Annotated in this window: 53 protein-coding genes and 1 tRNA gene; 30 read left to right on the top strand and 24 right to left on the bottom strand. The window is 56.5% G+C overall.

Going from position 1 to position 53693, the window contains the following annotated elements; translation table 11 throughout:
* The 4 genes from C5687_RS15910 to C5687_RS24910 all read left to right on the top strand — a co-directional run.
* A partial coding sequence (locus tag C5687_RS15910) for a restriction endonuclease subunit S (RefSeq protein ID WP_146086285.1) occupies nucleotides 1-1086 on the top strand: 1086 nt, incomplete at its 5' end.
* Entirely contained in the window at nucleotides 1083-2000 is a 918-nt protein-coding gene (locus tag C5687_RS15905; protein ID WP_023063267.1) for a DUF5655 domain-containing protein, read from the top strand. The genes C5687_RS15910 and C5687_RS15905, both read left to right, overlap by 4 nt.
* A 1-nt stretch (nucleotide 2001) precedes the next feature.
* Entirely contained in the window at nucleotides 2002-5106 is a 3105-nt protein-coding gene (locus tag C5687_RS15900; RefSeq protein ID WP_063255734.1) for a type I restriction endonuclease subunit R, read from the top strand.
* Nucleotides 5107-5204: 98 nt separating this feature from the next.
* Nucleotides 5205-5375 (top strand): hypothetical protein, encoded by a 171-nt coding sequence (locus C5687_RS24910; RefSeq protein WP_000069461.1) that lies wholly within the window; start codon nucleotides 5205-5207, stop codon nucleotides 5373-5375.
* Here the strand turns inward: C5687_RS24910 and C5687_RS15895 are convergent.
* Complete coding sequence (locus C5687_RS15895) at nucleotides 5372-5989, bottom strand: Fic/DOC family protein (protein WP_034167216.1); 618 nt, start codon at nucleotides 5987-5989, stop codon at nucleotides 5372-5374. The two genes, C5687_RS24910 and C5687_RS15895, sit on opposite strands and share 4 nt — an antisense overlap.
* A 733-nt stretch (nucleotides 5990-6722) precedes the next feature.
* Between C5687_RS15895 and C5687_RS15890 the strand changes: the two genes are divergently transcribed.
* Entirely contained in the window at nucleotides 6723-7550 is an 828-nt protein-coding gene (locus tag C5687_RS15890; protein ID WP_104557330.1) for a winged helix-turn-helix domain-containing protein, read from the top strand.
* 20 nt (nucleotides 7551-7570) lie between these two features.
* Nucleotides 7571-8026, top strand: coding sequence for a hypothetical protein (locus C5687_RS15885; RefSeq protein ID WP_082082941.1), 456 nt, complete (start codon nucleotides 7571-7573; stop codon nucleotides 8024-8026).
* Nucleotides 8027-8075: 49 nt separating this feature from the next.
* Here the strand turns inward: C5687_RS15885 and C5687_RS15880 are convergent, their stop codons facing one another.
* Complete coding sequence (locus C5687_RS15880; RefSeq protein WP_059385002.1) at nucleotides 8076-8306, bottom strand: SymE family type I addiction module toxin; 231 nt, start codon at nucleotides 8304-8306, stop codon at nucleotides 8076-8078.
* A 172-nt stretch (nucleotides 8307-8478) separates the two neighbouring features.
* Here C5687_RS15880 and C5687_RS15875 point away from each other — a divergent pair, with 172 nt between their 5' ends.
* Nucleotides 8479-8823, top strand: coding sequence for a nitrous oxide-stimulated promoter family protein (locus C5687_RS15875; RefSeq protein WP_032672451.1), 345 nt, complete (start codon nucleotides 8479-8481; stop codon nucleotides 8821-8823).
* 5 nt (nucleotides 8824-8828) lie between these two features.
* Here C5687_RS15875 and C5687_RS15870 read toward each other — a convergent pair whose 3' ends face one another.
* From C5687_RS15870 to hypA, 10 genes are all read right to left on the bottom strand, one after another.
* Nucleotides 8829-10049 carry an MDR family MFS transporter gene (locus C5687_RS15870; RefSeq protein WP_104557329.1) on the bottom strand — a complete coding sequence of 407 codons (1221 nt, stop codon included), beginning with the start codon at nucleotides 10047-10049 and terminating at the stop codon, nucleotides 8829-8831.
* A 16-nt stretch (nucleotides 10050-10065) separates the two neighbouring features.
* Entirely contained in the window at nucleotides 10066-10827 is a 762-nt protein-coding gene (gene eitC / locus C5687_RS15865; RefSeq protein WP_045286032.1) for a siderophore ABC transporter ATP-binding protein EitC, read from the bottom strand.
* Nucleotides 10827-11864 (bottom strand): FecCD family ABC transporter permease, encoded by a 1038-nt coding sequence (locus C5687_RS15860; protein WP_104557328.1) that lies wholly within the window; start codon nucleotides 11862-11864, stop codon nucleotides 10827-10829. Before C5687_RS15860 ends, eitC begins: the two co-directional genes overlap by 1 nt.
* The gene (gene eitA, locus C5687_RS15855; RefSeq protein WP_047959346.1) at nucleotides 11864-12862 is read right to left on the bottom strand and encodes a siderophore ABC transporter substrate-binding protein EitA; all 999 of its coding nucleotides are present in this window, start codon (nucleotides 12860-12862) and stop codon (nucleotides 11864-11866) included. Before eitA ends, C5687_RS15860 begins: the two co-directional genes overlap by 1 nt.
* A gap of 152 nt (nucleotides 12863-13014) precedes the next feature.
* A complete protein-coding gene (gene flhA, locus C5687_RS15850) occupies nucleotides 13015-15087 on the bottom strand; it encodes a formate hydrogenlyase transcriptional activator FlhA (protein ID WP_104557327.1) in 2073 nt (690 codons plus the stop codon).
* A gap of 55 nt (nucleotides 15088-15142) precedes the next feature.
* A complete protein-coding gene (hypE, locus tag C5687_RS15845; RefSeq protein ID WP_104557326.1) occupies nucleotides 15143-16153 on the bottom strand; it encodes a hydrogenase expression/formation protein HypE in 1011 nt (336 codons plus the stop codon).
* Nucleotides 16150-17271 (bottom strand): hydrogenase formation protein HypD, encoded by a 1122-nt coding sequence (gene hypD, locus C5687_RS15840; protein ID WP_104557325.1) that lies wholly within the window; start codon nucleotides 17269-17271, stop codon nucleotides 16150-16152. The genes hypE and hypD overlap by 4 nt, the downstream gene beginning before the upstream one ends.
* A gap of 2 nt (nucleotides 17272-17273) precedes the next feature.
* Complete coding sequence (locus tag C5687_RS15835; RefSeq protein WP_104557324.1) at nucleotides 17274-17546, bottom strand: HypC/HybG/HupF family hydrogenase formation chaperone; 273 nt, start codon at nucleotides 17544-17546, stop codon at nucleotides 17274-17276.
* Entirely contained in the window at nucleotides 17537-18400 is an 864-nt protein-coding gene (gene hypB, locus C5687_RS15830) for a hydrogenase nickel incorporation protein HypB (protein WP_104557323.1), read from the bottom strand. The genes C5687_RS15835 and hypB overlap by 10 nt, the downstream gene beginning before the upstream one ends.
* Nucleotides 18401-18403: 3 nt before the next feature.
* Nucleotides 18404-18754, bottom strand: coding sequence for a hydrogenase maturation nickel metallochaperone HypA (gene hypA / locus C5687_RS15825; protein WP_104557322.1), 351 nt, complete (start codon nucleotides 18752-18754; stop codon nucleotides 18404-18406).
* A 211-nt stretch (nucleotides 18755-18965) separates the two neighbouring features.
* Here hypA and hycA point away from each other — a divergent pair, with 211 nt between their 5' ends.
* The 9 genes from hycA to hycI all read left to right on the top strand — a co-directional run bounded on the left by hycA (nucleotide 18966) and on the right by hycI (nucleotide 26744).
* Complete coding sequence (gene hycA, locus C5687_RS15820; protein WP_025757092.1) at nucleotides 18966-19430, top strand: formate hydrogenlyase regulator HycA; 465 nt, start codon at nucleotides 18966-18968, stop codon at nucleotides 19428-19430.
* 70 nt (nucleotides 19431-19500) lie between these two features.
* Nucleotides 19501-20109, top strand: coding sequence for a 4Fe-4S dicluster domain-containing protein (locus C5687_RS15815; protein WP_094918878.1), 609 nt, complete (start codon nucleotides 19501-19503; stop codon nucleotides 20107-20109).
* Nucleotides 20106-21920, top strand: a complete 1815-nt coding sequence (hycC, locus tag C5687_RS15810; RefSeq protein WP_104557321.1) for a formate hydrogenlyase subunit 3 — start codon at nucleotides 20106-20108, stop codon at nucleotides 21918-21920. The genes C5687_RS15815 and hycC overlap by 4 nt, the downstream gene beginning before the upstream one ends.
* Before the next feature lies 1 nt (nucleotide 21921).
* Nucleotides 21922-22845 (top strand): respiratory chain complex I subunit 1 family protein, encoded by a 924-nt coding sequence (locus C5687_RS15805; RefSeq protein WP_095452119.1) that lies wholly within the window; start codon nucleotides 21922-21924, stop codon nucleotides 22843-22845.
* A 15-nt stretch (nucleotides 22846-22860) separates the two neighbouring features.
* Complete coding sequence (locus C5687_RS15800) at nucleotides 22861-24570, top strand: hydrogenase large subunit (RefSeq protein ID WP_104557320.1); 1710 nt, start codon at nucleotides 22861-22863, stop codon at nucleotides 24568-24570.
* Between the two features lie 9 nt (nucleotides 24571-24579).
* Complete coding sequence (locus tag C5687_RS15795; RefSeq protein WP_104557319.1) at nucleotides 24580-25122, top strand: formate hydrogenlyase complex iron-sulfur subunit; 543 nt, start codon at nucleotides 24580-24582, stop codon at nucleotides 25120-25122.
* Complete coding sequence (locus C5687_RS15790; RefSeq protein WP_104557318.1) at nucleotides 25122-25889, top strand: NADH-quinone oxidoreductase subunit B family protein; 768 nt, start codon at nucleotides 25122-25124, stop codon at nucleotides 25887-25889. The genes C5687_RS15795 and C5687_RS15790 overlap by 1 nt, the downstream gene beginning before the upstream one ends.
* The gene (locus tag C5687_RS15785; RefSeq protein ID WP_104557317.1) at nucleotides 25886-26296 is read left to right on the top strand and encodes a formate hydrogenlyase maturation HycH family protein; all 411 of its coding nucleotides are present in this window, start codon (nucleotides 25886-25888) and stop codon (nucleotides 26294-26296) included. Before C5687_RS15790 ends, C5687_RS15785 begins: the two co-directional genes overlap by 4 nt.
* Nucleotides 26289-26744 carry a hydrogenase maturation peptidase HycI gene (gene hycI, locus C5687_RS15780; RefSeq protein WP_104557316.1) on the top strand — a complete coding sequence of 152 codons (456 nt, stop codon included), beginning with the start codon at nucleotides 26289-26291 and terminating at the stop codon, nucleotides 26742-26744. Before C5687_RS15785 ends, hycI begins: the two co-directional genes overlap by 8 nt.
* An 81-nt stretch (nucleotides 26745-26825) precedes the next feature.
* On the opposite strand, the gene C5687_RS15775 is transcribed toward hycI, so the two are convergent.
* Entirely contained in the window at nucleotides 26826-28250 is a 1425-nt protein-coding gene (locus C5687_RS15775; RefSeq protein WP_047959333.1) for a 6-phospho-beta-glucosidase, read from the bottom strand.
* Nucleotides 28251-28268: 18 nt separating this feature from the next.
* Nucleotides 28269-29720: a PTS cellobiose/arbutin/salicin transporter subunit IIBC gene (gene ascF, locus C5687_RS15770; protein WP_104557315.1), complete on the bottom strand. Its 1452-nt coding sequence runs from the start codon at nucleotides 29718-29720 to the stop codon at nucleotides 28269-28271.
* 214 nt (nucleotides 29721-29934) lie between these two features.
* Between ascF and C5687_RS15765 the strand changes: the two genes are divergently transcribed.
* The 4 genes from C5687_RS15765 to C5687_RS15750 all read left to right on the top strand — a co-directional run bounded on the left by C5687_RS15765 (nucleotide 29935) and on the right by C5687_RS15750 (nucleotide 34875).
* Entirely contained in the window at nucleotides 29935-30948 is a 1014-nt protein-coding gene (locus C5687_RS15765) for a LacI family DNA-binding transcriptional regulator (RefSeq protein WP_104557314.1), read from the top strand.
* 134 nt (nucleotides 30949-31082) lie between these two features.
* The gene (hydN, locus tag C5687_RS15760; protein WP_104557313.1) at nucleotides 31083-31628 is read left to right on the top strand and encodes an electron transport protein HydN; all 546 of its coding nucleotides are present in this window, start codon (nucleotides 31083-31085) and stop codon (nucleotides 31626-31628) included.
* 6 nt (nucleotides 31629-31634) lie between these two features.
* Nucleotides 31635-33851, top strand: a complete 2217-nt coding sequence (gene hypF / locus C5687_RS15755; RefSeq protein ID WP_104557312.1) for a carbamoyltransferase HypF — start codon at nucleotides 31635-31637, stop codon at nucleotides 33849-33851.
* Between the two features lies 1 nt (nucleotide 33852).
* A complete protein-coding gene (locus C5687_RS15750; protein WP_104557311.1) occupies nucleotides 33853-34875 on the top strand; it encodes a HoxN/HupN/NixA family nickel/cobalt transporter in 1023 nt (340 codons plus the stop codon).
* On the opposite strand, the gene C5687_RS15745 is transcribed toward C5687_RS15750, so the two are convergent.
* The 10 genes from C5687_RS15745 to srlA form a co-directional block, all read right to left on the bottom strand.
* Nucleotides 34848-36512, bottom strand: a complete 1665-nt coding sequence (locus C5687_RS15745) for an SgrR family transcriptional regulator (RefSeq protein WP_104557310.1) — start codon at nucleotides 36510-36512, stop codon at nucleotides 34848-34850. The genes C5687_RS15750 and C5687_RS15745 overlap by 28 nt on opposite strands.
* Before the next feature lie 131 nt (nucleotides 36513-36643).
* On the bottom strand, nucleotides 36644-38134 hold the full coding sequence (gene nagE / locus C5687_RS15740; RefSeq protein WP_104557309.1) for an N-acetylglucosamine-specific PTS transporter subunit IIBC: 1491 nt from the start codon (nucleotides 38132-38134) through the stop codon (nucleotides 36644-36646).
* Between the two features lie 217 nt (nucleotides 38135-38351).
* Nucleotides 38352-38510, bottom strand: coding sequence for a hypothetical protein (locus C5687_RS24905; protein WP_202911299.1), 159 nt, complete (start codon nucleotides 38508-38510; stop codon nucleotides 38352-38354).
* Between the two features lie 236 nt (nucleotides 38511-38746).
* Nucleotides 38747-39712, bottom strand: a complete 966-nt coding sequence (gene gutQ, locus C5687_RS15735; protein ID WP_104557308.1) for an arabinose-5-phosphate isomerase GutQ — start codon at nucleotides 39710-39712, stop codon at nucleotides 38747-38749.
* Entirely contained in the window at nucleotides 39705-40478 is a 774-nt protein-coding gene (gene srlR, locus C5687_RS15730) for a glucitol operon DNA-binding transcriptional repressor SrlR (protein ID WP_025757113.1), read from the bottom strand. Before srlR ends, gutQ begins: the two co-directional genes overlap by 8 nt.
* A 63-nt stretch (nucleotides 40479-40541) precedes the next feature.
* Entirely contained in the window at nucleotides 40542-40901 is a 360-nt protein-coding gene (gutM, locus tag C5687_RS15725; protein WP_045286053.1) for a transcriptional regulator GutM, read from the bottom strand.
* A gap of 67 nt (nucleotides 40902-40968) precedes the next feature.
* A complete protein-coding gene (gene srlD, locus C5687_RS15720) occupies nucleotides 40969-41748 on the bottom strand; it encodes a sorbitol-6-phosphate dehydrogenase (protein ID WP_047959322.1) in 780 nt (259 codons plus the stop codon).
* Between the two features lie 14 nt (nucleotides 41749-41762).
* Nucleotides 41763-42125: a PTS glucitol/sorbitol transporter subunit IIA gene (srlB, locus tag C5687_RS15715; RefSeq protein WP_024907705.1), complete on the bottom strand. Its 363-nt coding sequence runs from the start codon at nucleotides 42123-42125 to the stop codon at nucleotides 41763-41765.
* Between the two features lie 12 nt (nucleotides 42126-42137).
* Nucleotides 42138-43097 (bottom strand): PTS glucitol/sorbitol transporter subunit IIB, encoded by a 960-nt coding sequence (srlE, locus tag C5687_RS15710; RefSeq protein WP_104557307.1) that lies wholly within the window; start codon nucleotides 43095-43097, stop codon nucleotides 42138-42140.
* Complete coding sequence (gene srlA, locus C5687_RS15705) at nucleotides 43094-43657, bottom strand: PTS glucitol/sorbitol transporter subunit IIC (protein WP_025757117.1); 564 nt, start codon at nucleotides 43655-43657, stop codon at nucleotides 43094-43096. Before srlA ends, srlE begins: the two co-directional genes overlap by 4 nt.
* 250 nt (nucleotides 43658-43907) lie before the next feature.
* Here srlA and mltB point away from each other — a divergent pair, with 250 nt between their 5' ends.
* From mltB to C5687_RS15655, 10 genes are all read left to right on the top strand, one after another.
* Nucleotides 43908-45008 (top strand): lytic murein transglycosylase B, encoded by a 1101-nt coding sequence (gene mltB, locus C5687_RS15700; RefSeq protein WP_025757118.1) that lies wholly within the window; start codon nucleotides 43908-43910, stop codon nucleotides 45006-45008.
* Between the two features lie 313 nt (nucleotides 45009-45321).
* Complete coding sequence (locus C5687_RS15695; protein ID WP_104557306.1) at nucleotides 45322-45975, top strand: metal ABC transporter ATP-binding protein; 654 nt, start codon at nucleotides 45322-45324, stop codon at nucleotides 45973-45975.
* On the top strand, nucleotides 45972-46832 hold the full coding sequence (locus C5687_RS15690) for a metal ABC transporter permease (protein WP_059386979.1): 861 nt from the start codon (nucleotides 45972-45974) through the stop codon (nucleotides 46830-46832). The genes C5687_RS15695 and C5687_RS15690 overlap by 4 nt, the downstream gene beginning before the upstream one ends.
* A 14-nt stretch (nucleotides 46833-46846) precedes the next feature.
* The gene (locus tag C5687_RS15685) at nucleotides 46847-47725 is read left to right on the top strand and encodes a metal ABC transporter substrate-binding protein (protein WP_104557305.1); all 879 of its coding nucleotides are present in this window, start codon (nucleotides 46847-46849) and stop codon (nucleotides 47723-47725) included.
* Nucleotides 47726-47854: 129 nt separating this feature from the next.
* On the top strand, nucleotides 47855-48352 hold the full coding sequence (gene pncC / locus C5687_RS15680) for a nicotinamide-nucleotide amidase (RefSeq protein ID WP_104557304.1): 498 nt from the start codon (nucleotides 47855-47857) through the stop codon (nucleotides 48350-48352).
* Between the two features lie 89 nt (nucleotides 48353-48441).
* A complete protein-coding gene (gene recA, locus C5687_RS15675; protein ID WP_025757123.1) occupies nucleotides 48442-49500 on the top strand; it encodes a recombinase RecA in 1059 nt (352 codons plus the stop codon).
* Nucleotides 49501-49568: 68 nt separating this feature from the next.
* The gene (gene recX, locus C5687_RS15670; RefSeq protein ID WP_047959316.1) at nucleotides 49569-50069 is read left to right on the top strand and encodes a recombination regulator RecX; all 501 of its coding nucleotides are present in this window, start codon (nucleotides 49569-49571) and stop codon (nucleotides 50067-50069) included.
* A gap of 131 nt (nucleotides 50070-50200) precedes the next feature.
* Nucleotides 50201-52828 (top strand): alanine--tRNA ligase, encoded by a 2628-nt coding sequence (gene alaS, locus C5687_RS15665; RefSeq protein WP_059386978.1) that lies wholly within the window; start codon nucleotides 50201-50203, stop codon nucleotides 52826-52828.
* A gap of 241 nt (nucleotides 52829-53069) precedes the next feature.
* Entirely contained in the window at nucleotides 53070-53255 is a 186-nt protein-coding gene (csrA, locus tag C5687_RS15660) for a carbon storage regulator CsrA (RefSeq protein WP_000906486.1), read from the top strand.
* Nucleotides 53256-53597: 342 nt separating this feature from the next.
* Nucleotides 53598-53690 (top strand) — tRNA-Ser (locus tag C5687_RS15655).
* Nucleotides 53691-53693: the final 3 nt, after the last annotated feature.

The following is a 53693-nucleotide window of genomic DNA, read 5'->3' as shown; positions in this document are numbered from 1 at the left end:
TTAGTTGTTAATACAATGTGGCTTAACTATTCTGGCCTAGGTGTTTCCGATTATGAAGGATATGTTAGTCCTGCATATAGAGCATATAGGTTTACAAAAAATGTTAATAAGAAATATATACATTATTTGTTGCGTTCAAATCCATACGTCATGGCTTATACTTCGCAAATGCAAGGTATAAGACCAAATTCATTACAAATTAAAACAGATGATTTTCAATCATTGCCTGTACTTTTGCCTTCAGTAGTTGAGCAGGAGTGTATTGCGAAATTTTTAGATTACGAATTGGATAAGATTGACCTATTAATCGACAAACAAGTTCGACTCATTGAACTTCTGAAAGAAAAACGGCAAGCGGTGATTTCTGATGTCGTAAGAAGAGGGTTAAATCATCGTGTTAAGCTCAAAGTTTCAGGAAATGAGTGGTTAGGTGAAGTGCCTGAGCACTGGGGGGTATCCCAGATAGGTTGGCTTTGTAAAGTTGGTAATGGCAGTACTCCTAATAGAGATAATCAATCCTACTGGCTTTCAGGTGATTACCCATGGCTTAATAGCTCTAAAGTAAACGATGATATTGTTACTAATGCAGAGCAATTTGTCACTTCAAAAGCATTGTTGGAGTGCAGTTTACCTTTAGTAAAAAAAGGTAGCGTCATCATTGCAATTACAGGGGAAGGGAAAACGAGAGGTACCTCCGCGTTATTGATGATGGATGCCACTATTAATCAGCATATTGCTTATATGACTCCTTTGTCAAAAAATAAAATATTACCAGAATATCTTCATTTATGGCTTCAAAGTAAATATGATCAGATTCGTTTTGAATCATCTGGTGGGGGCAGTACAAAGGCCGCAATAACTTGTTCTGACGTGAAAAAATATATTATCCCGCTACCGCCATTAAATGAGCAGAAAGTTATTGTTGCTGATGTTGAAGAAAAAAAACGATGTTTCAATACCCTTGTGATGCATTGTGAACAGCAAATATCTTTGCTAAAGGAGCGTCGTTCCGCCCTAATTTCCGCTGCCGTAACAGGTAAAATCGATGTACGCAACTGGCAACCCGCTGCTAAGGACGCTGCATGAGTGATATCCAGCTCTTTCGTTATGGTAAAAACGGTGTCTCTGAACTTCCGGGAAAATCAGCAGCCATTGAAAAAGATCTTCAGAAACTGATCGAGTCTCATATGGAGGCTTTCCTTGGGGTACGTTTTTTGGCGACAGAATACAGCACAGGCAAGACCCATAAGGGGCGCATTGACTCATTGGGGCTGGATGAAAACAACACGCCAGTGATTATCGAATATAAACGTCAGAGTAACGAGAACGTCATTAATCAGGGGTTGTTCTATCTGGACTGGCTATTAGATCATCAGGCCGAGTTCCGTTGGCTGGTGATGGATAAGTTTGGCAAACAGGTTGCTGACGATATCGATTGGTCCAATGCCCGTGTGATTTGCATTGCGGCAGATTTTACCAAATATGACGAGCATGCCGTTGCGCAGATTAACCGCAATATCAATCTTATCCGCTATAAGCTGTTTAACCCTGATCTCCTGATGTTTGAGCTGGTGAATGCTGCTACCGAGACTCACAAGCCTCAGCCTGTTGCAATAGAGAATCAGGTGCCGAAGCAGAAGAAAAATGCTCAACGCTATCGTCTGGATAAGTCTTCCCCTGAACTGGTTGCGCTTTATCAGAATATCTGTGATTTTGCTGATAGCTTGGGTGATGAGGTTCAGCGCAAAGAGTTACTGCTTTATACTGCGTTTCAGAAGATAAAGAATTTTCTAAGCGTCGTGATATGGCCCACAGCCAAAGAACCACACGTCAAGCTTTACCTGAAACTAAAACCGGAGCAGGTGATCATCTCTGATATCGTCAGAGATGTTACTAATTTGGGACACTGGGGAACCGGTGATATTGAGGTGGTTGTCCATAATCAGGCAGATTTAGCAAAAGCTAAGTTACTGATTGAGCAAGCGTATCAAGAGAACTGATATGGTATCTAAATCCGCAGAACTATTATTCCAGAATCACATTATTGAGCAACTATCATCCAGTGGTTGGTTATTTGGAAGCTCATCCGGCTATGATCGTGAAAGGGCGATTTATCCAGAAGATGCGCTTGCTTATGTACAGGAAACCCAGCCGGAAGTCTGGGACAAGTTTTGCGGAATTTATCCAAAAGATACAGATGTACATTTTCTCAACGCGGTTGAGAGACATCTTTCGGCTAAAGGAACCTTGTGGACGCTGAGACATACCTTAGCGGATCGCGGTGCTCGTTTTCAGCTTTGCACCTTTAAACCCGATCATGACCTTAATCCAGACTTGCTGGTTCGCTATTGCGCTAACCGTTTACGAGTAGTACCTGAACTGATTTATTCGCCCAATGGTTATGATGGCCGCATTGATTTGACATTGTTCCTGAATGGGTTGCCTGTCGCCACACTTGAACTGAAATCGGCGTTTAAACAATCGCTTGATGCGGCAAAACTACAGTATATCAATGACCGCCAGCCAAAAACCGGAAATAAACCAGAACCACTGTTGACCTTCAAACGCGGTGCGCTGGTCCATTTTGCGGTCAATCAGTATGAGGTGGCGATGACCACCAAACTGGATGGAAAGAAAACCTTTTTCCTGCCTTTTAACCGGGGAACCGCAGAAGGCGGGGCGGGTAACGATCAACCATTAGAGGGGTATGCGACAGCCTATCTATGGCAGGAAATCCTGCAACCGGATAACTGGCTGCGTATTTTGGGGCGCTACTTACATCTGGAGCAAAAGCGCGTTGATGATGCGCTTGGTCATCAGGAAATCAAGGAAACCCTGATTTTCCCGCGTTACCACCAATGGGTCGCTGTTCAGTCATTGCTGAATGCCGTTCGCGTGGAGGGAACAGGGCAAAAGTACCTTATTCAGCATAGCGCTGGTTCCGGTAAATCCAACTCAATAGCTTGGTTATCCCATCAGTTAGCGTCATTGTACCGCCCGGATGGTAACAAGTTTTTTAATTCGGTAATCGTTATTACAGACCGCACTGTGTTGGATGGTCAATTGCAGGACACGATTTACCAGTTTGAACATCAGGATGGTGTGGTTTGTAAAATCAGCCGTGAGTCGGGTAGTAAGTCTTCGCAACTAACCGAGGCTTTATCGTCTGGTACGGCAATTATCATCGTGACGATCCAGACTTTCCCGCATGTGCTCAAAGCTATTCAGGAAAGTACTGGTCTGAAAGGACGAAGCTTTGCTGTTATCGCTGATGAAGCACACTCAAGTCAGACGGGAACGACTGCTCGACAGCTTCGCGAAGTGCTGATGGCGGAAAAAATAGATGAAGAAGAAATGGATGGTCAGGATGTTATCAATGCGACGCTTGAGGCTCGCAGAGGTTCCTCTGATATAAGCTATTTTGCCTTTACTGCCACGCCTAAAGCCAAGACGTTAGAGCTGTTTGGTAGACCACCTCATCCCGAAATGCCTTTGGCGAATGACAATAAACCGAAGCCATTTCATCTGTATTCAATGCGACAGGCGATCGAAGAAGAGTTTATTCTGGATGTTCTGAAAAATTACACCAGCTATGGGCAGGCTTATCGTCTGGCACATGATGCCGAAGATAAAGAAGTCGACCGCAAAAAAGCCAAAACGCAGTTGAGCAAGTGGGTTCGCTTACACCCTCACAATATTGCCCAGAAATCACAGGTCATCATTGAACATTTCCGTGAGCATGTTGCTCATTTACTAAATCACGAAGCGAAAGCGATGGTAGTAACCAGCAGTCGCCTCGAAGCAGTAAAATATAAGCAGGCGTTTGATAGCTATGTGCGAGAAAAAGGCTATAAACGTTTAACAGCAATGGTGGCGTTCTCAGGTGAAGTTGTCGATGAGGGCGAAAGCTACACGGAAAACTCGATGAACCCAGGCCTGCAAGGTCGGGATATGCGTAAAGCATTCGATACTGATGATTATCAGGTGATGCTGGTCGCTAATAAATTCCAGACAGGCTTTGACCAGCCCAAACTGGTCGCCATGTACGTTGATAAAAAACTCAAGGGCGTGGATTGTATTCAGACACTATCCCGTCTTAATCGTACGTATCCGGGGAAAAGCAGCACATTTGTTCTTGATTTTGTTAATGATCCTCAGGATATTCTGACTGATTTTAAAGAGTATTATCAGAATGCCGAACTGGTGCAGGTATCCGATCCCAACCTTGTTTATGCCATTTTCCATAAGCTGAATGAACAGCATATATGGCAATGGCATGAAGTGATTAATTTTTCTGATGCTTATTTTGACCCGAAACGTGGTCCTGAAGCGCTAACGGGGTATTGTAAACCAGCGGTAGATCGTTTTACTCATCGTTACCGCTCCGCGATGGATGTATTACGAGGGGCGTTATCGACACTCGAAGATGCAAAGAAAAGCGGCGATGAAACTTGGCGAGTAAACTGCGAACGTAGTGTTAAGCAAGCTCGTGAAGCGAAGGACGTGCTGGATACGTTCAAAAAAGATATGAATAGCTTTATCCGTTTTTACGAGTTTGCTTCGCAAATTGTCGATCTGGCAGATGAAGAACTGGAACGCTTAAATGTCTTTGCTCGCCACTTGCTGCCGTTGTTAAGAGAGGAGCGGCTTGATGACGATCTTGATATCAGTCAGGTACAGCTAACACACTATAAACTGTGGGAAAAGCGCACCCAGGATCTGAAATTACAAGAAGGGGGAGAAGGACTTAAAGGGATCACCAGCGTCGGTGGCTCAATTGCTGAAAGGCCGAAAGATCTATTATCGCACATTCTGGAACAGCTAAATGAGTTGTTTGGCGAAGAAACGACTGATGCTGACAAGCTGGTATGGCTTGATGGCGTGGCGGCTAAAGTTTCCGAAAATGATTCTGTGATGGATCAACTTCGCCATAACGATATCGAGCAAATCATGCTTGGGGATTATCCTCAGGCCGTACAGAATGCTGTCATCGAAAGCATGGGGGCGTTTGAGAAACATTCAGTTGCTTACCTGTCTGATAAGGATGTTGCCCGTTTAGCCAATCGTTTCATACTTGATGTATTACTTAAAGGGCTTGGCCGATGAGTGAGTCTTTGACGGGGCTTAATGTGAATTCGCGCAGAAAGTTTGGTATAATGCTTAGATGATGTTTTCAGCCCAGATTTTGCTTTTCAGGAGTAATTATGAGCAACAACAAAAAAACTCAGGCAAGCTATGCTAAGCCGTCTCGTGCTGACATCGTTCGCTCAGTAGCAACATCTACGGCTGTTGAAACAGGGCAGTCCTCCGCGAAGATCGAAGCTTCCCTTGAAGCTACACGCAAAAAATTTGCTCATTTACGTCTTGCGGTTTAGCCCCTTCTTAATGCTTCTCTGACCCAGTGTCTCATCGGCTCGTAGTCCATTGATACGCCCGCATGGATAGCCGAGATATACTGGGTTTTGTTTTGCTCCCAGCTTTTATAATCCAGCGGTTTGTATCCTCCCTGAACGGCCATAACGTCGGCTAATAGTCGCGACAAACGCCCGTTTCCTTCTCTGAATGGATGGATGAGTATCAGCTCGACATGGGTTATGGCGATAGCGGTGATGAGTTGTTCTTCGTCCATGCCGCTACACGGCGTGTATTGAGTCAGATACTTCGTGTCGAACTCGTTCAGCAGTTTTGGCAACTGTGCTGAGGGGGCAAACATAAAGCCGCCTTTGCTGATATTAACCGCTCTTTCTTGTCCAGCCCACTCGTAGATGTTACCTAACCAGCGGCGATGCCAGCTTTTTAGCAGGGCTACGCTGAGTTGTCCTTCCGGGAACTGTTCTTCAAAAACAGACTGGTAGAGTTGTTCTAACAGGACAAGTTCAACCTCATCCATCTCATCAGAAGTAGCGATCCCCAGCTTATTAGCCAAAACCTGCTCGCCAGAGTCTTTCTCATACTGGCCTTCACTGCTGGATACATGGTATCGGCTCATGGGGATGCCCTGTGTTATTAGATGGATGGGAAAACAGAGGGAGTATAACGCTGGATGAGTACAGCAAACAATATTCTTAAAATCAGATAGTTACATAAATGTAGGTTGAAATATGGTTTTTATTTTCTGGTGGAAAATTATCTTTAATAATCAGCATTAACACACCAATGCATCATGGGGGTATGGGCGTCGAAATTGTCTAGTGTACTCATTAGGTTACCGTGTCCATTTTATAAAATTCAATGAGTTGTCTTTTTTATTGTCAGTGTTATCTCTCATTGGAACTCATGAAATCCTGTGTTTCTTATCATGAATTGTGAAGCGACCATGATAACGGAGTCTGTAGTGCAGGAAAACAGACGTGCAGGCTCTTTCGACGCAAAATGCGTACCTGATTCCACACATAAAAGGCAGTCTCGCGTCGTCCTGGCTGTGGCCGGTGCGCTGTGCACCTGTGGCCGTCACAGGAGCTGTGAACGATTGTTATCGCGCATTAAAGGTCAACAGCGATTAATTCGTTCAGAATATAATGTCATTATTTCTATTTCCGTTTAAGAAGCGTAATCGAGACACGATGTCTGGGTGTTATTTTTTCCTGCGCTAATTATTTTTATTTCATTGATGCACCTGTAGTGGTGATCTAACTGTCTGCTTTGACAAGGATTATTCACAGAGTATAATTGCCATCTATATCAACAGTTTTTGAATCTGTTTACTGTATAGTGAGTATTCTATGTTCTGGATAATTAACGATAATATTAAATTCTGTCCAGAGAAAAACTTACTTGTCTCTTTGACCCGACCTGAGTTAAGCGTAATTCTCACAACGCCAGCCAGTCGGTGTCTGGTTCTTCTGCTTGAATCTTCCCCGGAAGTGGTCCACCAAAAGACGTTCTTTGATAAAGTCTGGGGTGAGGACGGGATGTTAGTTCCTGCCAATACGCTTTATCAGAATATCTCCATTATCCGGCGCGGGCTACGCTCAACGGGAGAAACAGACGATACGCTGGTGGCCACGGTCCCGAGAAAAGGTTTCCAGATTGAAAAAGGCGTCAGCGTTGCCCGCATTGAAAACGACGTGGCCGAATCAGTAAACGCGCCTGAGAGCGTGGCATCAGAAGCGCCTCCTGTCACCGTGTCGAAAGAGAGCATCGCTGAAACCTCAGTCGCACAGGTGAGTGCGAAGGCGCCGCGTTATCAATATCGTCGCTATGTTTCGCTATTACTTATGGCCCTCTCTTTTGGGGTGGGGTATTTTATTCTCCATCTGGCCGTGCATGACTATTCAAAGAAAGATTTTTTTAAAGATTACACAATAAACAGCACCGAAAACGGGTGTCATTTTTTCTCACGAAACGATGACATTAAAAGTATCGGAAACTTTACGCGTTATAAAAAAATTATCCTGCAAACGGGGCTTGATTGTAAAAAATATCCTTGGGTCTACTTCTCCTCATCCAGTACCGCTCCGGCACTGTCGGTACTTATTTGCAGAAAACCTTATGAACAAGAAGAAGATGCCGGTTGCGTTACGCTTTATTTCAGGGGGTACAATCAGTGACTAAAAGGTCAACTGCGATAATGTGTCTCTTACTGTTTGCCGTTGGCGCGCTGGCGTCATGGCTTTACCATTACCACTTAGAAAAAAAACATAATACGGAAGCCTGTTCCGTCTCTATCGTTGTTTTTCATGAAGATGTTCGTGCCAACCTTACCCTGGACTTTATGTATACCATGCAGCAGCAGACCGGTGTGGTAGCGGTCAGCGGTACGTATTTTAAAAATGATAAGCCGACAGCAGTTATCCGAAGAGATGTATCCTATGTCTGGACGGAAAACAAAGATTCCTTCCATTTTACTTCGGTAAAGATCCATGATGTGAATGACGAATCGCTGCCAGATAACGTTCTCGGCGACGTGTTGCCTGATTTCTTTATTTACCCGAACCATAAGTTAAACTATTCAATCCTGAAGCAAGGGCCCAGAGGTTTTTTATTTACCGTAGGAAAGCGTCCTATTTTCTTCTGCTCTCGCTGATGATACCGCTTTGGTATCATCAGGAGGTTACGTTGGCCTACGTGTGACGCTATGCTTCGCCAGGGTTCAGTAACTCAATAACGATTTTCCCCTGTTCGACCCCCACACGCACCTGCGAGTGGGTGGTAAAACCTGCCTGTTCAAGCCAGTCGCCTTTTAAGCTCAACGCCGCATGTACGCTGTAACGTGTCGGAATTTTAGTTTTCCGGTCTTCGTGACGTTTTCTGAAATAACCGACTTTTAAGCGGCGATAGTGTTTAGTGCTGGCGATCTCTTGCATACATCCTCCATAACGACGGCAGCAGGGCTCTTAATGCCTGTATAAAATACCAGTAAAGCGTGGCTGAGGGAGGCTTAAAAGTGGAAGGCGGGTTCAGAAAATGACATGCAACAACTGAAAAAAGAGGCATTAAGAGGTATTATGAATGCATGTTATTAACCAGTGAGCCGCTATGTCTGGTAAACGAATTTCTCGCGAAAAAAAGACGATCGCCAGAATGATCGCCCTGTATGAAAAGCACTGTCCTGACGCGTCTCAGGACGAAGGGCATTATCAGGCGCTGAATGCCTATGCCGATAAGCGTCTGGATAAATGCGTATTTGGTGAAGAAAAGCCTGCCTGCAAACAGTGTCCGGTGCACTGCTACCAGCCTGCAAAACGGGAAGAGATGAAGCAGATTATGCGCTGGGCTGGCCCGCGTATGTTATGGCGTCACCCGATCCTGACCGTTCGTCATCTGATTGATGACCGTCGTCCCGTGCCGGAGCTGCCTGAAAAGTATCGCCCGAAAAAGTGACCGGTTCAGCGTCTCAGCGGGCGGCAAATCACGTTCAGGGCCAGCGCGCTGCAGAGTGGGAAAAGGGCCAGCAGCAGCCAAGGATACATTGCCTGCGTTGAGGGCACCAGCGCGCGATCCAGCAGGCTACCAAACAACAAGTTTCCTGCCAGTACCGCAATGCCGCCAGCGGTGGCGAGTGCGCCATAGTGCGCCCCCAGCGTGGACTCCTCGGCAAACCTCGGTATCAGATCCTTTGCCGAGGGCACCAGCAGCATCTGTCCCAGCGTCAGCAGGGTCACGAAACAGATCGACGGCAGCAGGCGCAGCCAGCCCTCTGGCGGTGCCGTCGACGCAAACATTGCCACGCTTGCAAAGGCGGCGGAGAGCAGCAAAAAGCCCACCGGCAGGATCCTCACAGCGCCCACACGCCGGGCGAAACGCGCCAGCGGCAGCTGTAAGGTGATGATCAGAACGGAGGCCAGCATAAAAAGCGGGCCGAGATCTTTCTCGTTACCGCCAGAGCGCTGGATCTCTACCGGCAGCGCCAGATAGAGCTGGTTATAGCTTAAAAGCCACGAACTGTAGGCAATGATAAAGGCGACAAAGCGGGGCTGGCGGAACGTCGTCCACCAGGGAACGAGCTTCAGCGTCTGCGCGGCGTGGCGTGACGCGGGCAGGCAAAAATAGAGCACCACCAGCGCAACGATAAAGACGCCTGCCCCCGCGAGAGCCACCTGACGAAAGCCCAGGCCGGTTAGCAGGGCGCCGGCAACCGGGCCCAGTACGGCACCGAGTTCCCCGCAAACCGCAAAGAGCGCGAACCACTCCGCCCGGCTTCGTTTACCTTTCGCCTCGCTGTGCGTGCCTGCTTTCGCCAGCAATGCCTCAATAGACGGAGAAAACAGCGCGCCGCCCACGCCTGTCAGACACGCGCCCAGAATAATCGGCCACAGCGATTCCCCGAACGCCAGCAGCAGATAGCCCGCGACGCGGATAACACACCCGCTCAGGATCACGACTTTCGCGCCAAAGCGGTCCGAGAGCGCGCCCCCGACGATAAACATCCCCTGCTGGGAGAACGTGCGCAGCCCCAGGATCAGCCCGATCAGCCCGCCGGAGAGCAGCATATCGTCGCGCAGGAATATCGCCAGGAAGGGGACAACGGCGTAAAAGCCAATGTTAAAAACAAACTGGCTGCCCAGTAAAACGGGCGGCCAGAGCGCGGTGGCAGGGCGAAGGGGCATCGTCGTTCACTCGCCCCTAAACGATAAAGTGGATATGCTTTTTGCCATGGAACGGCGAGATTTCGATTTTGGTTTTTACCCGGAAAACATCCCAGAGCAGCGCCTCGGAGAGGATCTCCTGCGGCGTTCCTGTGGCCACAATTTGTCCTTTCTGCATCACAATCAGCGAGTCACAAAACATCGAGGCGTGGTTGAGATCGTGTATGGCGACAATGCTGGTGACCGGTAATTCGCTGATCAACTGCATCAGCTGCATCTGATGATGAATGTCCAGGTGGTTGGTCGGTTCATCGAGCAGGATTTCCGTCGGGGTCTGGGCCAGGGCGCGGGCAATGTGGACGCGCTGGCGCTCGCCGCCAGAGAGGCTCAGCCAGCCCTGATCGCTTTTATCCAGCATATCCACCCGTTGCAGCGCGGCGGTGACGGTTTCGTCATCATGCCTGCTCCAGTTGGAAAAAGCGGAGTGGTGCGGAATACGCCCGAGCTTCACCACGTCGCGCACGCGCATGTTCGCGTCGGTCATCCCGTGCTGTTCAACGAAGGCCACCCGGCGGGCAAGCTGTTTTTTGGCGATGCGGGCGATGTCCTGACCGTCCAGGGTAACGCTGCCGCAGTCCGGGCGGCGCAGACCAGCCAGAATGCGCAGAAGCGATGATTTACCGCAGCCGTTGGGGCCAAGCAAGCCGACCGTTTCCCCGCGAGACACCGTCAGCGAAACGTCATTAACGATGACTTTTTTACCCACCTTCCAGGTAATATGTTCAGCGCAGATACTCATCACTTATTCCTTGAGCGGTAGATAATCACGGCAAAGAACGGAACGCCAACCAGCGCGGTCACAACGCCGACGGGCAGGCTTTGCGGGGCGATCAGCATGCGCGAGGCGATGTCCGCCAGCACCATCAGGATCGCCCCTGCCAGCGCGCTGGCGATCAGCAATGTACGATGCAGCGGCCCGAACAGGAAACGCATGACGTGCGGCACTACCAGCCCGACAAAGCCGATTGATCCCGCCATGCTGACGATGGTCGCGGTGATCAGTGCGGTGGTGGTAAAGAGCACCAGACGTACCCACGGGACGGCGATGCCCAGCGACGCCGCGGCGTCATCGCCGAACGTAAAGGCATCCAGCGCCCGGGAATAGTAGAGGCACACGGCTAACCCAATCAGTACCACCACCAGTGCAAGCTGGAATTCGGGCCAGCGCACGCCGCTGAAACTGCCCAGCAGCCAGAACATCACGTCACGCGCCTGCTGGGCGCTGGCGGAAGTGCTGATGGTGTAGGCGGTAATGGCGTTGAAAAGCTGCGAGGCGGCAACGCCCGCCAGAATAGTTCGTTCATTTCCTCCACGCGCGCCGTTGGTCAGAAACGCGACAAACGCAAAGGCGGCGAACGCCCCGGCAAAGGCACCCGCAGAAAGCGACACCGCGCCGGTGCCGATCCCCAACACCACCACGGAAACCGCGCCAGTCGACGCGCCGGCGGATACGCCCAGCACGTATGGCTCCGCCAGCGCGTTCTTCAGCAGGCTCTGCAATACGGCGCCGCAGATGGCCAGCCCCGCGCCGCAGCAGGCTGCCACCAGCGCGCGGCTCAGGCGAAAGTCCCAGATGACGCTCTCATAGATACGGTTGAGCGGAACCCCGGTGAGCCCCATTTTATTGCTGATGGCATAAAAGACGTTCTGCAGCGGAATGGACAGCTCGCCGACGCTGACGCTCAGCGCGATAACCAGAAATAGCAGGACAAAGGCAAGCAAACATGAGGTCGTCAGAACCAGGCTCTGCCTGGCCTGAAGGACGGCGGTGGTCATCAGTTCAGCCCCAGTTTTCTGAGCTGTTCGCCAACCTGCTGAGCCCCGTAAATCGTGCGGATCGTCGGGTTCATCGCCTGGCCGTCCATCACCACGATATGACCCTTTTTCACCGCGTCCAGCTGGCTGACTGCCGGATCGCTTTTGAGGAATTTGATTTTTTCTTCCGCGTTATCCAGTGCCCAGCGGTTGCGGTCGAGGCTTGAGACCACAATGACATCCGGATTAGCGGCAATAATGCTTTCCCAGCCCACGGTTGGCCATTCGGTCTCGGAGGTGATGGCGTTATGGCCGCCCAGCAGGCTGGAAATAAATCCGGAAGGGCTATTTTTACCGCCGACGTAGGCGTCCGCAGAAGGGGAGGAGCTTGAGAACCAGAAAACAAAGGAGAGATCTTTTTTGTTTTTACTGAATTCCTGGCGCAGGTCAGCCTCACGTTTTTTGAAATCGGCAATCACGGCCTGACCGCGATCTTCCACGTTAAAGATTTTGGCGAAATCCTCAATCTCCTGATAGAGATAGGTCATATCCCACAGTTTCTGGCGGCTGCCGTACATATCGCCGGTGGCTTTTTTGGTCGCGCACATGCCCGGGGACACGTAGCTGTTCACGCCCAGGGTCATCAGATCGTCGCGTTTGGCAACCTTACTTTCAGGCCCCAGCAGCAGGGGAGTCTGCGCGGGGACAAAGTCAGGATTTTGTGCGAGAACAGATTCAAGCGTAGGAATTTCTACCGTCAGGGTTTTAATTTTCGCGTTCTGTTCCGCCAGCTGCGGCAGCACTTTGGTCGGCCAGAAGGCGCTGGCCTTCACTTTGTCTTCCAGGCCCAGCAGGAGCAAAATTTCGACGGTATTCTGACCCAGGGCCACGACGCGTTCCGGCGCTTTAGTGAATGTCTCTTTATAGCCACAATTTTCAATGGTCAGAGGATATGTGGTTGCCAGAGCAGAACTGACCGACGCAACCGCCAGGCCTAACGCGCAGATGACCTTCTTCATGAAACGCTACCCTTGATTAATATTGTTATTGATGCAAATGAAACTCATTATTAAGGCGGAATTTTATACAGAGGAAACGATTTTGTGTCAATGAGGGACAATTGCGCAGGGTGACAAAAGGCGGTGTCAGAAAACACCGCCGGGATAAGGCGTTAGACCAGGCTCTCTTTATCGATCCCAAGACGCTTCATGCGCGACAGCAGGGTGGTGCGTTTTAACCCCAGTCGCTGGGCGGCACCTTTCGGTCCGGCGACCACGCCGTTGGTCTCTTTCAGCACGCGCATAATGAGCTGATATTCATCTTCTCCCTCTTTTGCCGTCTCGGCGGCGGGCGCGGTTACGTCAGGTAGCGCAACTTCAGGCAGGGAGAGTTGCAGCACATTGCCGCGCGTCAGCAGCACCGCACGTTCGATGACGTTTTCCAGCTCGCGCACGTTGCCGGGCCATTCCATCGAGGAGAGGGTGCGTAACGTCTCGGCAGGAATACTGTCGATGTTGCGCCCCATCCGGCGGGCAATCTTCGCGGTAAACGCTTTGACCAGAAGGGGGATATCTTCCGGACGTTCGCGCAGCGGCGGCAGGCAGATCGGGAACACGTTCAGGCGATAGTAGAGATCGCTGCGAAACTCGCGGTCGGCGACCATTTTTTTCAGGTCGCGGTTGGTGGCGGCAATCAGCCGCACGTCAGTCTGGATAAGCTTGTTGCTGCCCAGGCGCTCAAACTCCTGCTCCTGCAGGACGCGCAGCAGCTTTGGCTGTAGCTCCAGCGGCATATCGCCCACTTCGTCGAGGAACAGCGAGCTCTTGTCGGCCAGTTCAAAGCGGCCCAGACGCTGGCTGCTGGCCCCGGTGAACGCGCCGCGTTCGTGACCGAACAGATCGCTTTCCAGTAGCCCCGCCGGCATGGCGGCGCAGTTCATCTTCACCATCCGTCGGCTGTTGCGGTTGCTCAGGTTGTGAATGGCGCGGGCTATCAGCTCTTTACCCGTGCCGGTTTCGCCCAGAATCAGCACCGTGCTGTCGCTTTGCGCCACCATTTCTACCTGCTTGAGCACGCTGTACATCGCATCGCTGCGCCCGATGATTTCACCAAACTCACTGTCCACATTGTTGAGCTGTTCGGTCAGGGCGAGGTTCTCATCCACCAGCCGCTCTTTCAGGCGATGAATCTCCTGATAGGCGAGGGCGTTATCCAGGGCGATGGAAATACGCTCGGCGATCTGACGCAGCAGCTTCAGGTTGGCGGTGGTAAATACTCCCTCCTCACACTGCGCCAGCTTCAGCACGCCGAGCATGGTGTCGCCGGACATCAGCGGCAGCAGGCACAGGGTCTGGATTTTGTTGCCCCAGGTGTTAAACAGCATCCGCTCGTAGGGTGCCACCGTATCCTGCTCGTTCAGGTTGAGCAGGAGGATCTCTTTGCTTTTAAAGACCCGCTCGGAAAGCGTACCGGCTTCGTCCACTTCACTCTGCTCATGGGCAGGGTTAGCCTCATCCAGATAGTGGGTGGAGTAGATGTTCAGCTTGCCCTTACGGTGCCCCCGCAGCGCAATACTGATGGCGTCGATTTTGAAATAGTGATGGATCTCTTTTGACACCTCGCTGACCAGCTCATCCATATCGAGCCTGGAGAGCACGGCGTTGGTGATGGCGACCAGAATACGAAAGTTGTCGCGCTCGCGGCTCAGCAGGTCGTAATCGACGTTATTGTTCACGCGGCTTTGGATCTGCTCCGCGACGACGGCCACAATCTGGGTGAAGGTATGCAGGCGCTCGTATTCCGCCTCGCTCCACGGCTGGTCGGTGGTGCGGATAAACTCGCAGCCGCCAAAAATCTGGCCCTCTGCCGCCAGCGGCAACATGCAGTAATGCCCGAAGGGCTGATACAGATTGCTCTGCGCCAGCCGCGGCCACGCCTGTCGGAACGCCTCAAAGTTGCAGTGCAGCGCTTCAGGCCGGGAGAGAATGCGGCGCACCGGGCCATGGGCCAGATACGTTTCATCCTCGTATTCAAACGTTTTGCCATTATCACGCGTTGCGTAGTAGCTCGCGCGATGCGTACCGCTATGCCAGAGCACAATCGCGGCGCTGTCGGCCAGCGCTGATTGCCTGACCAGACGCGTCAGGGCATCGCTCAGCGCGCCGAGATCGGGCTGCTGTAAAAGTGTGCGCGTGATGTCAAACAGCCCCTGCTGTCCAAGATCGCTCATCGGTGTATATGGCATAGTGCTTTCCAGTAGAAACGAGCAAAAATTCCACGCTGGCCGCTTATGGCGCGGCCTAGCAAATTCGGGGTAAGGGTTCCGCGTGCGGCAAATCCAGCGTCCGTTTAACGCCATACAGCCCGGTCAGGCGCACCCCTTTGCGCTCAACCACTTCACCAATTATCGCCGCCTCGTGTCCAAACGGATGTGCCCGCAGCTGTTCCAGAACGGCGGGTGCAGAAGCGCGTTCAACGCCAATCACCAGCTTGCCTTCGTTGGCAAAGTTGAGCGGGTCAAGCCCCAGCAGCTCACACAGACCGCGAACGGCGGGCGTTATGGGCAGGCTGCACTCGGTGAGTTCAATCCCGCATCCGCAGCTTGCCGCAAATTCATGGACCACGGCATTCACGCCGCCGCGCGTGGCGTCACGGAGCGCTTTCACGCCGGGAACTGCACGCAGCGTCTGGATCAGCGGGGTCAACACCGCGCAGTCGCTGCGCAGTTCGCCGTCCAGCCCCAGACCTTCGCGCAGGTTGAGGATGGTCGCGCCGTGGCAGCCCAGCGTGCCGGTCACGATCAGCACGTCGCCCGTGCTGAGGCGCTGCGCGCCCCAGTGAATATCGGCGGGGATCGCCCCGATGCCGGCGGTGTTGATAAACAGCTTGTCGGCCGCGCCGCGCTGCACCACTTTGGTATCGCCGGTGACGATAGCTATCCCTGCCTCGCGGGCGGTCTGCGCCATACTGTTGACCACCGCCGTGAGCGTCTCCATCGGTAACCCCTCTTCGAGGATAAATCCGCAGGAGAGGTAGCGCGGAATGGCGCCGCTGACGGCGATGTCGTTCGCCGTGCCGCAGACAGCGAGCTTGCCGATATCGCCGCCCGGGAAGAACAGCGGGTCAATCACGTAGCTGTCGGTGGAGAACGCCAGCCTGTCGCCCTGCGCGGTGAGGGTCGCGAGGTCAATGCGCGCCTGGTCTTCCTGCTCGGCGAGCCAGGGGTTGCTGAAGGCCTCCATAAACAGCCGGTTAATCAGCTGCTGCATCGCCTGTCCGCCGCTGCCGTGCGCCATTTCAACCGTCTTCATGCTTCACTCTCCAGGTTGCGATACTGATACCACGCGGCACACGCCCCTTCGGAGGAGACCATCAGCGCGCCAAACGCCGTTTGCGGGTTACAGGTGTTGCCGTATAGCGGGCAATGATGAGGCTTGCATTTGCCGGTGAGCACCTCGCCGCAGCGGGCCCGCGGATCGTCGCAAACCTGCTGCGGCTGCGGGTGGAAATACGCTTCGGCGTCGAACGCGCGATAGGCCGACGTCAGGCGCACGCCGGATTCGGCAATCAGCCCCAGGCCACGCCATTCGCTGTCGCCTTCGACGCAAAACACGTCGGCTATCGCCTGCTGTGCCCGTTCATTTCCTGCATCCGGCACCACGCGGCGGTACTGGTTTTCCACTACACTCAGGGCCGCTATTTTCTGCTCAACCAGCATGGTGACACCTTGCAGTAGATCAAGTGGTTCGAAACCAGCAACCACTAACGGACGATTGTACTGTTCAGCGATAAAACCGTAGGCATCTGTGCCAATCACCATGCTGACGTGGCCCGGCGCCAGGAAGGCGTCAATCCCGTTTCCCGGCGCTTCCAGCAGGCTGCGTAGCGTGGGGATGAGCGTGATGTGCTGGCAGAAGAAGAAAAAGTTATCGACGCTGCGCGCTTTCGCCTGCTGCAGCGTAATGGCGGTGGCGGGCATGGTGGTTTCAAACCCCAGGCCAAAAAACACGATTTTGCGCGTGGGGTTATCCGCTGCCAGCGTCAGGGCATCCATCGGCGAATAGACGATCCGAATGTCGGCCCCGCGTGCTTTTGCCTGCAGCAGCGAGCCGTTTTTCCCCGGAACGCGCATCGCGTCGCCAAAGGTGCAGAAAATGACGTCGGGCCGGCTGGCAATCTCGATACAGCTGTCGATGCGCCCCATCGGCAGCACGCAGACCGGACAGCCGGGGCCATGGATAAACTCGATGTTCTCCGGCAGCAGCTGGTCGAGGCCAAATTTGAAAATGGCGTGCGTATGTCCGCCGCACACCTCCATGATCCGCAGCGGGTTTTCCGCCGTGTAGTCCAGCAGCGCCGCACGCGTTTTCAGATGCCCGATAAGCTGCAGCACCTGCTCGGGCGCGCGGTATTCATCCACGTAACGCATGATTATCGCTCCTCGCCATACAGCAGCGCGCCCACGTCCGGCTCCACGTCGAACATGTTCTGCAGCGCATCCAGCGTGTCGCGGGCTTCCGTTTCGTTAATCACGCTCATGGCGAACCCCACGTGGACCAGCACCCACTGGCCGAGACGCGAGACGCCGGTTTCATCGCTGCTGCCCACCAGCGTCAGGTCGACGTCGCGCAGGATGCCGCAAACCTCAACTTTGGCCTGATTACCATCAATGGTATGAATCTGTCCCGGTACGCCTATGCACATCGTTCGTTCTCCAGCCAGTGTAGCCAGCTGTCCATGCCGTCGCCGCGGGTAGCGGAGACCAGCAGGATCTCAATATCCGGGTTCACCTCGCGGGCCCAGGACAGGCATTTATCCACGTCGAAGTTCAGGTACGGCAGCAGGTCGACTTTGTTGAGCAGCATGATGGAGGCGGCGGCAAACATATGCGGGTACTTCAGCGGCTTGTCTTCGCCTTCGGTCACCGAAAGCACCGCGACTTTGTGCCGTTCGCCCAGGTCGAAGCTCGCCGGGCAGACAAGGTTACCGACGTTTTCAATAAACAGGATGCCGTTATCTTCAAGCGGCAGGCGCGGGGCGGCGTCGGCGATCATCTGCGCATCGAGATGGCAGCCTTTGCCGGTATTCACCTGGATCGCCGGGGTGCCGGTTTCGCGAATGCGCGCCGCATCGTTAACGGTTTGCTGATCGCCTTCAATCACCGCACAGGAGACGCGCCCGTTCAGGCGGTTGAGCGTTTCCGTGAGCAGCGTGGTTTTGCCGGAGCCGGGGCTGGAGACCAGGTTCAGCACCAGCTGTCTGCGGGCGGCGAAGCGGGCACGGTTACGGTTGGCGATCTGGTTATTCTTGTCCAGGACGTTGATTTCCACCTCCAGCATCTGACGCTGGCTGATGCCCGGCGCGTGGGTACCCGCTTCGCCGTGGCCGTAGTGAAGATCGCCCGCATCGGATCGTTGCGGGGCGAAAGCGATCCCGGTCAATGCCGCAGAAGAGCGTGGGGCAGGTGCAAAGGGCGCGGAGCGAAACGCGGAGTGGGGATGATGTTCATCCCCTTCTATATACAGGTTGCCTTCGGCGCAACCGCAGGTACTACACATACTTTACTCCTTCTCGATTTCGAGGCGTTGGATCTGCATGCCGTCATCCGCCACGATGCGAAGAAAGGTGCTCTGACACTGCGGACAGCGCTGTACCTTCGACGACAGCAGGGTGACGTACTGCTGACACTGCTCGCACCAGCACTCCGCCTGCTGCTCTTCAATATGCAGTTCGCAGCCTTCCGCCAGCGTGCCGCGGCACACCATTTCAAAACAGAAGGTCAGGGCGCTGGTCTCGACGCAGGAAAACGCCCCGACCTTCAGCCAGACGCCGGTGACGCGTTTTGCGTGGTTTTGCACAGCCTGCTGTTCGATAAGTTCCAGAGCCCGCTGGCAGAGGGTGATTTCGTGCATGACGCCTCCTCAATGAATTGCGCCATTGAATGCAATAACAATGCCATCTTGATTTTTGTTAAGACATGTCGATGTCAACGCTGTCGAAATGACACGTCGACACCGCAAAGTTGACAGCCAGTTTTTAATTAAAACTATTAAAAATCAGCTGGATAAAAACTGGCATGGAATCTGCTTAACAGCCGCTATCTCCATTAAACGGATACCTTTTATGACTATTTGGGAAATCAGCGAAAAAGCAGATTACATCGCGCAGCGTCATCAGCAGTTACAGGACCAGTGGCATCTTTACTGCAACTCTCTGGTTCAGGGCATCACCCTCTCGAAAGCGCGTCTTCACCATGCGATGAGCTGTGCGGCGCAGGGGGACATGCGCTTTGTCCTCTTCGGCCATTTCATCATCAATGTCACCCTGGCGGATAACTTCAACAGCCACACCATTGAGTACCACCTTGAGACAAAAGACGGCGAAAAACAGTGTATTGCGAAAGCACAGCTGATGGCCGACGGCATGGTGGACGGCCACGTCAGCAACCGCGATCGCCAGCAGGTGCTGGAGCACTATCTGGAAAAAATCGCCCCGGTTTATAACAGCCTGTACGCCGCCGTTGAACACGATCTCCCGGTCAACCTGAAGCAGCTGATGGACGGAAATGCCTCAGCGAACGTGGCCTGACCCCTGAGTGTCGAAAAGTGTCGACAAGACAGTTTTTCGTCAAAAATGACTATCACCAGAGGATGACCCGGTGAACCGTTTTGTAATTGCTGACTCGACGGTCTGTATTGGCTGTCGAACCTGTGAGGCGGCGTGTTCGGAAACGCATCGCCTGCATGGGCTGCAGTCCATGCCGCGCCTGCACGTCATGCGTAATGAAAAAGAGTCTGCCCCGCAGCTCTGCCATCACTGTGAAGATGCCCCTTGTGCGGGTGTCTGTCCCGTAAATGCCATCACCCGCGTGGACGGCGCTGTCCAGTTGAACGAAAGCCTGTGCGTAAGCTGCAAGCTGTGCGGCATTGCCTGCCCGTTCGGCGCCATTGAATTTTCCGGCAGCCGCCCGCTGCATATTCCGGCGAATGCCAACTCGCCAAAAGCCCCGCCCGCGCCGCCTGCTCCGGCACGCGTCAGCACGCTGCTGGACTGGGTGCCCGGCATCCGCGCCGTTGCGGTGAAGTGCGACCTGTGCAGCTTTGATGAACAAGGCCCGGCCTGCGTGCGCACCTGTCCAACCAACGCGTTGATTCTGGTTAACATTCGCGACATCGCCCGTACCCGCAAGCGTAAACGCGAGCTGACCATCAACAGCGATGTTGGCGACCTTTCTCTGCTACAGACGCTTAACGAGGGGGCGAAATGAACGCGGCGATGATGATGACCAGCGCGGTAGCGTACTTTGCGGCCACCGCGGTTCTGGCGTGGCTTCTGTCATTCCATAAAACCCTGAGCGGCTGGGTCGCCGGGATTGGCGGGGCGGTCGGCAGCCTGATGACGCTGGCGGCAGGCGGGATGGTTCTGCTCGACGGACACACCGTGGACACGCTCATGCCGCTCATCCGTCACACCGTTGCGATCACGCCGCTGAACGCCATCTGGCTGGTGACGTTTGGCCTGTGCGGGCTGTTTATCAGCCTGTTCAATATCGACTGGCACCGCCATCAAAACACCAGGGCCAACGGCCTGCTGATTAATCTGCTGATGGCGACGGCGGTCTGCACCGTTACCGCCAGCAACCTCGGCGCGCTGGTGGTGATGGCGGAGATCATGGCGCTCTGCGGCGTCTTCCTGACGGGGTGCAGTACCTCCGGCAAACTGTGGTTTGCGCTGGGACGCCTCGGGACGCTGCTGCTGGCGCTGGCCTGCTGGCGGGTGTGGCACCGCTTCGGCACGCTGGACTTCGCGGCGCTTAACGGTCAGCCGCTGGGCAGCGACGTCTGGCTGCTGAGCGTGGTGGGCTTTGGCCTGCTGGCCGGGATCATCCCGCTGCACGGCTGGGTGCCGCAGGCGCACGCGAATGCCTCAGCGCCCGCCGCTGCGCTCTTTTCCACGGTCGTGATGAAAGTCGGGCTGTTCGGCATTCTGACGATCACCCTGACCGGCGGCCAGCCGCCGCTGTGGTGGGGCGTGGTGTTGCTTCTCGCCGGTATGGTTACCGCCTTTGTCGGTGGGCTGTACGCGCTGATGGAGCACAATATTCAGCGTCTTCTGGCGTATCACACCCTTGAAAATATCGGCATCATCCTGCTCGGTCTTGGCGCGGGCGTGACCGGTCTGGCGCTCAATCAACCGGCGCTGATTGCCGCCGGGTTTATCGGCGGTCTGTATCACCTCGTCAACCATAGCCTGTTCAAAAGCACCCTGTTCCTGGGGGCGGGAAGCGTCTGGTTCCGCACCGGTCATCGCGACATCGAAAAGCTCGGTGGCATTGGCAAAAAAATGCCGGTGATATCTCTCACCATGCTGGTCGGGCTGATGGCGATGGCCGCGCTGCCGCCGCTGAACGGCTTTGCCGGGGAGTGGGTGATCTACCAGTCCTTCTTCGCGCTCGGCCAGAGCGAGGCGTTTATCGCCCGTCTGCTGGGGCCGCTGCTGGCGGTCGGGCTGGCGATTACCGGGGCGCTGGCAGTGATGTGCATGGCGAAAGTTTACGGCGTCACCTTCCTCGGCGCGCCGCGTACGCGTGAGGCGGAAAACGCCTGCTGCGCACCGGTACTGATGGGGACAAGCGTGGTTGCGCTGGCACTGTGCTGCATCGCGGGCGGCGTGGCCGCGCCGTGGCTGCTGCCGCTGCTGGGTAATGCCATTCCGCTGCCACTGACCGTGGCGAATACCACCGTTTCCCAGCCAATGGTCGCGCTGCTGCTGATTGGCACACCGCTGCTGCCGCTCATCCTGATGCTGTTCTTCAAACGCGACCGACTGGTCTCCCGCTCGCGTGGGACAGCGTGGGCCTGCGGCTATGAACACGAACAGTCGATGGTGATTACCGCTCACGGTTTCGCCATGCCGGTGAAAGAGAACTTCGCCGCCGTGCTGAAGCTGCGCCACTGGCTGAACCCGGTGGCGTGGGTGCCGGGTTGGGAGAGTGCCGCCGCGCCTGTGCTGTTCCGCCGTCTGGCGGTCATCGAGCTGGCGGTGCTGGTGGTGATTGTGATTTCACGAGGAGCCTGACATGAGTCTGTTACTGGCAATTCTTCAGGCGCTGGTGCTGTTCGCCGCTGCGCCGCTGCTTTCCGGGGTGAGCCGCGTGGCGCGCGCCCGGATGCACAACCGTCGCGGGCCTGGCGTGCTTCAGGAGTACCGCGATCTCTTCAAACTGCTCTCGCGTCAGAGCGTCGCCCCGGATGCCGCAGGCTGGGTCTTCCGCCTGACGCCGTTTGTGATGGTGGGCGTGATGCTGACCATCGCCACCGCGCTGCCAGTGGTGACAGTGGGCTCGCCCCTGCCTGCGCTCGGGGATCTGATTACGCTGATCTACCTCTTCGCCATCGCCCGCTTCTTCTTCGCGATTGCGGGTCTCGACACCGGGAGCCCATTTACCGGCATCGGTGCCAGCCGCGAGGCGATGCTGGGCGTGCTGGTTGAGCCGATCCTGCTGCTGGGGCTGTGGGTCGCCGCGCAGGTCGCAGGTTCAACCCATATCAGCTTTATCACCCACACCGTTTACCACTGGCCGCTTGCCCGCTCCATTCCGCTGGTGCTGGCGCTCTGCGCCTGCGCGTTCGCCACGTTTATCGAGATGGGCAAGCTGCCGTTCGATCTGGCCGAAGCGGAGCAGGAACTGCAGGAAGGGCCGCTCACGGAATACAGCGGCTACGGCTTCGCGGTGCTGAAGTGGGGCATCAGCCTCAAACAGCTGGTGGTGCTGCAGATGTTTGTCGGCGTCTTCTTCCCGTGGGGGCAGATGACGCACTTCTCCGCGGGCAGTCTGGTACTGGCCGTGGTGGTGGCCGCCCTCAAGCTGCTGGTCGGCGTGCTGGTGATTGCCCTGTTTGAAAACAGCATGGCGCGCCTGCGTTTTGTGGAAACGTCGCGCATCACCTGGGCCGGTTTTGGTTTTGCATTTTTAGCGTTCGTCTCCTTGCTGGTGGCGTGATTAAAGAGAGTTTTTATGTCTGAAGAAAAGAAAGGTCAGCAGTATCTCGCCGCGTTGCATCAGGCTTTCCCCGGCGTGGTGCTGGAGGAGTCCTGGCAAACCAAAGACCAGATAACCATCACCGTAAAAGTGAACTCTCTGCCGGAAGTGGTGGAGTTTCTCTACTACCAGCAGGGCGGCTGGCTGTCGGTGCTGTTCGGTAACGACGAGCGTCAGCTGTGCGGCAATTACGCTGTGTACTACGTGATGTCGATGGAGCAGGGGGAGAAGTGCTGGCTCACCGTGCGCGTGGAAGTCGATCCAAATAAACCGGAATACCCGTCCGTCACCCCGCGCGTACCTGCCGCCGTCTGGGGCGAGCGCGAAGTGCGCGACATGTACGGCCTGGTGCCGGTCGGCCTGCCGGATGAGCGCCGCCTGGTGCTGCCGGACGACTGGCCGGATGAACTTTATCCCCTGCGCAAAGACAGCATGGACTACCGTCAGCGCCCGGCGCCGACCACCGACAGCGAAACCTACGAATTTATCAACGAGCTGGGCAGCAAGAAGAACAACGTGGTGCCGATCGGCCCGCTGCACGTCACCTCCGATGAGCCGGGCCACTTCCGCCTGTTCGTTGACGGCGAAAACATTATCGACGCCGACTACCGCCTGTTCTACGTCCATCGCGGTATGGAAAAGCTGGCGGAAACCCGCATGGGCTACAACGAAGTCACGTTTCTTTCTGACCGCGTGTGCGGCATCTGCGGCTTCGCCCACAGTACCGCCTACACCACTTCGGTGGAGAACGGCATGGGGATTGTGGTGCCGGAGCGCGCGCAGATGATCCGCGCCATTCTGCTGGAGGTGGAACGCCTGCACTCCCACCTGCTGAACCTCGGCCTGGCCTGCCACTTCGTCGGCTTTGACTCCGGGTTTATGCAGTTCTTCCGCGTGCGTGAAGCGTCGATGAAGATGGCGGAGATCCTTACCGGGGCGCGTAAAACCTACGGCCTGAACCTGATCGGGGGGATCCGCCGTGACCTGCTCAAAAACGACATGATCCAGACCCGTCAGCTGGCGCAGCAGATGCGCCGGGACGTGCAGGAGCTGGTGGATATGCTGCTCAGCACGCCCAATATCGAACAGCGCACCGTGGGAATCGGCCGTCTTGACCCGGAAATTGCCCGCGATTTTAGCAACGTCGGCCCGATGGTGCGCGCCAGCGGCCACGCCCGCGATACCCGCGCCGATCACCCGTTCGTCGGCTACGGTCTGCTGCCGATGACCGTGCACAGCGAGCAGGGCTGCGATGTCATCTCCCGCCTGAAGGTGCGTATCAACGAGGTGTTTACCGCGCTGAATATGATTGACTTTGGGCTCGATAACCTGCCGGGCGGCCCGCTGATGGTGGAGGGGTTCAACTATATTCCGAACCGCTTCGCGTTGGGCTTTGCCGAAGCGCCGCGCGGGGATGACATCCACTGGAGCATGACCGGCGACAACCAGAAGCTCTACCGCTGGCGCTGTCGTGCGGCCACCTATGCTAACTGGCCAACCCTGCGCTACATGCTGCGCGGCAACACCGTTTCTGATGCACCGCTGATCATCGGCAGTCTCGATCCATGCTACTCCTGCACCGACCGCATGACCGTGGTGGACGTGCGCAAGAAGAAAAGCCAGGTGGTGCCGTACAAAGAGCTTGAGCGCTACAGCATCGAGCGTAAGAACTCGCCGCTGAAATAAGGACTCGCCATGTTTACCTTTATCAAAAAAGTGATCAAAACCGGTGTGCAAACCAGCCGCTATCCGCTGGAGGCGATGCCGGTCGATAAAAACTATCGCGGCAAGCCGGAGCATAACCCGCAGCAGTGCATCGGCTGCGCGGCCTGCGTCAACGCCTGTCCATCGAATGCCTTAACGGTGGAAACGGATCTTAAAACCGGCGAGCTGGCCTGGCAGTTTAACCTCGGGCGCTGCATCTTTTGCGGCCGCTGCGAAGAGGTCTGCCCGACGGTCGCCATTCGTTTGTCGCAGGAATACGAGCTGGCGGTATGGAAGAAAGAAGATTTCCTCCAGCAGTCGCGCTTTGACCTGTGCCACTGCCGCGTCTGCAGGCGTCCGTTCGCCGTGCAAAAAGAGATCGACTACGCGATTGCACTGCTGCAGCACAACGGTGACGCCCGCGCGGAACACCATCGGGAAAGTTTTGAAACCTGTCCGGATTGTAAGCGGCAGAAATGCCTGCTGCCGTCCGACCGCATTGATATTACCCGCCATATGAGAGAGGCCAGCTGATGGACAATTTACTCGGCCCGCGCGACGCGAACGGCATCCCGGTGCCAATGACGGTGGACGAATCTATCGGCCTGATGAAGGCGTCGCTGCTGAAAAAAATCAAACGCTCGGCCTACGTCTACCGCGTGGACTGCGGCGGCTGCAACGGCTGCGAGATTGAGATCTTCGCCACCCTGTCACCGCTGTTTGACGCCGAGCGTTTCGGCATCAAAGTGGTGCCTTCTCCGCGTCATGCGGACATCCTGCTGTTTACCGGGGCGGTGACCCGCGCCATGCGCTCGCCGGCGCTGCGGGCCTGGCAGTCCGCGCCGGATCCGAAAATCTGCATCTCGTACGGGGCCTGCGGCAACAGCGGCGGTATCTTCCATGACCTCTACTGTGTGTGGGGCGGTACCGACAAAATCGTGCCGGTGGATGTCTACATTCCGGGCTGCCCGCCGACGCCTGCCGCAACGCTGTATGGCTTTGCGATGGCGCTTGGCCTGCTGGAGCAGAAAATCCACGCCCGCGAGCCGGGCGAGATCGACAACCAGCCTGCGGCCATTCTGCACCCGGACATGGTGCAGCCGCTGCGGGTGAAGGTCGACCGCACGGCGCGCAGGCTGGCGGGCTATCGCTATGGCCGCCAGATTGCCGACGATTATCTGCGCCTGCTGAGCCAGGGCGAGCATCAGGTCACACGCTGGCTGGAGGCGGAAAACGATCCGCGTCTTAATGAGATTGTGGCGAACCTGAACAGCGTAGTGGATGAGGCGCGTATCCGATGAGTGAAACGGTGGTGTTCAGTCAGCTGAGCCGTAAGTTTATTGATGAGAACGATGCCACGCCGGATGCGGCGCAGCAGGTGGTCTATTACAGCCTGGCGATTGGGCATCACCTCGGGGTGATTGACTGCCTGGAAGCGGCGCTGAGCTGCCCGTGGTCTGACTATCTGGCGTGGATTGCCACGCTGGAGGAGGGCAGTCCGGCGCGGCGCAAAATGGAAGGCGTGCCGAAGTACGGTGAGATCGTCATCGACGCCAACCACATTGCGATGCTCGCCAACGCCTTTGACGCGGCGCTGGGCAGGCAAACCCCCGTGCAGCAGGCATGGAGCAAAACGCTGCTCGGCATGCTGCATGATATTCATCAGGAGAGCGCCATCTACCTGATGGTGAGGAGATTACGTGACTGACGTTTTACTGTGTGTCGGCAACAGCATGATGGGCGACGACGGCGCGGGCCCGCTGCTGGCGGAGATGTGCGCCGCGAACCCGCAGGGCAACTGGGTGGTGATAGACGGCGGCAGCGCGCCGGAAAACGACGTGGTCGCCATTCGCGAGCTGCGCCCGGAGAGACTGTTAATCGTCGATGCCACCGATATGGGGCTCAATCCCGGCGAGATCCGCCTGATTGACCCGGACGATATCGCAGAGATGTTTATGATGACCACCCACAATATGCCGCTGAATTACCTGGTGGATCAGATCAAGGACGACGTGGGGGAGGTGCTGTTTCTGGGCATTCAGCCGGACATTGTCGGGTTTTATTACCCGATGACGCCGCCAGTGAAAGAGGCGGTGAGCGTGGTGTATTCACGGCTTGCCGGGTGGGTGGGGGACGGAGGATTTTCCCTGCTCTGAACAGCGCCCGGTGGCGCTACGCTTACCGGGCCTACGGTTTTGTAGGCCCGGTAAGGCGAAGCCGCCACCCGGCAAAACATGCTACGCCAGATCCGCCCCGTTACTCGCAATCACCTTCTTATACCACCAGAACGATTTCTTGCGCTTTCTGTCCAGCGTGCCGTTGCCGGCATCGTCACGGTCGACGTAGACAAACCCGTAGCGCTTGCTCATCTCCCCCGTTGAGGCCGACACCAGGTCAATGCAGCCCCAGGTGGTGTAACCCATCAGCGGCACGCCGTCCTCAATCGCGTCGCCCATCGCGCGGATATGCTCGCGCAGATAGCTGATGCGGTAGTCGTCGTTAATCTCGCCGTTTTCATCAATGACGTCTTTCGCTCCGAGGCCGTTTTCCACCAGGAACAGCGGCTTCTGATAGCGGTCGTACATCATGTTCATGGTGATGCGCAGGCCGAGCGGGTCGATGCCCCAGCCCCATTCGCTCACCTCAATGTGCGGGTTGCGCAGGGATTTCACGATGTTCGCCGCGCTGGTGTTGCCCGCGTTCATGTCTGCCGACGCGCAGCGCGAGGCGTAATAGCTGAACGAGACAAAATCGACGGTGTTTTTCAGCAGTTCGTCATCGCCCGGATCTTTAACAATCACCACCCCTTTTTCGCGGAACACGCGGGCAGAGTAGGCCGGATAGCGGCCGCGCGCCTGCACGTCGATAAAGAACAGGTTCTCGCGGTCTTTCTCCAGCGCCATCCATACGTCTTCCGGCTTGCAGGAGTAAGGGTAGAAGTTCCCACCCGCCAGCATGCAGCCGACCTGGTTTTCCGGGTTCACCTCATGGGCGATTTTGGTCGCCAGCGCGCTTGCCACCAGCTCGTGGTGCGCGGCCTGGTATTTCACCTGGTCTTCGTTTTCACCTTCTTCAAACACCAGCCCCGCACCGGAGAACGGGCTGTGCAGCATGATGTTGATTTCGTTGAAGGTCAGCCAGTATTTCACCAGCCCGTTAAACTCTTCAAAGCAGGTGCGGGCGTAGCGGGCGAAGAAATCCACCATCTTGCGGTTGCGCCAGGATCCGTACTCCGTTACCAGGTGCATCGGCACGTCGAAGTGGCAGAGGGTCACCAGCGGCTCGATGTTGTACTTTTTGCACTCTTCAAACACTGCGCGGTAGAAGGCAATGCCCTCTTTATTGGGCAGTGGTTCGTCGCCGTTCGGGTAGAGGCGGCTCCAGGCAATCGAGGTGCGGAACACCGTAAAGCCCATCTCCGCCATCAGGGCGATGTCTTCTTTATAGCGATGGTAAAAATCAATCGCCTCGTGGCTCGGGTAGAACTCGTCGTCACGCAGCGAAAAACGCTTTTCCTTACCGAGCTTTACCGCCAGGCGATTCGCGCCGTGGGGGATCATATCGACCGTGGTCAGTCCCTTGCCGCCTTCACGGTAAGCCCCTTCACTCTGGTTGGCGGCAAGCGCGCCGCCCCATAAAAATCCTTGTGGAAAAACAGACATTCTTACCTCGCTTTCAATTTATGCTTTTGCTGCGTTGTTCGGTACCGGTGCGCTCTGCAGGGCACGCGCTTTTTCGGCGTCGTCTTCGACCGGGATATCCTCAAACCCTAAAAGCAGGGTCAGAACAAACGACAGCACCACTGCCAGACCCATCACGCCAAACACCCAGACGATGGTCATCGGGTTTGCCGGGTCAAAGAACTGCACGCTGGTAAACAGCCCCGGCGCGGCCATTGAGTGGCTGGCAAGCCCGGCGATACCGGCCACCGCGCCGCAGATAAAGCCGCTTATCAGGCTGGCAATCAGCGGGCGTTTCAGACGGATAGCGACGCCGTACAGGGCCGGTTCAGAGATCCCCGCCATAATGGCAGAGGCTGCCGCCGCCAGCGCCGTCTGGCGCAGTTCCGGGTTTTTAGTTTTCCACGCCACTGCCAGCGAAGAACCACCGAGCGACAGGTTGGCGCCGATCTCTGACGGCATGACCATCCCTTCTTTGCCCGTTTCGGCAATGGTCTGGATGATGGTCGGGGTAAACACGCGGTGCATCCCGGTCATTACCAGCAGCGGCCACAATGCGCCCATGATCGCCACGGAGAGCCAGCCCAGGTAGCCGTGAATGGTATATACCAGCGCGGAGATGGCGCTACCGATCCAGATCCCCAGCGGACCAATCAGCACGATGGCGAGCGGGGCGGCAATCAGCACGATCAGCATCGGCTTCAGGAAGTTTTTCGTCACCGCCGGGGTGATGCGATCCACCCAGCGTTCGATGTACGACAGGCACCAGGTCATCACCAGCGCCGGAATAACGGTGTAGGTGTATTTCACCGCGGTCACCGGAATAAAGGCGAACTCAACGTGTTCACCCTGCGCGGCTTTCGCCATCAGCTCGATAAAGCTCGGGTGGACCAGCACACCGGCAATGGCAATCGCCAGCGACATGTTGGTCTTGAATTTCACCGCTGCCGAGGCCGCCACCATCAGCGGCAGGAAGAAGAACGCGCCGTCGCCGATGACGGTCAAAATGGTGAGCGTCGGTGCGCCTTTTGGCAGCACGCCGGTCATCTCAAGGATCATCGCCAGCAGTTTAACCATCGAACCGCCGATGATCGCCGGGATCAGTGGGGACATGGTGCCGATCAGCGCGTCGAGGATCCCGGCGCCAATGCGGCGCAACGTCAACTTCTGCGGCCCTTCCGGCTCCTCGGGCTGCAGGTCAGTCGGCAGCAGGCTCACCACCTCGCGATACGCCTGAGAGACGGTATTGCCAATGATCACCTGGCACTGGTTGTCGTTGCGCACGACGCCGAGCACGCCGCTGATGCTTTTCAGGCGCGCCGCGTCGATAAGGCTTTCGTCTTTCAGAACGAAGCGCAGACGCGTCATGCAGTGGGTGAGGGCGACGATGTTCTCTTTGCCGCCCAGCGCGCTGACCACGTCGTTCGCCAGCGCTGCGTAATTTTTGGCCATCGGATGAGATCCTGTTATCGTTGTGAGAAATGTAGGAAACCGGTTCCACATAATCATCATGAGTTTTTATGGATGAAACAAGATCGCTTTTTGACCATATTTTCGTTTCGTGATGCAGATCGCAATGAAGTGCTGAAAGCGTGATTTTGCCGCTGCGACAATTTTTCCGCAGTGCAGTACACTGCGGTCCATCAGATTCAGACGGAATAACAACATGACCACGATGCTTGAAGTGGCGAAGCGGGCAGGCGTTTCGAAGGCCACGGTGTCCCGGGTGCTGTCGGGAAATGGCTACGTCAGCCAGGAGACCAAAGACCGGGTGTTTCAGGCCATTGAAGAGAGCGGCTATCGCCCGAATTTACTGGCGCGCAACCTGGCGACCAAACGTACCCAGACGCTGGGGCTGGTGGTGACCAACACCTTGTATCACGGCGTCTACTTCAGCGAACTGCTGTTTCACGCCGCGCGCATGACGGAAGAAAAAGGGCGGCAGCTGATCCTCGCCGACGGCAAGCACAGCGCTGATGAGGAGCGCGAAGCGATCCAGTACCTGCTCGATATGCGCTGCGACGCGGTGATTATCTATCCGCGTTTCCTGAGTGTGGAAGAGATGGATGAGATCGTCGAGAAGTGCGAGCAGCCCATTATGGTGCTCAACCGCCGCCTGCGGAAAAACAGCAGCCACTGCGTCTGGTCCGATCATAAAGCCTCGAGCCAGGATGCGGTGGCGCAGCTGATTGCGAAAGGGCACCGGGAGATTGCGTTTATCACCGGCTCGCTGGATTCCCCCACCGGGGTTGAGCGTCTCTCAGGCTACAAGGACGCCCTGGCGCAGCACGGCATTCCGCTGCGCGAAGGGCTGATTGCGCAGGGGAAGTGGAACCCGGCCAGCGGCGCGGCGGCGGTGGCCGAACTGCTTGCGCGCGGTGAACGCTTTACCGCGCTGGTGGCGAGTAATGACGATATGGCAATCGGTGCCATGAAGCAGCTGCACGACAGCGGCGTTGCGACACCGGGGGCGGTGTCGGTGATCGGTTTCGACGATGTGGCGATAGCCCCTTACATCGTGCCGTCGCTCTCCAGCGTGCGCATACCGGTGACGGAGATGATCAAAGAGACCATCAGCCGCCTGATCTTCATGCTCGACGGCGGTGAGTTTAAATATCAGCAAACCTTCTCCGGTGAGCTGGTCCTGCGTGACTCGGTTATTGACGGCCCGCACCGCTGATGTCGACAGCTGTCATCGTCACAAATGACGATGACAGCCCCGGTGTCGATTATAAAATTGCGATAAATCAAAGCGTTAATAATTGGCACGGTTTATGAATATCTCCGCGCATAACTGTAATGCTGGAGAAGCAGATGAACCGTTTTATTATGGCCGATGCCAGTAAGTGTATTGGTTGCCGTACCTGCGAAGTGGCGTGCGTGGTTTCCCATCAGGCGGATCAGGATTGCGCGTCGCTCACCCCTGAGACGTTTTTACCGCGCATCCACGTCATTAAAGCCGTGAATATTTCCACCGCCGCTATCTGCCGTCAGTGCGAAGATGCTCCGTGCGCCAACGTCTGCCCGAACGGGGCGATCGCGCGTGAAAAAGGGTTTGTGCATGTGATGCAGGAGCGCTGTATTGGCTGCAAAACCTGCGTGGTTGCCTGCCCGTATGGCGCGATGGAAGTGGTGGTTCGTCCGGTCGTGCGTAACAGCGGCATGGGACTGAACGTGCGGGCGGAGAAAGCCGAAGCCAATAAATGTGACCTCTGCTACCACCGCGAAGCCGGCCCGGCCTGTATGGAAGCCTGCCCGACCCACGCGCTGGTCTGCGTGGATCGCGATAAGCTTGAGCAGATGAGCGCCGAGAAGCGCCGTCGCGCGGCGTTCGACACGTCGTCATCGCTGTTGTTCTGAGTCGTTATGAGCGGTAACGGCATCCAGCTGCGGGTGCGTGGCAAGGTGCAGGGCGTGGGGTTTCGTCCCTTCGTCTGGCAGCTTGCGCAGGCGCTGCAGTTGACCGGCGATGTCTGCAACGACGGAGAGGGCGTGCTGGTGCGCCTCGCGGGTAATGGGGGGCATTTCACCGCGAGGCTGCGCCAGGACTGCCCGCCGCTGGCACGCATCGACAGTATCGACACGCAGCCCTTCACCTGGACGCATGTGCCGGAGGCATTCACCATCCGCCACAGCGCGGGTGGGACGATGGACACCCAGATTGTACCGGATGCTGCCACGTGTCCCGCCTGTCTGGCGGAGATGAACGATCCGCACGAGCGCCGTTACCGCTACCCGTTTATCAACTGTACCCACTGCGGCCCGCGTTTCACCATTATTCGCGCCATGCCCTATGACCGTCCGGCCACGGCAATGGCGCCATTCCCGCTCTGCCCGCCGTGTGAGGCGGAGTATCGCCATCCCGCGGACCGACGTTTTCACGCCCAGCCGGTCGCCTGCCCGGACTGTGGTCCCGCGCTTGAGTGGCGGGCAGGGGACGTTACTGCTGTCCGCGAGGCTGCGCTGCGCGCGGCGGTGCAGATGCTGAAAAGCGGCGGTATTGTCGCCATCAAAGGTCTGGGGGGCTTTCACCTCGCCTGTGATGCACTCAACCCGCGGGCGGTGGCGAGGCTGCGGGCACGCAAACAGCGGCCAGCAAAACCGCTGGCAGTGATGATCCTAAACGCGGATGGGTTACCTGAGTCGGTTCAGACGTTGTTATGTTCACCCGCCGCACCCATCGTGCTCACGCCAACAGCATGGCTGCCCGCCTTCCCGGAAGGTATCGCGCCGGGTCTGGACACCGTGGGCATCATGCTTCCTGCGAACCCGCTGCAGCATCTTCTGATGATGGACTGCCAGCGCCCGCTGGTGATGACCTCCGGCAATCTCAGCGGCAGACCGCCTGCCCTCACCAACCAGCAGGCACTGGATGAGCTCAGCGACATCGCGGACGGCTTCCTGCTGCATAACCGTGACATCCTGCAACGGATGGACGATTCAGTGATGGATCGGGACGGTGTGATGCTGCGCCGCGCGCGTGGTTTTGTGCCGGATGCCATCACGTTACCTGCCGGGTTCGAAAATATTCCCGCCATGATATGCACCGGGGCGGATATGAAAAACACCTTCTGCCTGGTGCGCGGAAACCAGGCGGTGCTGAGTCAGCATTTTGGCGATCTCAGTGACGACGGTGTGGAAGCGCAATGGCGTTCAGCGCTGTCGGTGATGCAGGGCATTTACGCCTTTCAGCCGGAGCGCGTCGTGTGCGATGCCCATCCGGGATACCGCGCTCGCCAGTGGGCGCAAGCGCAGGCATTGCCTCTTGAAAATGTGCATCACCATCACGCCCACGCGGCGGCGTGCCTGGCCGAAAACGGCTGGCCGCTCGATGGCGGAGACGCTATCGCCCTGACGCTGGACGGGATCGGCATGGGTGAAAACGGTGAGCTGTGGGGCGGAGAGTGCCTGCGGGTGAACTATCTTACCTGCGAACGTCTGGGGGGGCTGCCGGCCGTGGCGCTACCGGGTGGCGATCTCGCGGCCCGGCAGCCGTGGCGAAATCTCCTCGCCCACTGTCTGGCGTTTGTCCCTGACTGGCAGCACTACCCGGAAACGCGTGCGGTACAACGCCAGAACTGGCCGCTGCTGGCAAAGGCTATCCAGCGCGGCATCAATGCGCCGCGGGCGTCGTCGTGCGGTCGCCTGTTTGACGCCATCGCCTGCGCACTGGGTATCGAAACCCAATCCTGGGAAGGGGAAGCCGCCTGTCGGCTCGAAGCCCTGGCGTCGCAGTGCGAAGGCGCTGTGCATCCGGTCACGCTGTCGGTGGATAATCTTTCCCTCTTCTGGCAGCAATGGCTGGCGTGGCAGGCGGAACCCAGCGTGCGCGCCTGGGCGTTTCACGACGCGCTGGCAAAAGGGCTGGCGGAGCTCGCCGCGTTTCATGCCCGACGCTTGTCGCTGACCACGGTGTGTTTCAGCGGCGGCGTGTTGCATAACCGTCTGCTGCGCGCGCGTCTGCGTCATTATCTTTCTGACTTTACGCTTCTTTTTCCTTCGCGCCTGCCCGCAGGTGACGGAGCGATCTCCTTCGGGCAGGCGGTGGTCGCCGCTGCCCGGTCATGTTCACAAAGGATTTAAAATGTTACGACTCTTACGCAATGAACCTCGCGCCGCGCTTCTGCTGCTGGCTCTGGTAATGGCAAACCTGCTGGCCTGGGGATGGGCATGGCACACCTTCAGCGACAGCACGGCGCTGATGGCGGCAAGCCTGCTGGCCTGGTGCTACGGACTGCGTCATGCGGTGGATGCCGACCACATTGCGGCCATCGATACCGTGACGCGTAAGATGATGCAGCAGGGAAAACGCCCGTCCGGCGTCGGGGCCTGGTTCTCGCTGGGGCACTCTACCATTGTGGTGCTGGCCTCCATTGCCATTGCCGCGACCGCCACGGCGTTTCAGAAGAATATGGCGTGGTTTCACGAGACCGGCAGCCTGATTGGCACGGCGGTGTCGGCGACCTTCCTGCTGGCAATGGCGCTGGTGAATATGGTGATCCTGCGCGGCGTGTGGCGCAGTTTCCAGGCGCTGAAAAACGGCAAGCCCGTGCAGGGGGAGATTGCGCTTCCGGCGCAGGGCGGGGTGATGAACTGGCTGTTCGGCGCGACGTTCCGCCTGGTCAACAAAAGCTGGCAGATGTACCTGGTCGGTTTTCTGTTTGGCCTGGGGTTTGATACCGCTACCGAGATTGGCGTGCTGGGTATTTCTGCCGCCAGCGCCTCAAACGGCATGTCGGTGTGGTCCATCATGGTCTTCCCGGCGCTCTTCGCCAGCGGCATGGCGCTGGTGGATACTCTCGACAATTTGCTGATGGTGGGGGCCTACGGCTGGGCGTTTAACAAGCCACAGCGCAAGCTTTACTACAACATGACCATCACCGGCACCTCCGTGGTGGTGGCGCTGTTTATCGGCGGGCTGGAAGCGTTGGGTCTGCTGATGGACAAATTTGCCCTCAGCGGCGGCGTCTGGGATGTGATTGGCGCGGTGAACGACAACCTGGGCAACGCCGGGTTTGTGGTCGTCGGGCTGTTTGTCGCCTGCTGGCTGATCTCGATGGTCAACTACCGCTGGCGCGGCTACGACGCGCTGGTGGTACGTTCCTGAGCTGGCGGCAGCCAGGCGCGGGTAAAATCGAGCCAGCCGCTGGCGGTCAGCACAATGTCCTGCACGTTTTCCAGGGTATTAAGACGATAGCGGTAGTGGAACAGCGGCGTGCAGGCGCCGCTTTCAAGTAAGGACTGGAAGAAAGACGGCAGCGCTGTTTGCAGGCTCTCCTCGCTTTCGCAATAGCGCATCAGGGTCTGCTTCGCTTTTTGCCACGGACCCTGCCCCAGGGCGGTGGCCCAGGCTGGCTCTTCAGTAAACCACTCTGCCAGCGCAAAGACCGGTATTTCGCCCGCCAGATAATCCCCCAGTAAGATATCCGCCTGCGTCAGCGCGTCGGGGACATGCCACGCCTCACGATCTTTCCTGTGGATGATCAGCTCGCAGCCGCGCTTTTTCAGGCGTGTTTGCAGCATACTGGCAAGCTCGCACAGCTCAGGCGTGTGATAGCAAACCAGCGACAGGGTGGCGGGAAGCGTCACGTCGGACGCTTCCGGAAATACGGGGGTCGTGATGCCGGGAAGAATTTCCGTGCGGGTGTCGACATCATCCCGGTGGATGTTCTGCTGATTAATCTGCTGAATTTCCTGACGCAGCCAGGCCGCCAGCGGCTGCGGCAACCCGACGTTGAGCATCAGCCAGGCAAAGCCACTGCTGATGGAGGTAACGGACCCCCGGGCATTTTCGCCTTTCCCTACGGTTATCCAGGCGGTTTTTTCCGTCTCGCTGCGGGTTCGCCAGAACTCGATCGCATGCAGCAGCGGGTGCGCCGCAAAGTACCACGGCTGGCGCTCAAGGCGCAGGTAGTGCGAATGATGATGGGCGATAGCAAAGGGACCAGCGCCAATACCCGGCTGTTGCGGATGCGGCAGGCGACAGGCGTGATGCGCCAGACGATGGGCCAGCATGGCATCGGGTGCGGTGAGTGCGATCTCCAGACACCAGGGGGCGACAAGCGATACCTGAGTAACGTGTGCGAGCCCTGCGCTGCGGGCCGGGTCGGCCAGCAGCTGGTGCAGCGCGCTGAGAATATCTTCATCACTGATGGCCTGCCCGTTATGCCAGTGCGCGCCGCTGCGCAGGTAGAAGCGCCAGCGCAGTTTGTCATCATCAATTTCCCAGTGATGGGCTAAATCCGCTACCGGCTGCGGGTGGCCGGGCGCGTAGCGCGTCAGCCCCGCGTGAACCGCGCAGATAATATGCTGTTCGGCACGGCGGCGCTGAAGAGACGGATCAAGCGACGTGAGGGCGCGGTACCAGGGTATGCGCAGCGTCGGCTGATGTTTTAACCATTTACCGCCTAAAAACGGGGTGATGATGTGATGCAGGCTGGCCGGATCACCGTCTGCCAGCTGCAGCGCGCTCTGGTAATCCCCTTTCTCCAGACAGGCGTGCATCAGTGGCGCGCTCAGTTCGCTGGTGGTCGCCAGGCAATGCAGGATGGCCCGATGCCCGCGTCCCGGCTGGGCGTTCCAGCTTAGCCAGCCGCTCTGCGCCAGCTGGCGCAGCAGGGTGCGCGCGTGGCGTTCGCTGCACACTGCCACCTCCGCCACTTCCGCGATGGTGGTCGGCTTTGGCGCAGCACCGTAATGCTGATAAAGCCGTTGATACTGACGGATTTTCTGAAGCTGGCGCATAGCGACGTTCCGGTGACGATAGGGGATGTTGAGAGTGTAGGGTGTTTTGCGGAATAAATAAGGTCTGGATAGATGAAGTGTTCCGGTTTTATTCCCTCTCCTGTGTGGAGAGGGAACAGGAACGCTCAGCGTCAGGCTTCTGTCTGTGCCCGAATCTTCAGGGCAATGCTTTCAGCCTGAGGGCCGAGTATGACCTGCGCATTCTGAGTACCCATTTTCAGAATACCTTTGGCACCCAGCGCTTTCAGCGCAGGTTCATCCAGCACGCTGTTATCCACCAGCGTCAGGCGCAAGCGGGTAATGCAGGCGTCGACACTCTTCAGGTTTTCTTTACCGCCCAACGCCACGATGTACCGGGCAATGGCCTCGCTTTGATCGTCAGACCCACCCGTGATGGTGTCCTCCTCCTCGCGTCCCGGCGTTTTCAGCTTAAAGACGCGGATCGCGAAGGTGAACACGACAAAATAGATCGCGAAGAACAGCACAATCAGCGGGATTAAGATCCACGGCTTCGTGGCAAGTCCCCAGTTAAGCACAAAGTCGATCAACCCGGCTGAGAAACCAAAGCCGTGCAGCACGCCGAGGCTGTTGGCGATCACCATGCTGACACCCGCAAGGACTGCATGCAGGGCATACAGGGCCGGTGCGAGGAACAGGAAGGAGAACTCAATCGGTTCGGTGATGCCGGTCAGGAAGGCCGTCAGCGCAACAGAGAGCAGCATCCCGCCTACGGCTGAACGGCGGGCTTTCGGCGCGGCAAAATACATCGCCAGCGCAGCCCCCGGCAGACCGCCCATAAAGATCGGGTATGCCCAGGCCATGTAAACGCCGGCATGCGGGTCACCTGCGAAGAAGCGGTTAAGGTCGCCACGGGTCAGGTCGGTGGCAATCTGGGTGACAGAGGACCCCTCGATGCCCGGTACGGCACCGCCGACCACCAGACCTTTCACCACATCCGGTGCGAGACAGATGTTATGTACCGCACTTGCGGCGTCATAGGTGACCTTCAGACAGTCGCCGAGGCTAAACCAGAAGACGGAGTGCAGAATGTAGTGCAGGCCAAACGGAATCAACGCGCGGTTGAGCACCCCATAGATAAACCAGCCCGGTTCGCCGCTGTGGGAAACGAGCAGGCTGAAGGTATCAATCCCGTGCTGCACGGAAGGCCAGACGTAGCCGCACACCCAGGCGATGAACAGGCAGATAAGCCCGGTCACGATCGGGACCAGCCGCTTGCCCGCAAAGAAGGCGAGGAAGTCCGGCAGTTTGGTATTCGAGAAGCGGTTATAGCAGTGGCCTGCGACCACGCCAGCAATAATCCCTGCGAAAAAGGACATGTTAATGGATGCGTTAATGACCGCCGTGGCTTTGGTCAGCACCAGGAAGCCGACGGCACCGGCAAGGGCGGCCGCGCCCGCGTTGTCTTTAGCCAGACCAATGGCGATGCCAAGGGCAAAAAGTAGCGGTAAGCTGTCGAAAATACCGCCCCCCGCACTGGCAATAAAGGGAATATTAAAAACATCGGGCTGACCGAGACGTAATAAGATCGCCGCCACAGGCAGCGTGGCGATGGGCAACATCAGGGCTTTACCCAGACGCTGCAAATAACTAAATGCATTCATGAGAGTGGGTTCCAGTAAAACTTAATTCACATCGAAAAATAACAGTTTTTATTTTAATGAGAAAGCAGGATGGATGAAATTGTGATGCAGCATAAATTAATTTAATTATATTTGTTCAGCTAATTTATATTTAAATAAACAATGATGAATTGAATTATTTGTTCCGCTTTTTGCCGGGTTGCGCTGGGCATACCCGGCCTGTAAGCTCTGGGCGCACTCATTTTTTAGGGGCGCTCACGGGCATCATCAGTTCGCGCAGACACTCAATGCGCGCCTCCGGGCTCAGGTAGAGCCAGCGAAACAATATATGCTCTGATTTTTTAACCTGCTTAAAATAGGTTGAAAGATAGTGTAGTTCTTTAGTGAAAGTCGCCATGGGAGGTCTCCGGCTGAGTAATTAATAATCAGACTAAGCCGGAATCAGGGAATAAAACAGGTTGATGTTTTACACCTGTTCCGCATTTAAACCGTTATGGACAGAATAAATAAGGGATTAATAATGATTTACCTAATATGTATTTACTTCATGAATAAAATGCGTAAAAGAAAGCGGGCTCCTGAGATGGACGTCGCCAGCCGACACCGACTGGCGAAGCGCCATGGACTGAAGCGTTAGATGATCCCGGCCTGGTAGAAATCCTGCAGGTTGATGGCGCCGCACAGTTTGCCGGCGTCATCCACCACCGGCGCGGCGGTGATTTTGCGTTTCATCAGGCTCTCTTTGGCCTCAATAGCGCGGCTCTCAGCGTTCAGCGTTAGCCCGCCCCGGGTCATCGCTTCTGACACCTGGGATTCCAGCTTGCCGCCACCCACCAGCCAGCGCCTAAGGTCGCCGTCGGTAAAGACGCCCTTCACAAAGCCCTCGTTGTCACACACCGCCACCAGGCCCAGGCCGGTGCGGCTGAGTTCCAGCATCGCGTCCATAACGCTGGTATCGAGCTTAACCTGCGGAATGGCATCGTCGGTGCGCATCAGATGGTGCACTTTATTGAGCAGTCGTGCGCCGAGCGCGCCCGCCGGATGCGAACGGGCAAAATCTTCTTCGTTAAAGCCGCGCGCCTGCATTACCGCCATGGCCAGCGCGTCGCCCATCATCAGCGTGTTAACGGTACTGGAAGTGGGGGCGAGATGCATCGGACAGGCTTCGCGCTCCACGGAAATATCCAGCGTCGCTTTGGCGGCCAGCGCCAGTGGCGAGCGGGATTTTCCGGTCATCGCCAGCAGAGCGACCGCCTTTTCCTGCAGGCGCGGAATGATGAGATCCAGCTCTTTGGCTGAACCGGAGTAAGAGATAAACAGCATCACGTCGCGGCTTTCGATCATCCCCAGATCGCCGTGCAGCGCTTCTGCCGGATGCACGAAGAACGCCGGTGTCCCGGTGCTGGCCAGGGTCGCGGCAATCTTCTTGCCAATATGGCCGGATTTGCCGATCCCGGAGACAATCACCTTTCCTTCGCACTGGATAATGGTGTTGGCCGCGCGCACAAACTCATCGCCCAGACGCTCCGGCAGGCGGCTGGCTTCCTGCAGTTCCAGCATCAGGGTCTGGCGGCCAGCGTTTAACAGAAAATCACTCATCTTTCTCTCCGGTTACGATCACGTCGATGCCTTTCTCTTCCAGCGCTTTTTTGAACGCCGGGTCGATACCTGCGTCGGTAATCAGTTTGTCGACGCTTTCCAGGCTGCAGACAATGTTGGGGCTTTTACGGCCAAACTTCGACGAGTCCGCCATTAAAATCACTTCCCGCGCGGCGTTACACATCGCTTTGCTGACGTTGAACACCTCGTTGAAGGTGGTGACGCCCGCGTTCAGGTCGATGCCGTCGGTCCCCATAAACAGTTTATCGAAGCTGAAGTGGTCGAAGGCGTTCTCGGCCAGCTGCCCGTGAAACGACGCGGATTTCTTACGGAAGGTACCGCCGGGCATCAGGATGGTCTGCTCGCTGTCAAACTCTGACAGGGCGTTGACGATGTGCAGACTGTTAGTCATCACGGTGATGTTATTAAAGCGGCTGAGCAGGGGGATCATCTGCAGCACGGTGCTGCCTGCATCCAGAATAATAGAGTCGCCATCGTGGATAAATTTTACCGCCGCTTCGGCAATCTGCGCCTTCTGGTGGGTGTTGATCAGCGTTTTGTGATCGATGGGCGGGTCCGCTTCGTCTTTGTTGAGCACCACGCCGCCGTAGGTTCGGATGACGGCGCCAGAATTTTCGAGCAATACCAGGTCCTTGCGTATTGTCGTGCCGGTAGTGTCAAAGTAGTGGGCCAGATCGTCTACCGAGCATTTTCCCTGCTTTTGCAGATACTCGAGAATGGCCGCCTGCCGCTGACGAGGTTTCATAGGCGCTTCGTTCCTTAGGTTGCGAAATGATAATTTCGCAAGGTTATAGCTTTCACAACGAAATTATCCATGTTTCAGATTAAGCGCTAATGATAGTGCATTCTGACAGAGTGGATCATGGGGAAAGATCACATCAGGCCGCAATTCCTGCAACGAAATGCCGTTGATTGCCTGGATTTTCACCGGCCGCGCGAAGACGGTCATCCCGCGCATGATCAGGGAATCGCAGACGTTATTGTTTTCATCCAGCGCAACCGCGACGACGACCCGCGGTTTGAAACGTCCGCCGGACCGCCCGACGCCCACGCGACCTTTCTGGCACAGGGCGTCAAACGCGCGGTTAAACTGGTGGATTTGCCAGCCGCCAAACGCCATCTGGCAGATCCAGGCGAGGGCGGCGACGGTAATGAGTGCGGTGACCATATCGGCTCCTTGTTGTATGCCCTCTCCCTGTGGGAGAGGGTTAGGGTGAGGGCATCCGCCCGCGCGATCAGAACATCACCTGTCCGCCGGTGACGTTAATCGACTGCCCGGTGCAGTACGAGGCTTTCGGGCTGGCGTAAAACAGCAGCATGTTCAGCACGTCCTGATAATCGCACCCGCGCTTCAGCGGCACTTTATCGATGTAATACTGCTCCACCTCTTCCTCTTTGATGCCAAGCTTGGTGGCGTACTGCGGCAGCAGGGACTGGAACATCGGCGATTTCAGCAGGTTGCCCAGCATCAGCGAGTGAACGGTGATCCCGTATTCGGCCAGATCCAGCGCCAGGGACTGCGTCAGCCCCACGCCGCCAAACTTCGCCGCGCTGTAGCCGGAGTTGTGCTTGCTGCCCACTTTCCCTGATTTTGAGTTGATCTGAATGATGCGCCCCTGAATGCCGTCGCGGATCATCAGACGGGAAAACTCGCGGGCGCAGAGGAAATAGCCCACCAGATTGACCTGCAGCGAGCGGTCAAAATCCCCCAGTTCGAAATCGCTGATAAACGCGGCTTTTGCGATTCCCGCGCTGTAGACCAGCAGGTCGGTACGACCAAAAATTTCATCCACGCCGCGGGCCAGCGCCATCACGCTCTGCTCGCTGGTGGCGTCGGCACCAAAGCCGTACGCCATTCCTTCGCCAAACTCGGTATTGATGCTATCCGCCACGCGGGCGGCTTTTTCACTCTGAATGTCCACTACCGCCACGCGGTAACCTTCTGCGGCAAGCCCACGGCAGAGGAACTCGCCTAAGGTTTGTCCCCCACCAATGACAACGGCAACCTGACTCATGTCTATCTCCTTAATTACGCAACAAATTTTAACGTGCAGCCTGGGGTGACAGCCTGCGGAACCGGACCATCGACGTGAACCGTGCCGGGATATTCCGCCTGCGGCTGGCCATCAAAGCGCAGGGTGATGTGGCCCAGCTCGCGCAGGTTTTGCTCAGCCACGTCGCCGACGGCGGTCACGGCATAGCGCGCCTCGCCCAGCTCCAGCTGGCTACCGGCCTTCAGCTCGCCCTTCAGCTCGCCGTGGCAGTGAATAAAACAAAACTCTTCGATATCCGCAGGCGCCCCTTCGCGGAAGGTGATCAGCATCTGGTCGCTTAATGCGTCGGCTGCGCTCTGGCCGATGCGGGTAATGGTGGTCTGGTAAATCACGGTCATTGCAAAAACCTCTTATTGATAAATAAAGCCAGAGACAAACCAGGCAATCAGCACCGTCGGAGCGCCCGTCAGGAAGCGGCTGACCAGCACGGACGGCACGCCCACGCGCACGGTGTCCTGGCGCGCTTCGGCCAGCGACAGCCCAACGGGGATGAAGTCGCACGCCGCCTGAGCGTTAATGGCAAACAGGGCGGGCAGGGCGAGGTGCGGGGGAATATTGCCCAGGCCAATCTGCACGCCAATCAGCACGCCGATGACCTGGGCAATCACCGCACCCGGGCCGAGGAACGGCGACAGCAGCGGGAAGGAGCAGATCAGCGCCAGCGTGACCAGCCCGAGCGGATGGCTGGCGAGCGGGGCAAGGCCGTGGGCAATCCAGTCACCCAGACCAGACGCCATGATGATGCCGATCAGCGCCGAGACGAATGCCATAAACGGCAGGATGGTTTTCAGCACCGTGTCGATGGTGTCGCGCCCGGACTGGAACAGCACCGCCACGGCGGACCCCATGCCCATCCCGACTTTTGCCAGCAGGCCATCGCTCTGCTCGGTGATCTTCTTGCTGGTGTCGTAATCGCGCGGGGCCGCTTTTTGCGGCGCGGGAGTGCCATTCACCAGAGTGATGTTGTCCTCCTTCACACCCGACACATAGATGTCATCAAGGATGTACTGCGCCAGTGGGCCTGATTTTCCGGTGGAGTGAATGTTCACCGTTGGAATGCGACGCTTCGGATAGATGCCGCAGCGCAGCGTGCCGCCGCAGTCGATCACCGCCACGCCGATTTCCGCTTCCGGCGGTTCGCCCTCTTTGAAGCCATCGACCGCTTCCCAGCCGGTCAGTTCATGCAGCTTGTCGACGATCGCCGGGCGCGTGCCCGCGGTGATGTAGACGATTTTTTTGCCTTCGGTGGCGTCGAACTCCAGCGGGCCGCCCCAGCCGCCTGTGCCTTTCTCAATGCGGATCCGGTTCATGCTGTGGCTCCTGAAAGCTGGACTTTCTGTTCAAGCTGGATGCCCATTTTTTTCTCGAAAATGGCGGTGGTGAGGTCCGTCACCCAGCCGCGGAAGAAGTTGGTCACCAGACCAACCAGCAGATAGCTCACCGCCAGCGGACCGAGCGGCAGGCCAAGGGTGGTGAGACCGCTGGCGATCCCGAGATAGACAAACAGCTCGCCGGGGTTGATGTGCGGGAACAGGCCGTTCATGGAATGACAGCTGTAGGAGGCGGCAGCGTAATAACTCGGCTTGTACTTTTCTGGCATAAAGCGACCGAGGCTTAAGGTCATCGGGTTGCAGAACACGAAAGTGCCGATGAAAGGTAACACCAGGTAGCGGGACAGCGGGTTCCCGGCGCAGCGCTGGGCGAAACGTTCAATGCGCTGCTGGCCGATAAAGTTAATCAGGGCGTTCATGATCACCAGCAGGCTGATCAGCAGGGGCAGGATCCCGGTCACCATGCCGGTGAACACTTCTCCGCCTTTCTGAAACAGCCCGATGAACCACTCGGCGCCGTGGGTGATGGTTTCTATCATTCTTCTCTCCTCTGGGCTTTTGTTTTTGTATTACCGCGACTAATAATAATCACTTTGAAAGGTTTTAAAGTGTTAATCATATCTCACAATGAAAGAAAAATGGATTATTTTGAAAGTTAATCGATGGGGGAATGGATTTTCGGTGGAAAAAAGGGCGGATTTGCGTGGGGGAGGTGTGTACTGCTTCCTTGAGGTGTTGCGGATGCTTTACCATACTGGGTTCTTATCGAACCCGTTAAATGGATGTCTCATGTTCAAGCGTCGTTATGCAGCGCTGTTGCCTGCGCTTATTCTGCTGTCTGCCTGTAGTAGCAAACCTAAGACCGAAGCCGTTCAGCAAACGGCGGGCGCGCCTTCCGGAGGATTCCTGCTGGAGCCGCAGCACAATATGATGCAGATGGGCGGCGACTTCGCGAACAACCCGGCGGCCGAGCAGTTCATCGATAAAATGGTGAGCAAACACGGCTTTGACAGACAGCAGCTGCACGAAATTTTGTCACAGGCGAAACGTCTGGACTACGTGCTGCGCCTGATGGACAGGCAGGCGCCGACGGCCCAGGTGCCGAGCGGGCCAAACGGTGCGTGGCTGCGCTATCGCAAACAGTTTATTACCCCGGACAACGTGCAAAACGGCGTGGTGTTCTGGAATCAGTATGAAGATGCGCTCAACCGCGCCTGGCAGGTGTACGGCGTACCGCCTGAAATCATCGTCGGGATTATCGGCGTGGAAACCCGCTGGGGTCGCGTGATGGGGAAAACCCGCATTCTGGATGCGCTGGCGACGCTCTCCTTTAACTATCCGCGCCGTGCGGAGTATTTCTCTTCCGAGCTGGAAACCTTCCTGCTGATGGCGCGCAACGAACAGGATGATCCGCTCGAACTGAAAGGATCGTTTGCCGGTGCGATGGGCTACGGCCAGTTTATGCCGTCCTCCTATAAACAGTATGCCGTCGACTTTAACGGGGATGGTCATATCAACCTGTGGGATCCGGTGGATGCCATCGGCAGCGTGGCGAACTACTTCAAAGCGCACGGCTGGACACCGGGTGGTCAGGTTGCCGTTCAGGCAAACGGCGAGGCGTTTGGTCTGGAAAACGGCTTCAAAACCAAATACAGCGTCGCTCAGCTGGCGGCGGCGGGCTTAACGCCAACGCAGCCGCTGGGCAATGTTGATCAGGTGAGTCTGCTGCGCCTGGATGTGGGAACGGGCTATCAGTACTGGTACGGCATGCCGAACTTCTACACCATTACCCGCTATAACCACAGCACCCACTATGCGATGGCCGTATGGCAGCTGGGTCTGGCGGTATCGCAGGCCCGCGTGCCGGCAGCGTCGCCGTTTAGTCAGTAGATCGCTCTGACGGGTAGGCCGGGTAAGGCAACGCCGCTACCCGGCATGGTTGCGCGCACGGTGCGACCTGATGCCCTCACCCTGACCCTCTCCCACGGGAGAGGGGCATTTTGCAGAAACATTTCGCCACACTCCCGTTTCAAACGCGCCATTTACATCTCAGTTACCTTTGATTATCGTTATGTTATAACATTAATTATGGTATCGAGATGTCAACGTCCCTTTTTTCTCTCTCTGCGCCCGTTCGGCTTTTGCTGGCGCTGGTGCTTGTTCTCTTTATCGGCCTGGCTGTGCGCTGGGCGGTGGCATTGCCATGATTGTGATGGATGAACTGATTGCGGGTTATGACCGTATACCCGTCACGCGTGCGCTATCCGGCTTGATTGAGCGGGGAAGCATGACCGCCATTATCGGCGCTAACGGCTGCGGGAAATCCACGCTGCTGAAAACGCTCGCCGGGTTTATTCCCCCCGTAAACGGCAGCTTCCGCTGGCAGGGAAAGCGCCCGGTCATTGGCTGGCTGGCGCAGCGTCACGCGCTGGAGGCGCAATTTCCCGTGACCGTACAGGATGTCGTCAGCATGGGCTGCTGGCCGTGTATTTCGCTATTTTCCGCTCTCCGTCGGGAAACACGCTTGCGTATTGCCCGCGCGCTGGAACGCGTGGGGCTCGAATCCATGGCGTTATCCACTATCGATGAGCTCTCCGGCGGTCAGTTTCAGCGCATGCTGTTTGCCCGCATCCTGGTACAGCAGGCACCGCTGGTGATGCTCGATGAGCCCTTTACCGGGGTCGATGAAGCCACCTGCAATGTACTGATGGATCTGATGCTGGAGATGTATATGCAGGGTCAAACGCTGCTTGCGGTACTGCACGACAGCGAGCGCGTGTCGCGCCACTTCCCGCAGACGTTACGGCTGGACGCTGACATTCCCCAATGGAAGACCGAGCGGGTGAGGGTGGCATGATCTGGCATCTCTTTTTTCAGCCGTTTATCGAGTACGGCTTTATGCGTCGCGCGCTGGTGGTTTGCCTGGCGCTTTCTGTCAGTACCACCGCGCTCGGCGTGTTTCTGCAACTTCGCCGGATGAGCCTGATGGGCGATGCCCTTTCACACGCCATATTGCCCGGCGTTGCCGTGGGCTATCTGCTGAACGGCATGTCACTGCTGGCAATGAGTATCGGCGGATTTATTGCCGGGATTGTCGTCGCGCTGGTGGCCGGGCTGGTTAGTCGTCGTACGCCGCTTAAAGAGGATGCCAGCTTTGCCGGGTTCTATCTTGGCTCGCTGGCGCTGGGCGTGACGCTGGTATCGCTGCGAGGCTCAAATGTCGATCTGCTGCACCTGCTGTTTGGCTCCATTCTGGCAGTGGATAACGACGCCGCGCTGTTTGTGGCAGGCGTTTGCATGTTCACGCTGCTGGCGCTGGCGGTTTTCTATCGCGGGCTGGTGTCCGAGGCGTTTGATACCGCCTGGCTGCAGGTGAACGCCCGCTGGCTGCCAGGCCTGCTGCACGGACTGTTTCTGGCACTGCTGGTGCTTAACCTGGTGGCCGGATTTCAGGTGCTTGGCACGCTGATGGCTGTCGGGCTGATGATGCTGCCGGCGGTGGCGGCGCGCTGCTGGGTGCGCACGTTGCCAGGGCTACTCCTGATGGCGGGCATTAGCGGCATTTTTTGCGCGTGGCTGGGGCTAAGCCTCTCCTGGGCGGTGAGTCTGCCCGCCGGGCCGTCCATCGTGCTGACGGCCAGCGCACTGTTCCTGGTTTCTGTCTTATTTGGTACGCGAAGCAGGCTCGCGGGCAGCCTGCGTACGCTTTTTTAACGCAAGGGGAAATGATGAAACGTACAGGACTAATGGTGGCGCTCGCGCTGGGGATGATGTCGCAGGGGGTGATGGCGAAAACCCTGAATGTAGTCGCCAGCTTTTCGATACTGGGGGATATCACGCAGGAGGTGGGCGGCGATCGGGTGAATGTGACCACGCTGGTTGGGCCTGACGGCGATCCGCATACCTTCGAACCCTCACCGAAAGACAGCGCGGCGCTGAGCAAGGCGGATGTGGTGGTGGTGAACGGTCTGGGTCTGGAGGGCTGGATTGACCGTCTGGTGAAGGCCTCCGGATTTAAGGGCCAACTGGTGGTGGCGTCAGCAGGTGTCAAAACACACACCCTGGAAGAAGAGGGCAAAACCGTGACCGATCCGCATGCGTGGAACAGCGCGGCGAATGGCGCACTGTATGCGCAAAATATTCTGAACGGGCTGGTAAACGCCGATCCGCAAGACAAAGCCGCGCTGGAAGCGTCCGGAAAAAGGTATATCGCGCAGCTTAACCAACTGGACAGCTGGGCCAAAGCGCAGTTCAGCCAGATTCCACAGGCGAAGCGTAAGGTGCTGACCAGCCACGACGCTTTTGGTTATTTTGGCCGCGCCTACGGCGTGACGTTTATGGCACCGCAGGGGCTCTCCTCTGAGAGTGAAGCGAGCGCGGCGCAGGTTGCGGAAATTATCAACCAGATCAAAGCCGACGGGGTGAAGACCTGGTTTATGGAAAACCAGCTTGACCCGCGGCTGGTGAAGCAGATTGCATCGGCGACAGGGGCACAGCCGGGGGGCGAACTTTACCCGGAAGCGCTGTCGTCCAAAGGCGGCGTGGCGGATACCTACGTTAAGGCGTTTCGCCACAATGTGAATATCCTCGCCATCAGCATGAAATAATCTTTCGCTTGCCGGTGCGCCCGCACCGGCTATTTTCTGAAGCCCCCTCGTAAAACCGGAAGTGCATCCCCATATCTGACGAGAAAGTGCTATCTTGTGCAGCACGTTTTTCTGATGCCTGGAGCGAGAATGACTGACCATGAATTGATGCAGCTGAGCGAGATAGTGGGCCTGGCGCTTAAGCAACGTGGGGCGACCGTCACCACCGCTGAGTCCTGTACGGGCGGCTGGGTTGCCAAAGCGATTACCGATATTGCCGGCAGTTCCGCCTGGTTTGAACGTGGCTTTGTGACCTACAGTAACGAAGCAAAAGCACAGATGATTGGCGTGCGGGAATCCACCCTTGAACAGCATGGCGCGGTCAGCGAACCGGTGGTGATCGAGATGGCCATTGGCGCGCTCAAAGAGGCACGGGCCGATTACGCGATCTCCATTAGCGGCATCGCGGGTCCGGACGGCGGCAGCGACGTGAAGCCTGTCGGCACCGTCTGGTTTGGGTTTGCCAGCGCCAAATGCGAAGGGATCACCCGCCGGGAGTGCTTTAGCGGCGATCGCGAAAGCGTGCGTCGTCAGGCCACCGTTTATGCGTTAAAAACGCTCTGGCAACAATTTCTACAAAACACTTGATACTGTATGACCATACAGTATAATTGCACCAACAGAACAGAAATCCACGGTGAAGCACAGTCGCTTCTCCCGGCATGACAGGAGTAATAATGGCTATCGACGAAAACAAACAGAAAGCGTTGGCGGCAGCACTGGGCCAGATCGAAAAGCAATTCGGTAAAGGCTCCATCATGCGCCTGGGTGAAGACCGTACCATGGATGTGGAAACGATCTCCACCGGTTCGCTTTCTCTGGATATCGCGCTGGGCGCGGGCGGCCTGCCAATGGGCCGTATCGTAGAAATCTACGGGCCAGAATCCTCCGGTAAAACCACCCTGACGCTGCAGGTCATTGCCGCCGCTCAGCGCGAAGGTAAAACCTGTGCGTTCATCGATGCCGAGCACGCGCTGGATCCGGTTTATGCGCGTAAGCTGGGCGTGGATATCGACAACCTGCTCTGTTCTCAGCCGGACACCGGTGAACAGGCGCTGGAAATTTGTGACGCGCTGGCGCGCTCCGGTGCGGTTGACGTTATCGTGGTCGACTCCGTGGCAGCACTGACGCCAAAAGCGGAAATCGAAGGCGAAATCGGCGACTCTCACATGGGCCTCGCGGCACGTATGATGAGCCAGGCGATGCGTAAGCTGGCCGGTAACCTGAAGCAGTCCAATACGCTGCTGATCTTCATCAACCAGATCCGTATGAAAATTGGTGTGATGTTCGGTAACCCGGAAACGACCACCGGTGGTAACGCCCTGAAATTCTACGCCTCTGTCCGTCTGGATATCCGCCGTATCGGTGCGGTGAAAGAGGGCGAGAACGTGGTCGGGAGCGAAACCCGCGTGAAGGTTGTGAAGAACAAAATTGCAGCGCCGTTCAAACAGGCTGAATTCCAGATCCTCTACGGCGAAGGGATTAACTTCTTCGGCGAGCTGGTTGACCTGGGTGTGAAAGAGAAGCTGATCGAAAAAGCAGGTGCCTGGTACAGCTACAACGGTGACAAAATTGGTCAGGGTAAAGCGAATGCGATCGCCTGGCTGAAAGAGAACCCGGCTGCGGCGAAAGAGATTGAGAAGAAAGTGCGTGAGCTTCTGCTGAATAATCAGGATGCTACTCCAGACTTCGCGGTGGATAGCGCGGATGCTGAAGAAACCAACGAAGACTTTTAATTCTTTCGTTTAACCATGAAGGGCTGCTGATGCGGCCCTTTTTGCATTTCTGAATCAGCAGGTTTTTTATGAGTGAACCGACGACCCGCCGACCCGCATATGCACGCTTGTTGGACCGTGCGGTACGCATTCTTGCTGTCCGTGACCACAGTGAACAGGAGCTGCGCCGAAAACTGTCGGCGCCGGTGATGGGTAAAAACGGGCCGGAAGAGATTGATGCCACCGCGGAAGATTATGACCGGGTGATTGCCTGGTGTTACGAACACCACTATCTGGATGATGATCGTTTCGCTTCCCGGTTTCTCGCCAGCCGAGGCCGCAAAGGATATGGACCGGCGCGTATTCGTCAGGAGCTAAACCAGAAAGGCGTTTCCCGTGAGTCCATTGAAAAAGCGATGCGTGAATGCGACACCGACTGGTGTGCGCTGGCAAAAGAGCAGGCGATCCGCAAGTACGGTGAACCCCTGCCGCACGGATTTTCAGAAAAAGTTAAAATCCAGCGCTTTTTGCTCTACCGCGGCTTCCTGATGGAAGATATTCAGGATATCTGGCGTAATTTTGCCGATTGAACGCATGCGGGATTTTACTTCCCACTAAAGAAAACTTATCTTATTCCCACTTTTTCCAGTAGCTGGCCTGTCCAGGGGTTTACCGATACAGACCTGCTACGACATTTCGTTAGCTTGATTTCAGGATAATTATGAGCAAGAGCACCGCTGAGATCCGTCAGGCGTTTCTCGATTTTTTCCATAGTAAGGGACACCAGGTTGTTGCCAGCAGCTCCCTGGTACCGAACAACGATCCGACTCTGCTGTTTACCAACGCCGGGATGAACCAGTTCAAGGATGTGTTCCTTGGTCTCGACAAGCGTAATTATTCCCGCGCCACAACCTCACAGCGTTGCGTGCGTGCGGGCGGTAAACACAACGACCTGGAAAACGTCGGTTACACCGCGCGTCACCACACGTTCTTCGAAATGCTGGGTAACTTCAGCTTCGGCGACTACTTCAAACACGATGCCATTCAATACGCGTGGGAACTGCTGACCGGTGAAAACTGGTTCAACCTGCCGAAAGAGCGTCTGTGGGTTACCGTCTATGAAACCGATGACGAAGCCTACGAAATCTGGGAAAAAGAAGTCGGGATCCCGCGCGAGCGTATTATTCGCATTGGTGATAACAAAGGCGCGCCATACGCGTCGGACAACTTCTGGCAGATGGGTGATACCGGTCCTTGCGGTCCGTGCACCGAGATCTTCTACGATCACGGCGACCACATTTGGGGCGGGCCTCCAGGCAGTCCGGAAGAAGACGGCGATCGCTACATTGAGATCTGGAACATCGTCTTCATGCAGTTCAACCGTCAGGCCGACGGTACCATGGAGCCGCTGCCGAAGCCTTCCGTTGATACCGGTATGGGCCTGGAGCGTATTGCCGCGGTTCTGCAGCACGTTAACTCCAACTACGAGATTGACCTGTTCAGCACTCTGATCAAAGCCGTTGCGGACGTCACCGGCGCGACCGATCTGAACAACAAATCGCTGCGCGTTATCGCCGACCATATCCGTTCCTGTGCGTTCCTGATCGCCGACGGTGTTATCCCGTCGAATGAAAACCGTGGCTACGTGCTGCGTCGTATCATTCGTCGCGCCATCCGTCACGGCAACATGCTGGGCGCGAAGGACACCTTCTTCTATAAACTCGTTGGGCCACTGATTGGCGTGATGGGTGCTGCCGGTGATGAGCTGAAACGCCAGCAGGCACAGGTAGAGCAGGTTCTGAAAACCGAAGAAGAGCAGTTTGCGCGTACACTGGAGCGCGGTCTGGCGCTGCTGGACGACGAGCTGGCGAAACTGAAAGGCGACACGCTGGATGGCGAAACCGCTTTCCGTCTGTACGACACCTATGGCTTCCCGGTTGACCTGACGGCAGATGTTTGCCGCGAGCGCAACATCAAAGTTGACGAAGCGGGCTTCGAAGCGGCGATGGAAGAGCAGCGTCGTCGCGCGCGTGAGTCCAGCGGTTTCGGTGCAGACTACAACGCAATGATCCGCGTTGATAGCGCGTCTGAATTCAAAGGTTACGACGCGCTGGAACTGACCGGTAAAGTGACCGCCCTGTTTGTTGACGGCAAAGCCGTAGAGAGCATCAGCGCAGGTCAGGATGCGGTTGTCATTCTGGACAAAACCCCGTTCTATGCGGAATCCGGCGGTCAGGTTGGCGATAAAGGCGAACTGAAAGGCAACGGTTTCAGCTTCAGCGTGAGCGACACCCAGAAATACGGTCAGGCGATTGGTCACCAGGGCAAACTGGTTTCCGGTTCTCTGAAAGTGGGCGAGGGCGTCCAGGCTAACGTTGATGAAGCTCGCCGCGCGCGCATTCGTCTCAACCACTCTGCAACCCACCTGATGCACGCTGCACTGCGCGAGGTGCTGGGTACCCACGTTGCACAGAAAGGTTCTCTGGTTAACGACAAAGTGCTGCGTTTCGACTTCTCGCATTTTGAAGCGATGAAACCGTCTGAAATCCGTGCGGTGGAAGATCTGGTGAACGCGCAGATCCGTCGTAACCTGCCTATCGAAACCCATATCATGGATCTCGAGGCGGCGAAGAAAAAAGGCGCGATGGCGCTGTTTGGTGAGAAATATGACGACCGTGTTCGTGTGTTGAGCATGGGCGACTTCTCTACCGAGCTGTGCGGTGGTACTCACGCCTCCCGCACCGGTGACATTGGCCTGTTCCGCATTGTTTCCGAGTCGGGGACGGCGGCAGGTGTGCGTCGTATTGAAGCGGTGACCGGTGAAGGGGCGATTGCCAGCCTGCATGCGCAGAGCGATCAGCTGCACGACATCGCGCAGCTGCTGAAAGGCGATAGCCAGAACCTGGGCGAGAAAGTGCGCGTTGCACTGGATCGCACGCGTCAGCTGGAAAAAGAGCTGCAGCAGCTGAAAGAGCAGGCTGCGGCGCAGGAGAGTGCAAACCTCTCCAGCAAGGCTGTAGACATTAAGGGCGTTAAACTGCTGGTCAGCGATCTGGCGGGGGTTGAGCCTAAGATGCTGCGTACTATGGTCGACGATCTCAAGAACCAGCTTGGTTCCACCGTTATCGTGCTGGCGACAGTGGCAGAAGGTAAGGTTTCTCTGATTGCGGGCGTCTCTAAGGATGTGACCGACCGCGTAAAAGCAGGGGAGCTGATTGGTATGGTCGCTCAGCAGGTGGGCGGCAAAGGTGGCGGTCGTCCGGACATGGCGCAAGCCGGTGGTACGGATGCGGCGGCACTTCCGCAAGCTTTGGCCAGCGTTGAAAGCTGGGTAAGCGCGAAACTGTAATAACTACAAAGCACAAGCAGACGCCATAGCGGTAACGTTATGGCGTCTTGTTCACTGTGCTATCGATAACGATAAAGTCAGGTTGAGTTTGTGTATATCGGCTAAACTTACGTTTAACAGAATGTGATGCCGTGACTGCTTACACTTTACGTGTTTGTCATCGCTTACTTTTTGGCGTTATATGATGGATAATGCCGGGATACAAGAGACCCGACTCTTTTAATCTTTCAAGGAGCAAAGAATGCTGATTCTGACTCGTCGAGTTGGTGAGACCCTCATGATTGGGGATGAGGTCACCGTGACAGTTTTAGGGGTAAAGGGTAACCAGGTACGTATTGGTGTTAACGCTCCTAAAGAAGTATCTGTCCACCGTGAAGAGATCTACCAGCGTATCCAGGCTGAAAAATCCCAGCAGTCCAGTTACTGATATTGTCGCGTCTCGCTGTCGGGCGAGACGCAACCCTCCTGTCATTTTTCCTGCTCAAAGTTACCGTTTAATTTCAACCGCTCTCTTTTTAACCACTCCGTTACCCTTTACTCGTCTCTGCACTGCCTTTTCTGCCACAGTTTTATGTGAAGATGCCTGCAAAATCCGCTTATAAAACACCCTCTTTGCGGCTTTTACATGCGAATTGCGTGTGATTTGTGCAAACGATAAAAGCTTTTGGAAAATTGTTTGACTTATAAGTCCCAGAAAGTAATATATGCGCCACGCAGCGACGAGAAGCTCTTAACGAGTCACTCGAAGCACTCGAAAGAGGCGTTGTGTGGTGAGGTGGCCGAGAGGCTGAAGGCGCTCCCCTGCTAAGGGAGTATGCGGTCAAAAGCTGCATCCGGGGTTCGAATCCCCGCCTCACCGCCATTT

Source organism: Enterobacter sichuanensis (assembly GCF_002939185.1).
In the GTDB taxonomy this organism is placed as follows: Bacteria; Pseudomonadota; Gammaproteobacteria; order Enterobacterales; family Enterobacteriaceae; genus Enterobacter; species Enterobacter sichuanensis.
This window is presented reverse-complemented; position numbering and strand designations above follow the sequence as displayed.

Bases quoted from the DNA above. Each gene is read 5' to 3' on its own strand.
- C5687_RS15905 (WP_023063267.1), top strand. From the start codon at position 1,083: ATGAGTGATATCCAGCTCTTTCGTTATGGTAAAAACGGTGTCTCTGAA.
- C5687_RS15900 (WP_063255734.1), top strand. From the start codon at position 2,002: ATGGTATCTAAATCCGCAGAACTATTATTCCAGAATCACATTATTGAG.
- C5687_RS24910 (WP_000069461.1), top strand. From the start codon at position 5,205: ATGAGCAACAACAAAAAAACTCAGGCAAGCTATGCTAAGCCGTCTCGT.
- C5687_RS15895 (WP_034167216.1), bottom strand. From the start codon at position 5,989: ATGAGCCGATACCATGTATCCAGCAGTGAAGGCCAGTATGAGAAAGAC.
- C5687_RS15890 (WP_104557330.1), top strand. From the start codon at position 6,723: ATGTTCTGGATAATTAACGATAATATTAAATTCTGTCCAGAGAAAAAC.
- C5687_RS15885 (WP_082082941.1), top strand. From the start codon at position 7,571: ATGTGTCTCTTACTGTTTGCCGTTGGCGCGCTGGCGTCATGGCTTTAC.
- C5687_RS15880 (WP_059385002.1), bottom strand. From the start codon at position 8,306: ATGCAAGAGATCGCCAGCACTAAACACTATCGCCGCTTAAAAGTCGGT.
- C5687_RS15875 (WP_032672451.1), top strand. From the start codon at position 8,479: ATGTCTGGTAAACGAATTTCTCGCGAAAAAAAGACGATCGCCAGAATG.
- C5687_RS15870 (WP_104557329.1), bottom strand. From the start codon at position 10,049: ATGCCCCTTCGCCCTGCCACCGCGCTCTGGCCGCCCGTTTTACTGGGC.
- eitC (WP_045286032.1), bottom strand. From the start codon at position 10,827: ATGAGTATCTGCGCTGAACATATTACCTGGAAGGTGGGTAAAAAAGTC.
- C5687_RS15860 (WP_104557328.1), bottom strand. From the start codon at position 11,864: ATGACCACCGCCGTCCTTCAGGCCAGGCAGAGCCTGGTTCTGACGACC.
- eitA (WP_047959346.1), bottom strand. From the start codon at position 12,862: ATGAAGAAGGTCATCTGCGCGTTAGGCCTGGCGGTTGCGTCGGTCAGT.
- flhA (WP_104557327.1), bottom strand. From the start codon at position 15,087: ATGCCATATACACCGATGAGCGATCTTGGACAGCAGGGGCTGTTTGAC.
- hypE (WP_104557326.1), bottom strand. From the start codon at position 16,153: ATGAAGACGGTTGAAATGGCGCACGGCAGCGGCGGACAGGCGATGCAG.
- hypD (WP_104557325.1), bottom strand. From the start codon at position 17,271: ATGCGTTACGTGGATGAATACCGCGCGCCCGAGCAGGTGCTGCAGCTT.
- C5687_RS15835 (WP_104557324.1), bottom strand. From the start codon at position 17,546: ATGTGCATAGGCGTACCGGGACAGATTCATACCATTGATGGTAATCAG.
- hypB (WP_104557323.1), bottom strand. From the start codon at position 18,400: ATGTGTAGTACCTGCGGTTGCGCCGAAGGCAACCTGTATATAGAAGGG.
- hypA (WP_104557322.1), bottom strand. From the start codon at position 18,754: ATGCACGAAATCACCCTCTGCCAGCGGGCTCTGGAACTTATCGAACAG.
- hycA (WP_025757092.1), top strand. From the start codon at position 18,966: ATGACTATTTGGGAAATCAGCGAAAAAGCAGATTACATCGCGCAGCGT.
- hycC (WP_104557321.1), top strand. From the start codon at position 20,106: ATGAACGCGGCGATGATGATGACCAGCGCGGTAGCGTACTTTGCGGCC.
- C5687_RS15805 (WP_095452119.1), top strand. From the start codon at position 21,922: ATGAGTCTGTTACTGGCAATTCTTCAGGCGCTGGTGCTGTTCGCCGCT.
- C5687_RS15800 (WP_104557320.1), top strand. From the start codon at position 22,861: ATGTCTGAAGAAAAGAAAGGTCAGCAGTATCTCGCCGCGTTGCATCAG.
- C5687_RS15795 (WP_104557319.1), top strand. From the start codon at position 24,580: ATGTTTACCTTTATCAAAAAAGTGATCAAAACCGGTGTGCAAACCAGC.
- C5687_RS15790 (WP_104557318.1), top strand. From the start codon at position 25,122: ATGGACAATTTACTCGGCCCGCGCGACGCGAACGGCATCCCGGTGCCA.
- C5687_RS15785 (WP_104557317.1), top strand. From the start codon at position 25,886: ATGAGTGAAACGGTGGTGTTCAGTCAGCTGAGCCGTAAGTTTATTGAT.
- C5687_RS15775 (WP_047959333.1), bottom strand. From the start codon at position 28,250: ATGTCTGTTTTTCCACAAGGATTTTTATGGGGCGGCGCGCTTGCCGCC.
- ascF (WP_104557315.1), bottom strand. From the start codon at position 29,720: ATGGCCAAAAATTACGCAGCGCTGGCGAACGACGTGGTCAGCGCGCTG.
- C5687_RS15765 (WP_104557314.1), top strand. From the start codon at position 29,935: ATGACCACGATGCTTGAAGTGGCGAAGCGGGCAGGCGTTTCGAAGGCC.
- hydN (WP_104557313.1), top strand. From the start codon at position 31,083: ATGAACCGTTTTATTATGGCCGATGCCAGTAAGTGTATTGGTTGCCGT.
- hypF (WP_104557312.1), top strand. From the start codon at position 31,635: ATGAGCGGTAACGGCATCCAGCTGCGGGTGCGTGGCAAGGTGCAGGGC.
- C5687_RS15750 (WP_104557311.1), top strand. From the start codon at position 33,853: ATGTTACGACTCTTACGCAATGAACCTCGCGCCGCGCTTCTGCTGCTG.
- C5687_RS15745 (WP_104557310.1), bottom strand. From the start codon at position 36,512: ATGCGCCAGCTTCAGAAAATCCGTCAGTATCAACGGCTTTATCAGCAT.
- nagE (WP_104557309.1), bottom strand. From the start codon at position 38,134: ATGAATGCATTTAGTTATTTGCAGCGTCTGGGTAAAGCCCTGATGTTG.
- C5687_RS24905 (WP_202911299.1), bottom strand. From the start codon at position 38,510: ATGGCGACTTTCACTAAAGAACTACACTATCTTTCAACCTATTTTAAG.
- gutQ (WP_104557308.1), bottom strand. From the start codon at position 39,712: ATGAGTGATTTTCTGTTAAACGCTGGCCGCCAGACCCTGATGCTGGAA.
- srlR (WP_025757113.1), bottom strand. From the start codon at position 40,478: ATGAAACCTCGTCAGCGGCAGGCGGCCATTCTCGAGTATCTGCAAAAG.
- gutM (WP_045286053.1), bottom strand. From the start codon at position 40,901: ATGGTCACCGCACTCATTACCGTCGCCGCCCTCGCCTGGATCTGCCAG.
- srlD (WP_047959322.1), bottom strand. From the start codon at position 41,748: ATGAGTCAGGTTGCCGTTGTCATTGGTGGGGGACAAACCTTAGGCGAG.
- srlB (WP_024907705.1), bottom strand. From the start codon at position 42,125: ATGACCGTGATTTACCAGACCACCATTACCCGCATCGGCCAGAGCGCA.
- srlE (WP_104557307.1), bottom strand. From the start codon at position 43,097: ATGAACCGGATCCGCATTGAGAAAGGCACAGGCGGCTGGGGCGGCCCG.
- srlA (WP_025757117.1), bottom strand. From the start codon at position 43,657: ATGATAGAAACCATCACCCACGGCGCCGAGTGGTTCATCGGGCTGTTT.
- mltB (WP_025757118.1), top strand. From the start codon at position 43,908: ATGTTCAAGCGTCGTTATGCAGCGCTGTTGCCTGCGCTTATTCTGCTG.
- C5687_RS15695 (WP_104557306.1), top strand. From the start codon at position 45,322: ATGATTGTGATGGATGAACTGATTGCGGGTTATGACCGTATACCCGTC.
- C5687_RS15690 (WP_059386979.1), top strand. From the start codon at position 45,972: ATGATCTGGCATCTCTTTTTTCAGCCGTTTATCGAGTACGGCTTTATG.
- C5687_RS15685 (WP_104557305.1), top strand. From the start codon at position 46,847: ATGAAACGTACAGGACTAATGGTGGCGCTCGCGCTGGGGATGATGTCG.
- pncC (WP_104557304.1), top strand. From the start codon at position 47,855: ATGACTGACCATGAATTGATGCAGCTGAGCGAGATAGTGGGCCTGGCG.
- recA (WP_025757123.1), top strand. From the start codon at position 48,442: ATGGCTATCGACGAAAACAAACAGAAAGCGTTGGCGGCAGCACTGGGC.
- recX (WP_047959316.1), top strand. From the start codon at position 49,569: ATGAGTGAACCGACGACCCGCCGACCCGCATATGCACGCTTGTTGGAC.
- alaS (WP_059386978.1), top strand. From the start codon at position 50,201: ATGAGCAAGAGCACCGCTGAGATCCGTCAGGCGTTTCTCGATTTTTTC.
- csrA (WP_000906486.1), top strand. From the start codon at position 53,070: ATGCTGATTCTGACTCGTCGAGTTGGTGAGACCCTCATGATTGGGGAT.